At 61.7% G+C, this 56,437-nt stretch carries 56 protein-coding genes and 1 pseudogene (1 of these 57 cut by a window edge); 42 read left to right on the plus strand and 15 right to left on the minus strand.

Translation table 11 applies throughout. From position 1 onward, the window contains the following. From NKI16_RS20985 to NKI16_RS20995, 3 genes are all read left to right on the plus strand, one after another. Positions 1–808: DMT family transporter (locus NKI16_RS20985; RefSeq protein ID WP_352841575.1), on the plus strand; the 808-nt coding region annotated here is incomplete at its 5' end. 2 nt (positions 809–810) lie between these two features. Next, positions 811–1,602, plus strand: a complete 792-nt coding sequence (locus NKI16_RS20990; RefSeq protein WP_352593861.1) for an ATP12 family chaperone protein — start codon at positions 811–813, stop codon at positions 1,600–1,602. A 187-nt stretch (positions 1,603–1,789) separates the two neighbouring features. Next, positions 1,790–3,679, plus strand: a complete 1,890-nt coding sequence (locus tag NKI16_RS20995; RefSeq protein ID WP_352593862.1) for an MFS transporter — start codon at positions 1,790–1,792, stop codon at positions 3,677–3,679. A gap of 85 nt (positions 3,680–3,764) precedes the next feature. Here the strand turns inward: NKI16_RS20995 and NKI16_RS21000 are convergent, their stop codons facing one another. Then, a complete protein-coding gene (locus NKI16_RS21000) occupies positions 3,765–3,959 on the minus strand; it encodes a DUF2735 domain-containing protein (protein WP_352451032.1) in 195 nt (64 codons plus the stop codon). A gap of 319 nt (positions 3,960–4,278) precedes the next feature. Between NKI16_RS21000 and NKI16_RS21005 the strand changes: the two genes are divergently transcribed. Then, entirely contained in the window at positions 4,279–5,319 is a 1,041-nt protein-coding gene (locus NKI16_RS21005) for a glutamine synthetase beta-grasp domain-containing protein (RefSeq protein ID WP_254817165.1), read from the plus strand. Between the two features lie 115 nt (positions 5,320–5,434). Here NKI16_RS21005 and glnA read toward each other — a convergent pair whose 3' ends face one another. Together glnA and NKI16_RS21015 are read right to left on the minus strand one after the other, a co-directional pair. Then, positions 5,435–6,844 carry a type I glutamate--ammonia ligase gene (gene glnA / locus NKI16_RS21010; protein WP_023675115.1) on the minus strand — a complete coding sequence of 470 codons (1,410 nt, stop codon included), beginning with the start codon at positions 6,842–6,844 and terminating at the stop codon, positions 5,435–5,437. A gap of 54 nt (positions 6,845–6,898) precedes the next feature. After that, a complete protein-coding gene (locus tag NKI16_RS21015; protein ID WP_019857988.1) occupies positions 6,899–7,237 on the minus strand; it encodes a P-II family nitrogen regulator in 339 nt (112 codons plus the stop codon). Between the two features lie 359 nt (positions 7,238–7,596). Between NKI16_RS21015 and NKI16_RS21020 the strand changes: the two genes are divergently transcribed. Together NKI16_RS21020 and NKI16_RS21025 are read left to right on the plus strand one after the other, a co-directional pair. Next, positions 7,597–9,135, plus strand: a complete 1,539-nt coding sequence (locus NKI16_RS21020) for a bifunctional ADP-dependent NAD(P)H-hydrate dehydratase/NAD(P)H-hydrate epimerase (RefSeq protein ID WP_023675113.1) — start codon at positions 7,597–7,599, stop codon at positions 9,133–9,135. Further along, the gene (locus NKI16_RS21025) at positions 9,132–11,138 is read left to right on the plus strand and encodes a hypothetical protein (protein WP_023675112.1); all 2,007 of its coding nucleotides are present in this window, start codon (positions 9,132–9,134) and stop codon (positions 11,136–11,138) included. Before NKI16_RS21020 ends, NKI16_RS21025 begins: the two co-directional genes overlap by 4 nt. Before the next feature lie 44 nt (positions 11,139–11,182). On the opposite strand, the gene NKI16_RS21030 is transcribed toward NKI16_RS21025, so the two are convergent. The 3 genes from NKI16_RS21030 to NKI16_RS21040 are packed head-to-tail and all read right to left on the minus strand — an operon-like array spanning position 11,183 to position 13,294. Beyond that, a complete protein-coding gene (locus NKI16_RS21030; protein ID WP_156937295.1) occupies positions 11,183–11,557 on the minus strand; it encodes a hypothetical protein in 375 nt (124 codons plus the stop codon). After that, positions 11,548–11,754 (minus strand): hypothetical protein, encoded by a 207-nt coding sequence (locus tag NKI16_RS21035; RefSeq protein ID WP_156937294.1) that lies wholly within the window; start codon positions 11,752–11,754, stop codon positions 11,548–11,550. The genes NKI16_RS21030 and NKI16_RS21035 overlap by 10 nt, the downstream gene beginning before the upstream one ends. A 7-nt stretch (positions 11,755–11,761) precedes the next feature. Beyond that, entirely contained in the window at positions 11,762–13,294 is a 1,533-nt protein-coding gene (locus NKI16_RS21040) for an acyl-CoA carboxylase subunit beta (RefSeq protein WP_023675110.1), read from the minus strand. A 387-nt stretch (positions 13,295–13,681) separates the two neighbouring features. Here NKI16_RS21040 and NKI16_RS21045 point away from each other — a divergent pair, with 387 nt between their 5' ends. Further along, on the plus strand, positions 13,682–15,100 hold the full coding sequence (locus tag NKI16_RS21045; protein ID WP_023675109.1) for a DEAD/DEAH box helicase: 1,419 nt from the start codon (positions 13,682–13,684) through the stop codon (positions 15,098–15,100). 102 nt (positions 15,101–15,202) lie between these two features. Here NKI16_RS21045 and NKI16_RS21050 read toward each other — a convergent pair. Beyond that, positions 15,203–15,358: pseudogene (locus tag NKI16_RS21050) on the minus strand (alpha/beta hydrolase); the annotation flags it as partial. 25 nt (positions 15,359–15,383) lie between these two features. Continuing rightward, on the minus strand, positions 15,384–16,205 hold the full coding sequence (locus NKI16_RS21055) for an SDR family oxidoreductase (protein WP_352457508.1): 822 nt from the start codon (positions 16,203–16,205) through the stop codon (positions 15,384–15,386). Positions 16,206–16,420: 215 nt separating this feature from the next. Here NKI16_RS21055 and NKI16_RS21060 point away from each other — a divergent pair, with 215 nt between their 5' ends. From NKI16_RS21060 to NKI16_RS21085, 6 genes are all read left to right on the plus strand, one after another. Next, entirely contained in the window at positions 16,421–17,455 is a 1,035-nt protein-coding gene (locus NKI16_RS21060) for a cysteine synthase A (RefSeq protein ID WP_023675106.1), read from the plus strand. Next, a complete protein-coding gene (locus NKI16_RS21065; protein WP_023675105.1) occupies positions 17,455–18,198 on the plus strand; it encodes an alanyl-tRNA editing protein in 744 nt (247 codons plus the stop codon). The genes NKI16_RS21060 and NKI16_RS21065 overlap by 1 nt, the downstream gene beginning before the upstream one ends. 35 nt (positions 18,199–18,233) lie before the next feature. After that, a complete protein-coding gene (gene sseA / locus NKI16_RS21070; protein ID WP_352923647.1) occupies positions 18,234–19,085 on the plus strand; it encodes a 3-mercaptopyruvate sulfurtransferase in 852 nt (283 codons plus the stop codon). Positions 19,086–19,090: 5 nt separating this feature from the next. Then, entirely contained in the window at positions 19,091–19,654 is a 564-nt protein-coding gene (locus NKI16_RS21075) for a GNAT family N-acetyltransferase (RefSeq protein ID WP_023675103.1), read from the plus strand. Positions 19,655–19,804: 150 nt separating this feature from the next. Beyond that, positions 19,805–20,611, plus strand: a complete 807-nt coding sequence (gene dapB / locus NKI16_RS21080) for a 4-hydroxy-tetrahydrodipicolinate reductase (RefSeq protein ID WP_023675102.1) — start codon at positions 19,805–19,807, stop codon at positions 20,609–20,611. A gap of 77 nt (positions 20,612–20,688) precedes the next feature. Continuing rightward, the gene (locus NKI16_RS21085; RefSeq protein WP_023675101.1) at positions 20,689–21,156 is read left to right on the plus strand and encodes a DUF1203 domain-containing protein; all 468 of its coding nucleotides are present in this window, start codon (positions 20,689–20,691) and stop codon (positions 21,154–21,156) included. 248 nt (positions 21,157–21,404) lie between these two features. Here the strand turns inward: NKI16_RS21085 and ald are convergent, their stop codons facing one another. Next, the gene (gene ald, locus NKI16_RS21090) at positions 21,405–22,520 is read right to left on the minus strand and encodes an alanine dehydrogenase (RefSeq protein WP_023675100.1); all 1,116 of its coding nucleotides are present in this window, start codon (positions 22,518–22,520) and stop codon (positions 21,405–21,407) included. A gap of 156 nt (positions 22,521–22,676) precedes the next feature. Between ald and NKI16_RS21095 the strand changes: the two genes are divergently transcribed. After that, positions 22,677–23,150, plus strand: coding sequence for an Lrp/AsnC family transcriptional regulator (locus NKI16_RS21095; protein ID WP_023675099.1), 474 nt, complete (start codon positions 22,677–22,679; stop codon positions 23,148–23,150). A 13-nt stretch (positions 23,151–23,163) separates the two neighbouring features. Here the strand turns inward: NKI16_RS21095 and NKI16_RS21100 are convergent, their stop codons facing one another. Next, complete coding sequence (locus tag NKI16_RS21100) at positions 23,164–23,820, minus strand: 5-formyltetrahydrofolate cyclo-ligase (RefSeq protein ID WP_023675098.1); 657 nt, start codon at positions 23,818–23,820, stop codon at positions 23,164–23,166. 180 nt (positions 23,821–24,000) lie between these two features. On the opposite strand from NKI16_RS21100, the gene NKI16_RS21105 reads away from it, so the two are divergent. From NKI16_RS21105 to NKI16_RS21135, 7 genes are all read left to right on the plus strand, one after another. Continuing rightward, positions 24,001–25,266 (plus strand): NAD(P)/FAD-dependent oxidoreductase, encoded by a 1,266-nt coding sequence (locus tag NKI16_RS21105; RefSeq protein WP_023675097.1) that lies wholly within the window; start codon positions 24,001–24,003, stop codon positions 25,264–25,266. 131 nt (positions 25,267–25,397) lie between these two features. Then, positions 25,398–27,377, plus strand: a complete 1,980-nt coding sequence (locus tag NKI16_RS21110; RefSeq protein WP_023675096.1) for a bifunctional 2',3'-cyclic-nucleotide 2'-phosphodiesterase/3'-nucleotidase — start codon at positions 25,398–25,400, stop codon at positions 27,375–27,377. A gap of 368 nt (positions 27,378–27,745) precedes the next feature. Then, positions 27,746–27,880, plus strand: a complete 135-nt coding sequence (locus tag NKI16_RS21115; RefSeq protein ID WP_023675095.1) for a hypothetical protein — start codon at positions 27,746–27,748, stop codon at positions 27,878–27,880. Positions 27,881–27,982: 102 nt separating this feature from the next. Then, entirely contained in the window at positions 27,983–28,270 is a 288-nt protein-coding gene (locus tag NKI16_RS21120; protein ID WP_352621726.1) for a Dabb family protein, read from the plus strand. A gap of 96 nt (positions 28,271–28,366) precedes the next feature. After that, positions 28,367–29,254, plus strand: a complete 888-nt coding sequence (locus NKI16_RS21125) for a VOC family protein (protein ID WP_352621728.1) — start codon at positions 28,367–28,369, stop codon at positions 29,252–29,254. Beyond that, positions 29,251–30,102: a 3-deoxy-8-phosphooctulonate synthase gene (gene kdsA, locus NKI16_RS21130; protein WP_352621730.1), complete on the plus strand. Its 852-nt coding sequence runs from the start codon at positions 29,251–29,253 to the stop codon at positions 30,100–30,102. The genes NKI16_RS21125 and kdsA overlap by 4 nt, the downstream gene beginning before the upstream one ends. 122 nt (positions 30,103–30,224) lie before the next feature. After that, positions 30,225–30,590 (plus strand): PRC-barrel domain-containing protein, encoded by a 366-nt coding sequence (locus tag NKI16_RS21135; protein ID WP_023675091.1) that lies wholly within the window; start codon positions 30,225–30,227, stop codon positions 30,588–30,590. A 76-nt stretch (positions 30,591–30,666) separates the two neighbouring features. Here NKI16_RS21135 and NKI16_RS21140 read toward each other — a convergent pair whose 3' ends face one another. After that, the gene (locus NKI16_RS21140) at positions 30,667–30,789 is read right to left on the minus strand and encodes a hypothetical protein (RefSeq protein ID WP_084642452.1); all 123 of its coding nucleotides are present in this window, start codon (positions 30,787–30,789) and stop codon (positions 30,667–30,669) included. Positions 30,790–30,991: 202 nt separating this feature from the next. Here NKI16_RS21140 and eno point away from each other — a divergent pair, with 202 nt between their 5' ends. The 11 genes from eno (at position 30,992) to NKI16_RS21195 (ending at position 41,207) form a co-directional block, all read left to right on the plus strand. Beyond that, on the plus strand, positions 30,992–32,266 hold the full coding sequence (gene eno, locus NKI16_RS21145) for a phosphopyruvate hydratase (protein WP_352784195.1): 1,275 nt from the start codon (positions 30,992–30,994) through the stop codon (positions 32,264–32,266). Positions 32,267–32,397: 131 nt separating this feature from the next. Beyond that, positions 32,398–32,718 (plus strand): FtsB family cell division protein, encoded by a 321-nt coding sequence (locus tag NKI16_RS21150; RefSeq protein WP_023675088.1) that lies wholly within the window; start codon positions 32,398–32,400, stop codon positions 32,716–32,718. 222 nt (positions 32,719–32,940) lie between these two features. Beyond that, complete coding sequence (pdhA, locus tag NKI16_RS21155) at positions 32,941–33,930, plus strand: pyruvate dehydrogenase (acetyl-transferring) E1 component subunit alpha (RefSeq protein ID WP_245274631.1); 990 nt, start codon at positions 32,941–32,943, stop codon at positions 33,928–33,930. Positions 33,931–33,945: 15 nt separating this feature from the next. Further along, positions 33,946–35,349, plus strand: a complete 1,404-nt coding sequence (locus tag NKI16_RS21160; protein ID WP_352784197.1) for a pyruvate dehydrogenase complex E1 component subunit beta — start codon at positions 33,946–33,948, stop codon at positions 35,347–35,349. An 18-nt stretch (positions 35,350–35,367) separates the two neighbouring features. Beyond that, a complete protein-coding gene (locus NKI16_RS21165) occupies positions 35,368–36,744 on the plus strand; it encodes a pyruvate dehydrogenase complex dihydrolipoamide acetyltransferase (RefSeq protein ID WP_352784200.1) in 1,377 nt (458 codons plus the stop codon). 18 nt (positions 36,745–36,762) lie between these two features. Further along, positions 36,763–37,182, plus strand: coding sequence for a hypothetical protein (locus tag NKI16_RS21170; RefSeq protein ID WP_023675084.1), 420 nt, complete (start codon positions 36,763–36,765; stop codon positions 37,180–37,182). Then, entirely contained in the window at positions 37,179–37,817 is a 639-nt protein-coding gene (locus NKI16_RS21175) for an SGNH/GDSL hydrolase family protein (protein WP_023675083.1), read from the plus strand. The genes NKI16_RS21170 and NKI16_RS21175 overlap by 4 nt, the downstream gene beginning before the upstream one ends. Before the next feature lie 11 nt (positions 37,818–37,828). Then, positions 37,829–39,274 (plus strand): dihydrolipoyl dehydrogenase, encoded by a 1,446-nt coding sequence (gene lpdA / locus NKI16_RS21180; protein WP_352784202.1) that lies wholly within the window; start codon positions 37,829–37,831, stop codon positions 39,272–39,274. Between the two features lie 98 nt (positions 39,275–39,372). Beyond that, positions 39,373–39,630, plus strand: coding sequence for a GlsB/YeaQ/YmgE family stress response membrane protein (locus NKI16_RS21185; RefSeq protein ID WP_023675081.1), 258 nt, complete (start codon positions 39,373–39,375; stop codon positions 39,628–39,630). Positions 39,631–39,767: 137 nt separating this feature from the next. Next, complete coding sequence (lipA, locus tag NKI16_RS21190; protein ID WP_352457494.1) at positions 39,768–40,733, plus strand: lipoyl synthase; 966 nt, start codon at positions 39,768–39,770, stop codon at positions 40,731–40,733. Positions 40,734–40,745: 12 nt separating this feature from the next. After that, the gene (locus NKI16_RS21195) at positions 40,746–41,207 is read left to right on the plus strand and encodes a type II toxin-antitoxin system RatA family toxin (RefSeq protein WP_352457493.1); all 462 of its coding nucleotides are present in this window, start codon (positions 40,746–40,748) and stop codon (positions 41,205–41,207) included. On the opposite strand, the gene NKI16_RS21200 is transcribed toward NKI16_RS21195, so the two are convergent. Both NKI16_RS21200 and NKI16_RS21205 read right to left on the minus strand, forming a co-directional pair. Next, positions 41,183–41,692 (minus strand): CinA family protein, encoded by a 510-nt coding sequence (locus NKI16_RS21200; protein ID WP_352621741.1) that lies wholly within the window; start codon positions 41,690–41,692, stop codon positions 41,183–41,185. The genes NKI16_RS21195 and NKI16_RS21200 overlap by 25 nt on opposite strands. Further along, positions 41,689–42,909: a bifunctional 2-C-methyl-D-erythritol 4-phosphate cytidylyltransferase/2-C-methyl-D-erythritol 2,4-cyclodiphosphate synthase gene (locus NKI16_RS21205; RefSeq protein ID WP_352784205.1), complete on the minus strand. Its 1,221-nt coding sequence runs from the start codon at positions 42,907–42,909 to the stop codon at positions 41,689–41,691. Before NKI16_RS21205 ends, NKI16_RS21200 begins: the two co-directional genes overlap by 4 nt. 180 nt (positions 42,910–43,089) lie before the next feature. Between NKI16_RS21205 and dusB the strand changes: the two genes are divergently transcribed. The 8 genes from dusB to hflX all read left to right on the plus strand — a co-directional run bounded on the left by dusB (position 43,090) and on the right by hflX (position 53,212). Then, positions 43,090–44,115 (plus strand): tRNA dihydrouridine synthase DusB, encoded by a 1,026-nt coding sequence (gene dusB, locus NKI16_RS21210; protein ID WP_352784207.1) that lies wholly within the window; start codon positions 43,090–43,092, stop codon positions 44,113–44,115. Then, positions 44,112–45,254, plus strand: coding sequence for a two-component system sensor histidine kinase NtrB (locus NKI16_RS21215; protein ID WP_023675075.1), 1,143 nt, complete (start codon positions 44,112–44,114; stop codon positions 45,252–45,254). Before dusB ends, NKI16_RS21215 begins: the two co-directional genes overlap by 4 nt. Then, a complete protein-coding gene (gene ntrC / locus NKI16_RS21220) occupies positions 45,251–46,711 on the plus strand; it encodes a nitrogen regulation protein NR(I) (RefSeq protein ID WP_023675074.1) in 1,461 nt (486 codons plus the stop codon). Before NKI16_RS21215 ends, ntrC begins: the two co-directional genes overlap by 4 nt. A 129-nt stretch (positions 46,712–46,840) precedes the next feature. Continuing rightward, positions 46,841–49,126 (plus strand): sensor histidine kinase NtrY-like, encoded by a 2,286-nt coding sequence (locus NKI16_RS21225; RefSeq protein ID WP_023675073.1) that lies wholly within the window; start codon positions 46,841–46,843, stop codon positions 49,124–49,126. After that, entirely contained in the window at positions 49,116–50,477 is a 1,362-nt protein-coding gene (ntrX, locus tag NKI16_RS21230; protein WP_023675072.1) for a nitrogen assimilation response regulator NtrX, read from the plus strand. The genes NKI16_RS21225 and ntrX overlap by 11 nt, the downstream gene beginning before the upstream one ends. A gap of 88 nt (positions 50,478–50,565) precedes the next feature. Further along, entirely contained in the window at positions 50,566–51,429 is an 864-nt protein-coding gene (locus tag NKI16_RS21235; protein WP_352621747.1) for a D-amino-acid transaminase, read from the plus strand. 145 nt (positions 51,430–51,574) lie between these two features. After that, positions 51,575–51,820: an RNA chaperone Hfq gene (gene hfq, locus NKI16_RS21240; protein WP_006202172.1), complete on the plus strand. Its 246-nt coding sequence runs from the start codon at positions 51,575–51,577 to the stop codon at positions 51,818–51,820. After that, positions 51,821–53,212 carry a GTPase HflX gene (hflX, locus tag NKI16_RS21245; protein WP_352923651.1) on the plus strand — a complete coding sequence of 464 codons (1,392 nt, stop codon included), beginning with the start codon at positions 51,821–51,823 and terminating at the stop codon, positions 53,210–53,212. Positions 53,213–53,218: 6 nt separating this feature from the next. Here hflX and mazG read toward each other — a convergent pair whose 3' ends face one another. After that, positions 53,219–54,043: a nucleoside triphosphate pyrophosphohydrolase gene (gene mazG / locus NKI16_RS21250; RefSeq protein WP_352621751.1), complete on the minus strand. Its 825-nt coding sequence runs from the start codon at positions 54,041–54,043 to the stop codon at positions 53,219–53,221. Between the two features lie 136 nt (positions 54,044–54,179). Then, on the minus strand, positions 54,180–55,364 hold the full coding sequence (locus NKI16_RS21255; RefSeq protein WP_352593875.1) for an amino acid aminotransferase: 1,185 nt from the start codon (positions 55,362–55,364) through the stop codon (positions 54,180–54,182). 218 nt (positions 55,365–55,582) lie between these two features. Here NKI16_RS21255 and NKI16_RS21260 point away from each other — a divergent pair, with 218 nt between their 5' ends. Together NKI16_RS21260 and NKI16_RS21265 are read left to right on the plus strand one after the other, a co-directional pair. Then, a complete protein-coding gene (locus tag NKI16_RS21260; protein WP_502897431.1) occupies positions 55,583–56,116 on the plus strand; it encodes a sigma-70 family RNA polymerase sigma factor in 534 nt (177 codons plus the stop codon). Further along, a protein-coding gene (locus tag NKI16_RS21265) for an anti-sigma factor family protein (protein ID WP_352471852.1) crosses the window boundary here: on the plus strand, positions 56,113–56,437 show its beginning. 449 nt of this gene lie beyond the right edge of the window; the window shows 325 of its 774 coding nt (coding positions 1–325); it begins with the start codon at positions 56,113–56,115; the stop codon falls past the right edge of the window. The genes NKI16_RS21260 and NKI16_RS21265 overlap by 4 nt, the downstream gene beginning before the upstream one ends.

A 56,437-nucleotide genomic window follows, 5' to 3' on the forward strand; every position in this document is an offset into this window, starting at 1 on the left:
CTCGTATGCCGGCTACGACCCTGTTTTCCTGTCCATCGCCCGCTCGGCGATCGGCGGCCTGTGTGTTTTCGGCTGGTGCCGCTGGCGCGGCATTGCGCTGTTCACGCCCGACAAAACCCTCGTCGCTGGCATTCTGGCGGGTGCGCTTTTTGGTCTCGAGTTCCTGTTTCTCTACGTCGGACTCGAGCACACGACGGTTGTGCGCAATACCTTGCTGGTCAACACCATGCCGTTCTGGATGCTGGTCGGCGGCCATTTCCTGCTGGGCGAAAGCATCACGGCGCGCAAGCTCGTTGGCCTGCTGCTCGCTTTCGCCGGGCTGGTTGCGGTGTTTTCAGACAAGCTTAGCGCCAGTGGCGGCGCGACGCTGAGCGGCGATTTGCTCAGCGTCGGTGCCGGCATTCTGTGGGCAGTGACCAATATCGTCATCAAGCGGTCGAAGCTGGTGACGGCCAGCGCCGAAAAGCTGCTGCTCTATCAGCTGGCCGGGGCCGCCGTCGTCGGCATTTTGGTGATGCCTTTTGCCGGGCCGCCCGTCCGCAACTTTACCGTCTTGCCAACCTTGGCTCTGCTGTTCCAGGCCGTGTACGTTGTCGCCTTCACCTATGTGCTGTGGTTCTGGCTGCTGCGGCGCTACCCTGCATCTGGACTGTCGAGCTTCACCTTCCTGTCGCCGGTGTTTGGTGTGCTGTGCGGCGCCGTGTTCTTGAACGAGCCGCTGACCGTTCGTATCTTCCTGGCACTCGCCCTGATCGCCGCCGGACTCATCATCGTCAACCGGCCGGCCCGAAAACAAAGTCCCGGATGAGCATGCGCGATATATTGAACGACCTCGAAGCTGGAAAGCAGCTCTCCGATCCGGACCCGGTGCGTCGCGCCCAGATCCAGATGAAGACGCCGCTGCCGAAGCGCTTCTACAAGACCGTCGCGGTAGCACCGGTCGAAGACGGTTTTGCCGTCCATCTCGATGGCAAGCCCGTCCGCACGCCGGCCAAGGCGCTGCTGGCGCTGCCGACCGAAAAGGCGGCTGCTCTCGTCGCCGAGGAATTCGCCGCACAGGAGGAGACCATCGACCCGGTGACGATGCCGGTGATGCGTCTGGTCAATACGGCAATCGATGGCGTCGCCAGTGATCCCCAGGCGGTGCTGGAGGATATCCTGCGCTTTGCCTCGTCCGACCTGCTCTGCTACCGCGCCGATGCGCCCCAAGGACTCGTCGACCGGCAGAACGAGCATTGGGATCCGGTCATCAACTGGGTGCGCAGCGCGCTCGGCGCCCGGTTCCATCTTGCCGAAGGCGTGATCCATGTCGAACAGCCGCGCGAGAGTATCGCGCTGCTTGGCCAGCATCTTGCCCAACGTGCCGATCCGCTGCGCCTTGCCGCCATCCACGTCATGACGTCGCTGACCGGATCGGCGCTGCTGGCGCTGGCCGTCGACTTCGGCGAGCTCGACGGCGAGGCGGCCTGGGCTGCCGGTCATGTCGACGAGGACTGGCAGGCCGAGCAATGGGGCCATGATGCCGAGGCCGTCGCGCACCGCGCGGCCCGGAAGCGCGACATGATGGCGGCAGTTACGCTGCTCGAAGCTCTCAAAGGCTGACCGCACCGTCGTTTCTATTTCGCACTGCACATTAGACCAAAGTCATAATCCCAAAGACGGTCTGCCTCTGGACGGCGCTTTCTGTCATTTTTTGCACTGGTGGCTGCACTGAGTCTGCGTTGCGAGGAAACGCGGACGATGACGCGCAGCATCGAGGACTGACGGAATCACACGGGAGGATACACTCATGGCAATGGCATCGACCGCCGGCAAAACAAGCCGCGGCATGACGCGCGAGGAGAAGAAGGTCATCTTCGCTTCCTCGCTCGGCACCGTTTTTGAATGGTACGATTTTTATCTCTACGGCTCGCTGGCAGTATTCATTGGTTCGACTTTTTTCAGTCCAACCATTCCGGAAGCGACGCGCAATATTTTCGCGCTGCTGGCGTTTGCCGCTGGCTTCCTCGTGCGCCCGTTCGGCGCATTGCTGTTCGGCCGCATCGGCGACCTTGTCGGCCGTAAATACACTTTCCTTGTCACCATGACGATCATGGGCCTGTCGACCTTCCTGGTCGGCTTGCTGCCTGGCTATGCGACTTTGGGCATCGCCGCTCCCGTGATCCTGATCATCTTGCGCATGTTGCAGGGCCTGGCGCTCGGCGGCGAGTATGGCGGTGCCGCCACCTATGTCGCCGAGCATGCACCCGACGATCGCCGCGGCTACTACACGTCGTGGATACAGACGACGGCAACGCTCGGCCTGTTCCTGTCGCTGATCGTCATCCTGATCGTCCAGGGGTCGATGACCAAGGAAACCTACGCCGCCTGGGGCTGGCGCATTCCGTTCATCGTTTCCTTCCTCCTCCTCGGCATTTCGATCTGGATCCGGCTGTCGCTTTCTGAATCGCCGACCTTCCAGCGCATGAAGGACGAAGGCAAAGGCTCCAAGGCGCCGCTGTCAGAAGCCTTCGGTCAGTGGAAGAACGCCAAGATCGCGCTGCTGGCGCTGCTCGGCCTCACAGCCGGTCAGGCCGTAGTTTGGTACAATGGCCAGTTCTACGCGCTGTTCTTCTTGCAGAACGTGCTCAAGGTCGATCCGCAATCGGTCAACATCATGATCGCGATTGCTCTGGCTGTTGGCTCGATCTTCTTCGTCGTGTTCGGCTGGCTCTCCGACAAGATCGGCCGCAAGCCGATTATCATGGCCGGCCTTGCACTGGCGATCGTCTGCACCTTCCCGTTGTTCAAGGCGCTGACCTGGGCAGCCAACCCGGCGCTCGCCACCGCGCAGCAGAACACCCGTGCGACGGTGACCGCGGCACCGGGAGACTGCAAGTTCCAGTTCAACCCGGTGGGCACGGCGAAGTTCACCACGTCCTGCGATATCGCCACCTCGTTTCTGACCAAGAACTCGGTGCCTTATGACGTAGTGGCCACGGCAGCGCCCGGCACTGCTGCGTCGGTCAAAATCGGCAACGAGACGGTTGAGTCGTATGACGCCACCGCAGCCGGCGATCAAGCCAAGGCCAAGGACGCTGTTTTCGCCAAGGCGGTAAACACGGCGCTTCAGGACGGCGGCTATCCGCTGAAACGGGCAGCGGCGAAGGTGCCGGATCAGAAGCTCGAAGCCTTCATCGCGGCCAATCCCGAACTGAAGCTCGATGCGGCCGCGATCCGCGCCGGCGAGAAGGCCATGGTTCCGGCCGACCAGGCGATCAAGGACAAGCTGCTGACTGCCGATGAGGCTGCGGGAGCTCCCGAGGTCACCGTCTACACCGTACCAGGCGGCGGTCCCTTTGCCATGTTCGCCGACCCGGCGGCGGTCAACTGGCCGATGACGATCGGCATCCTGCTCATCCTCGTGATCTTCGTCACGATGGTCTACGGGCCGATTGCCGCGATCCTGGTCGAGATGTTCCCGACCCGCATCCGCTACACCGGCATGTCGCTGCCCTACCATATCGGCAACGGCTGGTTCGGCGGGCTGCTGCCGGCGACGGTGTTCGCGCTCAGCGCCTACAAGGGCGATATCTACTACGGACTCTGGTACCCAGTGGTGATCGCGGCGATGTCGCTGATCATCGGCATGATCTTTGTCAGGGATACGCTCGGAACGGACCTGCACACCAAACAGTAGCCGGCCTGTCCGGTTCAAAGCAAAGCCCGGCGCGAGCGATCGCGCCGGGCTTTTCCAATCTATCGACTACATGGAGGGGAAGGGCTTAGCTCTTCCGATCCTGATTCGCTTCCTCGATCGCTGCCTCATGATACCAGGCACTTCCGAAATCCGTGCGGTTGCGCAACGAAGCAAGTTCTGCCGCGAACTTAGCCTTTCCGCTTAAATTTGAGGCAGAAGCGCGCGCTGCCACCGGGAACATCAGGATTTTGGCCGACTGACGAGTGGAAGTGATTTCCATTGTCGGTTTCCTTTCTTCGACAGAACCTTGCCGATTCAACCTTTCCCCAACATAGGTTCAGCAACGGAAATAGGCAACATGATTACGAAAAGATCAGTACTTGCACATTATATGTGCAAAATGTGCTTGTGGATGATCCGAACGCAGCATGACGGCGGACCAGCGATTTTGGGCGGATACAACCTCACTTTTGCCGCATCCGTCGCCGGCGAGAATGGCACACGAATTGCATTTTAGTAATCCGGCAGGTCGGCTGCTGGATAGGCCGGCTCGCCCCGGCGCCATCCAGGGTTCGGTGATCAAGCAACGAGAGGCTAGAATGACGAAATACAAGCTCGAGTACATTTGGCTCGATGGATACACCCCGGTTCCCAATCTCCGCGGAAAGACGCAGGTCAAGGACTACGCCGAGTTTCCGACGCTCGACCAGCTTCCGCTGTGGGGCTTCGACGGTTCTTCGACCATGCAGGCCGAGGGCCACAGCTCCGACTGCGTTTTGAAGCCGGTCGCCGTTTATCCCGATCCCGCCCGCACCAATGGCGCTCTCGTCATGTGCGAGGTCATGATGCCGGACGGAGTGACGCCGCATGCGTCCAACAAGCGCGCCACCATTCTCGACGACGAGGGCGCCTGGTTCGGCTTCGAGCAGGAATATTTCTTCTACAAGGACGGCCGCCCGCTCGGCTTCCCCGAGAGTGGCTATCCGGCGCCGCAAGGCCCGTACTATACCGGCGTCGGCTACAGCAATGTCGGCTCCGTCGCCAGGCAGATCGTCGAGGAGCATCTCGATCTTTGCCTTGCCGCCGGCATCAACCATGAAGGCATCAACGCCGAAGTGGCCAAAGGCCAGTGGGAATTCCAGATCTTCGGCAAGGGCTCCAAGAAGGCCGCCGACCAGATGTGGATGGCGCGCTATTTGTTGCAGCGCCTGACCGAGAAGTACGGCATCGATATCGAATATCACTGCAAGCCGCTCGGCGACACCGATTGGAACGGCTCCGGCATGCATGCCAACTTCTCGACCGCCTATATGCGCGAAGTCGGCGGCAAGGGCTATTTCGAGGCGCTGATGGCAGCCTTCGACAAAAACCTGATGGATCACATCGCCGTCTATGGGCCGGACAACGACAAGCGTTTGACCGGCAAGCACGAGACCGCGCCCTGGAACAGGTTCAGCTACGGCATCGCCGACCGCGGCGCCTCGATCCGCGTGCCGCATTCCTTTATCAATAACGGCTACAAGGGCTATCTCGAGGATCGCCGCCCGAACTCGCAGGGTGACCCCTACCAGATCGCCTCGCAGATATTGAAGACGATCGCCTCCGTCCCTACCAGCGCCGAAGTGTCGGCCGCGGCTTGAGCATTCGTCATGGCGTGGACCTCAGGTCTGCGCCGTGACTTTCTCTCCGATCGCATCGCAATAAAAAACCCCGGCGTCTCCTCCGGGGTTTTTTTGTTGGCTGCAACGATCTGGATCAGACCGAATAGTACATATCGTATTCGACCGGATGCGGGGTCATTTCGAAGCGCATTACCTCGGCCATCTTGAGCTCGATATAGCTGTCGATCTGGTCGTCGTCGAATACGCCGCCGGCCTTCAGGAAGCCGCGGTCCTTGTCGAGGCTCTGCAAAGCCTCGCGCAGCGAGCCGCAGACGGTCGGGATTTTCTTCAATTCCTTCGGCGGCAGGTCGTAGAGATCCTTGTCCATCGGCTGTCCCGGGTGGATCTTGTTCTTGATGCCGTCAAGGCCGGCCATCAGCATGGCGGCGAAGGCGAGATAGGGGTTCGCGCCCGGATCGGGGAAGCGGACCTCGACGCGCTTGGCCTTCGGCGACGAGCCGAACGGAATGCGGCACGAGGCCGAGCGGTTGCGTGCCGAATAGGCGAGCAGCACCGGCGCTTCATAGCCCGGCACCAGGCGCTTGTAGGAATTGGTCAGCGGGTTGGTAAAGGCGTTGATCGCCTTGGCATGCTTGATGATACCACCGATGTAGAACAGGCAGCTCTCGGACAGGCCGGCATATTCGTTGCCGGCGAAGGTCGGCTTGCCTTCCTTCCAAATCGACTGGTGGACATGCATGCCCGAGCCATTGTCGCCGAACACCGGCTTCGGCATGAAAGTGGCCGTCTTGCCGTAGGCGTTGGCGACCTGGTGCACGACATATTTATAGATCAGCATCTTGTCGGCGTTGCGGACCAGCGTGTCGAACTTGATGCCGAGCTCGTGCTGGGCGGCGGCCACTTCGTGATGGTGCTTTTCAACGCGCACGCCCATCTCGGCGAGCACGGTGAGCATTTCCGAGCGCATGTCCTGCGCCGAATCGACCGGCGGCACCGGGAAATAACCGCCCTTGATGCGCGGCCGGTGACCGAGGTTGCCGGTCTCGTAGTCGGTATCGTCATTGGACGGCAGTTCGGTCGAATCCAGCCTGAAGCCGGTGTTGTAGGGGTCGGCCTTATACTTGACATCGTCGAAGACGAAGAACTCGGCTTCCGGGCCGACGAAGATCTGGTCGCCGATGCCTTCGGCCTTCATGTAGGCCTCGGCTTTCTTGGCGGTGCCGCGCGGATCGCGGTTGTAGGATTCCCCCGAGATCGGATCGAGGATGTCGCACAGGATGACCATGGTCGACTGCGCGAAGAACGGGTCCATATGCACCGTATCGGAATCCGGCATCAGCACCATGTCGGACTCGTTGATCGCCTTCCAGCCGGCGATCGAGGAACCATCGAACATGACGCCATCGGCAAACATGTCTTCCTCGACCTCGACGACATCCATCGTAACGTGCTGCAGTTTGCCCTTCGGATCGGTGAAGCGCAGATCGACGAACTTAACGTCGTTGTCCTTGATCTGCTTCATGATGTCTTTGGCTGTCGTCATGTCCCTGCTTCCCTATGTGATGACGTTTTGAACATGGCCTTTTAACGGGAAAATTCAGACGGCGTCCATGCCGGTTTCGCCGGTGCGAATGCGCACCACTTCCTCGATATTGGAGACGAAGATCTTACCGTCGCCGATGCGGCCGGTCTGGGCCGCCTTGCGGATGGCTTCGATCGCGGCTTCGACCGCATCGTCGCCGAGCACGACTTCGATTTTCACCTTCGGCAGGAAGTCGACGACATATTCGGCGCCGCGATAAAGCTCGGTATGGCCCTTCTGGCGGCCAAACCCTTTGGCCTCGGTAACGGTGATACCTTGCAGGCCGGCCTCCTGAAGCGCTTCCTTCACTTCGTCTAGCTTGAACGGCTTGATGATCGCTTCGATCTTTTTCATGTAAAAAGTGGCCTCCACTGCCAAAAAAGACGGGTCTTGTGAGCCCCGCTTGCGCCTCAATCAAGCACGAACTGTGCCAATTGATGGGGCGCCGAACGGCCTCACATGATTTGGATACCATGCCACGCGGGAATGTACATTCGCGTCATTCGCAGCGTTGGATGCGCCATGAATGCCGCGAGCCTACACACCGCCGGTCCTGCCGTCCGCACAAAAATTGGGCAGATCGGCTATTTCATGGGCAGCTGCGCGCCGTCGTCCCGAACGATGTACGCCGCCAAATTGCTTGGGGACCTTCGTTGTTTGCGTCGGATCAAAAACTGGACAATGCTTGGGGAAATGATGTGCATGTCGCCCGCATGAGCAATGAGCTTCTGTCTCCGTCCGACATGGCCGAGGCCGACCGGCTGGCGATTGCCGCTGGTCCATTCGACGGCATCGGCCTGATGCGCAATGCCGGTGCTGCGGTTGCTGCCGTAGTACTCAAGCGCTACCCGAACGCAACGCGCGTCCACGTGCTTTGCGGCCCCGGCAACAATGGCGGCGACGGCTATGTCGTGGCGCGGTTGTTGGCAGAGGCCGGGATGAAGGTCGCCGTTTGGGCCGAAGGCAAGCAGAAAGCGGGGAGCGATGCGGCGTTGGCGGCCGAAGCTTGCGACCTGCCGGTGAACCATATTGCCCATTGTTATCCAGAAGCGGGTGAAGTGGTCGTGGACGCGCTCTACGGTGCAGGTCTGTCGAAGGATATTTCCCTACATGCGTCAGCCGTCTCGGGCCGCAGCGCAGCGGAGAAAGTGCCAGTCGTCTCAATCGACCTGCCATCCGGCGTGTCGGGCGAGAGCGGATTGACCAATGCCTATTTCGACGCTGCGGTGACTGTGACCTTCGTGCGGAAAAAGCCAGGCCATCTACTGATGCCAGGACGCAGTATGTGCGGCGAAATCATTGTCGCTGATATCGGGATTCCGGATGGGATCGTCGACCAACTCAAGATCAAGACGTTCGAGAACACGCCGGACCTCTGGCTACGATGGGAGTTTCCGAGAACGTCTGCCGATACGCACAAATACAAACGCGGCCAAGTCGGCGTTTTTTCGGGCGGGCCGAATGCGACTGGTGCGGCAAGATTGTCAGCGATGGCCGCGGCCAGAAGCGGAGCAGGGGCAGTGACCGTGCTTTCGCCTAGCGATGCCATGCAGGTGAACGCCGCGCATCTGACCTCGATCATGCTGCGTGCGGTAGATACGGTGGCGGACGCAGGCGAGTTCATCAACGAAAGGCAGCATACTGCGTTCGTTCTCGGCCCCGGATTCGGAGTCGGCGAAAAAGCCCGCGACTTCGCCTTGCGGTTGCTCGAGCAGGACGAGGTCTATGATTTCAAACGCATGGGCCTGTTTGGAGGCATTGTGCTTGATGCCGATGGCCTGACTTCGTTTCGCGACGCTCCAGATGTTCTCTTTGAAGCAGCACATCGAACCTTCGCACCAAGTCTGGTGCTGACGCCGCATGAAGGCGAATTCGCCAGGCTTTTTCCCGACATTGCCAAATCGAAGAAGCAGTCAAAGCTCGCCAAGGCCCGCGCCGCCGCAGCGCGTGCCAATGCAGTCATTGTCTACAAGGGCGCCGACTCGGTGATCGCGGCGCCGGACGGCCGGGCGGCGATCAACGCCAACGGCGCGCCCTGGCTGGCAACAGCCGGGTCAGGCGATGTTCTGGCGGGCATCGTTGCCGCGCTGCTGGCGCAGGGGATGAGGGCTTTCCAGGCCGCCTGCGCCGCGGTCTGGATCCATGCCGAGGCCGGCAGGCGCTTCGGTCCAGGGTTGATCGCTGAGGATTTGCCGCTGGCTCTGGTGCCGGTGTTGCGCGAATTGGTCGAGAGCCAACCGGACCTTCTATGAGACGCCTTGCTCTCCTTCTCACCACGCTTGTCATGGCCGCTTTGACGACACTGTCGGCGAATGCCGCTGAGCAGCCGGTGACCATCGTCGATGATCCAGCGGTGCTTGCTGCTCTCGATGCCAAGGGCTTTGGCCTCGCCGGCATTTTCGGCGTCGATGGCAAGGGCGATTTGAAGACGCTTTACGACAAGGCGCCGGCCTATCACGCGATCATCGAAACGATTGCAAGCGACGTCGCAGCATTGCGGGCCGAGATGAAGGCCGGCGGTCGGCCGCTCTACGAGGTGACCGACGGCAATGTTGGCCGTGTCATGGACATGCGCTGGCTGAGGACCGATGCCGCGCGCTTTCGCCTCGTCGGCATCGTCAACCGGCTCGACCGGCGCGACTTCGCCGCGCTGCAAGGCGATACGAGTTGCGGCGAAGTGCGCTTCGTCTATCGCTTATCCTATAGTTTCAAGAAAAACGGCAAGGTTCTGGCCTCGCGCCTGCCGTTCAATTTCAGTGCCGTCTACAATGCCGCGCCGGATGCCGACGGCGGCTGTGTCGGCGTCGCCGGACGCTGGGCACCACAGCTCGACGAGAACGTCGATGCCGGCTGGCTGATCGGTGGGCCGCTGGACAGGGCGGCGCTCACCTTCAAGCAGCTTGAGCTCAATGCGCAAGTGGTGCGCTTCCCCTCCGGCCAAGAGACCGAATTCGGCGGGCAGGCTGCCTATCTCATGCGTATCTTCGGCATCGATGGCGCGGCTGCCAGCGAAAAGCCGTTGGAAAACACGCCCGATGCGGCACGCCTTGCCGAAGACGTCGCGCTGAAAGCAAGACTTGCGGACTATGTCCGCACCAGTGTCGCGGCGGTCGATCTCGGCGTCTACCAAATCCCCGATGAATTCTTGGCAAGGAAGGTCATTTCGTGGTCGACCTTCGGCAGTGCGAGGCAGGCCAACCACCTGTTCACGCCACTGTTCCAGTCCGCGGATTTCGCTGGTGTCGATTTCTCTGCGCTGAAGCTGGTGCGCACGCCGGAGGCACTGGTCGAGCGGCTGGACAACGGCGCCTGCCAGGGCTGCCATCAGGCGGGCTCGACCGCCGGCTTCCATTTCATCGGCCTGGACGACAAGACGACCTCGCCGCTCAACCGCATCGAGGTCGGCATCTCCCCGCATCTCCACGCCGACATCCCGCGCCGCGTCGCCTGGCTGCGCGCGACTGCCGACGGCAAGGAACCGAACCGCTTTCGCCCGTTATCGTTCGCGCCGCCGGCGACATGGAACGATGCCGGCGAAATCGCCTATTCGCCGGCCGAGATGGCGATGCCTTGCCTGATGCCACAGGATGCGGCCCGCTTCGGCGCGACATGGCAATGCGGTGCCGGCACCGTCTGCACGCCGTTGACCACCGCGTCCGGCGTGCGCACCAAGCTGGCGCAATGCCTGTTGCCCAAGGACAGCGAAGACATGTTTTCCGGCCACCCTTGTTTAACGGGATCCATCGCCAGCAACCCGGCACAGCCTTTCAATGACCGGTATACCATCACCGGTCAGTTCGCGGCGTTCGCGCCAGGCATTTCGCGCGTCGCCTACACCTGCCGACCGCCGAAGATCGGTGTGCCGGCGGGTATCGCCTATCGCGGCTGCGACGACCGGGATCGCAGCTTTGCCGCCTTCAAGACGGGCAAGCCGATGCCGAACGAGATTTGCGGGCTGGTTGGCGGCAAGAAATTCGACACCTGCGTGGCGACCAATAATTTCGACCAGTGCCTGGGCGGCGCCGTCAATCGCGGCAATCGTCCTGCCTGCTCGGCCGACCATTTCTGCCGCGAGGATTACATGTGCCAGTCGCTGCCGCCCGACATTCCCGGTATCGGCAAGGTGAAAGGCATCGGCTTCTGCTCGCCGACTTATTTTATCTTCCAGATGCGCATCGACAATCACGCCACGCCATGGTCGGGCGCTGTCCGCGCGACGAGGGGGGCCGGGTTCGGAGCGGCGGAAGCGGAATAGCCTGCGCCGACTGGGCATTAGCCGCTATAGTTTCAGGTGGATAGCTATCGATCGAGATAGTCGGCGATCTTCGATGTCCATTCGCCGTCGAAATGGCGGACATGTTCGGCGACGATCTCATCGCTCAGCAGGCTCGACAAGGCGGAAACCAGAACTGGTTCTATCTCTGGAGCCGAGCTAAATCCAAGAGCAGTCAAACGTTCGGACCAGGGCGGATGATCCGCGCTTTCGTTATCTGGCGCGTCCCAGGCCTTTTGCGCATATTCTTGCAGGATGGGAAGCCTCGACAGGTGACTGGCGGCCGCCAGAACTCTTTCAAGTGGTGGACGAGGCGGTACCATGGTGCCAAGCAGTTCACGTTTAAGCGGAATATACACTTGGTCATCGAAGAACGCACTGGCAGCACCGATCAGCAGCATGGCGCGCGCCGTTTCATATGCATCGCCGGACATCGCTGCATGACGATCTGCGTAAATTTCCGCCCGCCGCGAACAGCGAGCGGATAGCAATCGAGGAACCAGAACCACAGGAGTATTGGGCAAAACAGCGGCATGGCGAAGAGCAGGATGGCAAACCTGCCGAAACGCGCTCCTACATAGAGGACCAGGCGCGACATCAACCCCTCACAGCGGAATGTTGTCGTGCTTCTTCCAGGGGTTTTGCATATCCTTGTTGCGCAGCATCCTGAGCGCGCGGGCGATGCGGCGGCGGGTCGAATGCGGCATGATCACCTCGTCGACATAGCCACGCTCGGCGGCAACGAAGGGGGACAGGAAGCGATCCTCGTAAGCTTTTGTATGTGCCGCGATCTTTTCCGCGTCGCCGATGTCCTTGCGGTAGATGATCTCGACCGCGCCCCTGGCGCCCATCACCGCGATCTGCGCCGTCGGCCAGGCATAGTTCATGTCGCCGCGCAGATGCTTCGAGGCCATCACATCATAGGCGCCGCCATAGGCCTTTCTGGTGATGACGGTGATCTTTGGCACGGTCGCTTCGGCATAGGCGAACAGAAGCTTGGCGCCGTGCTTGATCAACCCACCATATTCCTGCGCGGTGCCGGGCAGGAAGCCCGGCACGTCGACGAAGGTGACGATCGGGATCGAGAAGCAGTCGCAGAATCGCACGAAACGAGCCGCCTTGCGGCTGGCATCCGAATCGAGCACGCCGGCCAGCACCATCGGCTGGTTGGCGACGAAGCCGACGGTGCGGCCCTCGATACGGCCGAAGCCGGTGACGATGTTTTTCGCAAAATTCTGCTGGATCTCGAAGAAGTCACCCTCGTCGGCAACTTTAAGGATCAACTCTTTGATGTCGTAGGGTTTGTTGGCATTGTCGGGGATCAGCCTGTCGAGCGACAGATCGTGTTCGGTGACCGACTGGTAGCATTCGATCTCGGGAATTTCCGCCGTGTTGGAAGCCGGCAGCAGATCGACCAGCCGGCGCATCTGCAGCAGCGCCTCGACGTCATTGTCGTAGGCTCCGTCGGCGATCGAGGACTTCGTCGTGTGGATAGAAGCGCCGCCGAGGCTTTCGGCGGTGACCGTCTCGTTGGTGACGGTCTTCACCACATCCGGCCCGGTGACGAACATGTAGGAGGTTTCGCGAACCATGAAGATGAAGTCAGTCATCGCCGGCGAATAGACATCGCCGCCGGCGCAGGGGCCCATGATCAGTGAAATCTGCGGGATGACGCCAGAGGCCAGTACATTGCGCTGGAAGATCTCGGCATAGCCGCCGAGGGCTGCCACGCCTTCCTGGATGCGGGCGCCGCCGGCGTCGTAGAGGCCGATGATCGGCGCGCGGTTGCGCAGCGCCATCTCCTGCACCTTGACCACCTTTTCGGCATGCGCCTCGGACAGCGAGCCGCCGAACACGGTGAAATCCTTGGCGAAAAGATAGACCGGGCGACCGTTGACGGTGCCCCAGCCGGTAACGACGCCGTCGCCGGCGATCTTGGTTTTCTCCATGCCGAAATCGGTCGAGCGGTGCTCGACATACATGTCGAACTCCTCGAACGAGCCCTCGTCGAGAAAGACGTCTATGCGTTCGCGGGCGGTCAGCTTGCCCTTCTTGTGCTGGGCGTCGATGCGGGCCTGGCCGCCGCCCATGCGGGCGATCTCGCGGCGGCGCTCGAGTTCCTTCAGCACGTCCTTCATGACCGGTCCCCGAAACAGAAAGCTGGATTGTGGTAATCATGCCTGGGGGAGAGCGCAAGCGCCGCTTCCTCATGGCTTTTGTTGCGCTGCAACATCGGACCCCTTGCATTCCGAAGCGAACTGGGCCATATGCGGCCGTATAGGCGCTTGGGCCGGGATAATCCGGCCTTCTCGACGAATGAGACTGGTTGCGTCTGTTTTCCCTCTTCCCGACAGATCGGCAAGGTGGCGAAAAAGCCCCGTGGCATGAAGCCTGCGGGCACGACAGCGCAGCCGTGTGGACGATGACGTCCGCCCGCCTTGTCGTTTCATGACAATTTTCGACGGCAGGTTGCGCCCTGCCGCCATCGATGTTTGCGGCCAGAAGCCGCATGAAAGAAGAATATTTTGACCAATGAGAACATTTTGATCGGTAAGGACACTGGGGAACTGAACGGTTTCGCCGCACTTGGAATTACCGGCGCACTGCTCAAGGCCACCAATGCCGCCGGCTTTACCGATCCGAAGCCGATCCAGGCCCAGGCGATCCCGCCGCAGCTCGAAGGCCGCGACATTTTCGGCATCGCCCAGACCGGCTCGGGCAAGACGGCGGCGTTCGCGCTGCCGATCCTGTCGAAGATCATCGCACTTGGCACCAAGCGCCGGCCGAAGACGGCCCGCGCGCTGATCCTGGCGCCGACACGTGAACTCGCGGTGCAGATCGAGGAGATGATCAAGCTGCTCGCCAAGGGCGCGCATGTATCGACCGCGCTCGTGCTGGGCGGCGTCTCGCGCTTCAGCCAGGTGAAGAAGGTTGCGCCCGGCGTCGACATCCTGATCGCAACGCCCGGTCGGCTGACCGACCTTGTGCGTGAAGGCGACCTGATGCTTGCCGACACCAAATGGTTGGTGCTCGACGAAGGCGACCGCATGCTCGACATGGGCTTCATCAACGACGTGAAGCGCATCGCCAAGGCGACGGCGCCGGACCGTCAGACGGTGCTGTTCTCGGCGACTATGCCGGCCGAGATCGCCGAACTGGCGAAAGGCCTGCTGAAGAACCCGATCCGCGTCGAAGTCGCTCCTCACAGCACCGCGGCAGCCGAGATCGTGCAGGGTGTCGTCTTTGCCCGCACCAAGCAGAAGCGCCAGGTGCTGGCCAACATGCTTGCCGATGAGGCGATGAAGTCCGTCATCATCTTCTCGCGCACCAAGCATGGCGCCGACAGGGTGACCAAGGATCTCGAGCGCGACGGCTTCAAGGCCGCCGTCATCCACGGCAACAAGTCGCAGAATGCCCGTCAGAAGGCACTCAACGATTTCCGTGAGGGTTCGGTGCGCATTCTCGTGGCGACCGACATTGCGGCACGCGGCATCGACGTGCCCGGCATCAGCCATGTGGTGAATTTCGACCTGCCGGACGAGGCGGAGAGCTATGTCCACCGCATCGGCCGCACCGGCCGCAACGGCATGGACGGCATCGCCATCACACTCTGCGACCCGTCTGAAAACAGCAAGCTGCGTCAGGTCGAGCGCATCATCCGCACCAAGCTGCCGATCGTTGCCGACCATCTCGGCAGCCCCGATCCGCAGCGCAATCCCGCCGAGAAGAACGAGCGCAGCTTCGAACCGGCCAATGATCGCAACGACCGCAATGGCCGTCGCGACGGCAGGCGGCCCGGCGGCGCAAACAATGGCTTCGGCAAGAAGCGGTTCGGCGACAAGCCGGCCTTTGCGGGCGAGCGCAAGCCGGAAGGCGCCAAGCCCTTCAAGGGCAATAACAAGCGCCGCTTCGGCGGCAAGCGGCCAGCAGCGCGGGCCGCATAATCTGACCGTGTTGCGGTCGGCCAAGCCTGGCTTGGTCACACACGATTGAAGAGGGCGACCGGAGCGATGCTTCGGTCGCCCTCTTGCTTGGGGGCCTTTGGTTCACTTTACCACCGCCTCGATCCACACGACGATCCGCTGCGCGAGGAAAGCCGTGGTCGATGGCGACAGCGCGTCGCCGGCAATGACGTGGTTGTCCGGGTCGCCGGTATCGTCGGCCGGCATCAATTCATGTGCGGCGCCCCAGCGACCCGCAAGTACGATCGCTCGCCCATCACCGATCCTACTCGACTGGCGGCTTGCGGTCGAAATTCAGCGGCCGCGCATTCCAGCGGGTGACCGTGCTGATCACCCATCGGCAGAACGGCCTCGGCAGCATCCTGAGCAGCTTCAGCGTCCAACTCAGGCGGCGTGGGAAAGTGACTTCGAAGCCGCCGTATTCGATGCCTTGCGCGATGCGGCGCGAGGCCAGATTGACCGGCATCAAGCCCGGCATCGGCAGGAAGTTCTTTTCGGTCAGCCGCGTGTCGACAAAGCCCGGATTAATCACCTGGATGCGGACGTTCATCTTGTCGAAATCGTATTTCAGCGACTCGGCCAGGATATTGACCGCCGCCTTGGTGCCGCCATAGGCGGCGGTGGTGGGCCAGCCGAAATAGGCGGTAACCGAACCGATCAGCACGACATGGCCGCGCGAGCGCACGCGCATGCGTTCGATGACTGGCAGCAGGCCGTTGATGATGCCGAAATAATTGACTTCGAAAGACCGACGGAAATTGCGCGCCACAAGATCCTCGCCCGGCGTTGCGATATAGCTTCCAGCGTTGAACACTGCCAACACGATCGGACCGAGATCTTTCTCGATCGCTGCAACCGTCTTCGCCATGCGTTTTTCGTCGGTCACGTCGCAAGGATAGGCTGCGACACGGCCCGCCATCTGCGCCGTTTCGACGATGAGCGTATCGATCGGATGGTCATCTGGCGCAGTCACCGCGACGACATAGCCCCGAGCGGCAAGATCCTTGGCCAGCGAACGGCCGATACCGCTGCTGCCGCCCGTAATCCAGGCGACGCCATGCTTCGGATTGGCCCGATAGAGTGTCATGTTGCGCCCCGCCGGCTCTTCTTAGCCTGTGCTCTACCGGTGAAGAAATCGAATGAAAAGAGTGCTTTTCGGTACATGGTTGAAATGAATACCGGTCGGGCGCTCCTGGCTGTAGGAATTGCAGTGTGCGAAATGCGACTGGACCAGGCAAATTCTTGCCTTGAAACCGAAGCTTCGGGTTTCTAGGGTTTCGCCGCACCCACAAAGGAATCTCCATGCCCCGTTCTGTGATCGACGTGATCGGCAACACGCCCCTGATCCGCCTCAACAAGGCCTCGGAAGCAACCGGCTGCGAGATCCTGGGCAAGGCCGAATTCATGAATCCCGGGCAGTCGGTAAAGGACCGCGCCGGCCTGTTTATCATCCGCGATGCGGAGCAGCGCGGGCTGCTGCGGCCCGGCGGCGTCATCGTCGAGGGGACGGCCGGAAATACCGGCATCGGATTGACACTGGTTGCCAAGGCGCTCGGCTACCGCACGGTGATCGTCATTCCCGACACCCAGAGCCAGGAGAAGAAGGATACAATCAAACTGCTCGGCGCCGAGCTGATCGAAGTGCCCGCCGTGCCTTACAAGAACCCGAACAACTACGTGAAGCTGTCGGGCCGGCTGGCCGAGCAGATGGCGAAGAGTGAGCCGAACGGCGCGATCTGGGCCAACCAGTTCGACAATGTCGCCAACCGTGACGGCCATATCCGCACCACGGCCGAAGAAATCTGGAACCAGACCGACGGCAAGGTGGATGGTTTCGTGTCGGCGGTCGGTTCCGGCGGCACTCTGGCAGGCGTCGGTTTCGGGCTGAAGGCCAAAAACAACCAGGTCAAGATCGCGCTGGCCGATCCGCTGGGGGCAGCGCTCTATTCCTTCTACACCAGCGGCGAGCTGAAATCCGAGGGCAGTTCGATCACCGAAGGCATCGGGCAGGGGCGGATCACCGCCAACCTCCAAGGCTTTACACCCGATTTTGCCTTCCAGATCCCCGACGAGGACGCGCTGCCGATCGTATTCGACCTGATCCAGGAGGAGGGGCTTTGCGTTGGCGGTTCGACGGGCATCAACATTGCCGGCGCCATTCGCCTGGCGCGCGAGCTAGGCCCCGGCCACACCATCGTGACCATGCTTTGCGACTACGGCACGCGCTACCAGTCGAAGCTGTTCAATCCTGAATTCCTGCGCGAAAAGAAGCTGCCGGTGCCGGGATGGATGGAGCAACAGAGCACGATTTCGGTACCGTTCGAAAGGGTTGCGTGATGGCGCACAAGACCGAAGCGCTGTTTCGTGACGACGCCTATCTGGGGACGGCCGACGCCACCGTCGTCGCAGTCAATGATCGCGGCGGCATCATTCTGGACCGGACGGTGTTTTACGCCACATCGGGCGGGCAGCCGGGCGACACCGGCAGCCTCGAACGCGCCGACGGCACCGGCATAGCGATTGCCGCTACGATCACCGGCGAAACCAAGGACGAGATCATCCATGTGCCGGCGCCGGAGCAGGCAGTTCCAAAGGTGGGCGAGCGCATGAGGCTCGCCATCGACTGGCCGCGGCGGCAGTTGCTGATGCGCATGCATTCTGCCTGCCACCTGCTTACCGTCGTCTGTCCGTTCCCGATCACCGGCGCCGCGGTTTCCGAGGACGACAGCCGTATCGATTTCGACATCCCGGACGCCGGCTTTACCAAGGAAGACGTGACGGCCAGACTGATGGAGCTGGTGCGAGCCGACCACCCGATCTTCACCCGGCTCATTTCCGACGAGGAACTGGCATCCAATCCGGGCTTGGTGAAATCCAAGAATGTGCGGCCCCCGGCCGGCACGGGAAGGATCCGATTGGTCTGCATCGGCGAGAACGCTTCGATCGACAGCCAGCCTTGCGGCGGCACCCATGTAAAGAGCACCAGCGAAATCGGCGAGATCCATATCGGCAAGATCGAGAAGAAGGGCCGCGAGAACCGGCGCTTCCGCATTCGCTTTGGTCCTATGCCGCCAGCCTGATATAGGACTGCGACGGGCGGGACAGGAGAGAAAAGATGGCCGACGACAGTCCTTTCACCATCGATGCCGATTGGTTACAGAAGCGGCTCGGCGAACCCCGCCTGACGATTGTCGACGCGTCCTGGTACCTGCCGGCGCAAAAGCGTGACGCGCGCGCCGAGTACGACGTAGCGCATATTCCAGGCGCCCGCTTCCTCGACCAGGATGCGGTTTCGGACCCCGACGCGGCTCTGCCGCACACGCTGCCGTCGCCGCAGCATTTCGCGCAATATGTCGGCGCGATGGGTATTTCGGCCGATGACACGATTGTTGTCTATGACGGGCCAGGGTTCTTTTCTGCACCGCGCGCCTGGTGGTTGTTTCGCGTCATGGGCGTGTTCCAGGTCTATATACTCGACGGCGGCTTCGATCGTTGGAAAGCCGCCGGACGGCCGGTGACGGCGGAGCCGACGAAGATCGCGCCTTGCGTGTTTTATGCCAACTTCGATGCCGCCCGCGTCGCCAGCCTTGCCGACATGCGCCGGATCGTCGAGACGGGGGAGAGCCAGATCGCCGACGCGCGCTCGCCTGGCCGTTTTGCCGGCACCGAGCCGGAGCCGCGCCCCGGCATCCGCTCCGGCCATATGCCGGGCGCGCACAACGTGCCGTTTTCGGCGCTTTCGGAAAACGGCGAATTGTTGCCGAAGGACAGGCTGGGCAAAGTGATCGAAGGAGCCGGCATCGACCTGTCGAAGCCGGTCGTCACCTCCTGCGGGTCGGGCGTCACCGCGGCAGCCGTCACGCTAGCTTTGGAGACGCTTGGCCATGCCGACAACAGGCTTTATGACGGTTCATGGACCGAATGGGGCGGGCTTTCCGACACGCCTGTCGTGACGGGCAAGGACTGACGGTGATGGAAGACGGATCGCTGGAAGACATCGATGTCACCGTGACGTTTCTCGAAATGCATGTGCCGCCTGCCTATTCGCCGCCGCTGCCGTACAACCGCCAGATCGCGCTGCTCAAGACCAAAGACATTCCCCTGCATTTCTACCGCTATTTGATGGATCGGGTCGGCCGCAAATGGCACTGGGTCAATGTGTTGAGGCTGAGCGACGAGGAGCTTGCGGCGGGCATCCACCGCGAGGACCGCGACATCAGGGTGCTTTATCTGGATGGTGCGCCGGCGGGCTTCTTCGACCTCAAGCCGCATTTGCCGGAGGAAGTGGAACTCGCTTATTTCGGAATGATGGAGCACGCGACCGGGCAAGGCATCGGCCGCTGGTTCCTCGGTGCGGCAATCGCCGCGGCATGGTCGCACGGGCCAAGGCGGATAACCGTGCAGACCTGCACCCTCGATCACCCAGCAGCACTGCCGCTCTATCAAAAACTCGGCTTTACGCCAGTGGCGCAAAAAAAGGAGGTCGTACATCCGATGTCTTTTGCCGAGCGCGCGGCCAGCGTCATGCGGCCCTGATTTTCAGGCCCGTTCATCCGAGCTTCAGCTTGTCTTTGCAACGTCCCAGAGTCTCTGGATCAACACTCAAAGGTGAGCCCGACTTGAATGAGCTTGGCTCTTTCCATATCGCTATCGTCTAAAAACCGATGGGTGATGGAGGATCGCACGATGGCAATACGCGTGGTAATGGCCGGCGCGACCGGCTGGGTCGGCAAAGCGCTGGTTCCGGCGATCGGGGCGCAAGGCGACATGGCGCTGGCCGGGGCTGTATCACGCAGCGGCGCGGGGCAGGATTCCGGTCTGCTGGTTGGTATGCCGGCTAATGGTATTGCCGTTTCGGCCTCGCTGGCCGAGGCGCTGGAGGCGCCGTCGGACGTGCTGGTCGACTTCACCAAGCCGCATGTCGTGAAAGACCATGTGCTGCTCGCCATCGACAACGGGCGGCACACGGTGATCGGCACGTCGGGACTGGGAGCTGCCGACTATGCCGAGATCGACGCCGCGGCGCGCGCCAATGGCGTCGGCGTTGTTGCCGCTGGCAACTTTTCCATCACCGCCACGCTGATGAAGCGGTTTGCACTTATGGCGGCAAAATACGTGCCGGACGTCGAGGTCATCGATTATGCTAGTGCAAAGAAGCCCGACGCGCCCTCCGGAACCGCACGAGAGCTTGCTGAAGCGCTGGCCGACATCCGCAAGGCCTCAACGGCAAAGCCGGTCTCCGAGGTCTCCGGCGTGCCGGCCACACGCGGTGGTGCGGTCGGCGCAGGCGAGGGGGTGCAAGTGCACGCGCTTCGCCTGCCGTCCTACATCCTGTCCTGCGAGGCGCTGTTCGGTCTGCCAGACGAGCGGCTGACCATACGCCACGACGCCGGCTCGTCCGCGGCGCCTTACGTGGCGGGCACGCTGCTCGCCATCAGACGGGTACAGCAGATCAAAGGTCTGGTTCGTGGTCTCGAGGCGCTGATGGATTGATCCATTTCGGCAGGAATCGGGTGGGAAGCTCTGCCTTGCGAGCATAATTTCCGGTCGACGACACCGGAGATTTTGCCATGACGCTAAAATTCAAAGCCTTGCCAACCAATGCTGTCCGGGCACTTCAGCGCGGCGGGCCGGATGCTTATGGCTTGAAGCCAGAGCGGCAACTTTCGGATGGCGACGGCGTGCCTTGCCGTCATTGCTTGAAAAATATTGCTGTGGGAGAAGCCTATCTTGTTTTGGCCTATCGGCCTTTTCCGGAGCTGCAGCCTTATGCCGAAACGGGGCCGATCTTTCTGCATGCGAAAGAATGCGAACGCGCCGCCGAGGGGAAAATGCTTCCCGAAATGCTCGAAAGCAGCGATTACATTGTGCGCGGTTATGGCAAGGACGACCGCATCGTTTACGGCAGCGGCGGCGTCATTCCGACCGACGCAATTGCCGCACGGGCAGAGACGTTGTTCGAACGCGACGACATCGCTTACGTCCACATCCGCTCGGCGCGCAACAATTGCTATCAGTGCCGGATCGACCGCGCGTAACCGGACAGGCTGCACCGGCTTGGGGCTGTCGTACTCCCGTCGCATACAAGCGGTAGAAACACACTGTCGATCGATTTGCCGACCGCGGATGAACCGGCGGGAATTTTCGACAACCGAGGAAGCGGGGCTTTGGCTCCGCTTTTTTGTTGTCCGGTTATTCCGCGCGCCCGACACTTTTCAGTTTTTCGACATAAGAAAAAACCCGTCGGACGAATCCGACGGGCACTGGAGAGGCAGATTCGGACAGCTCAGGCGGCGAGAACGGCCTTCGGCTCGACCAGGTCGTAACCGAGCGCTTCGGCCACTGCGCGATTCGTGATCTTGCCCTTGTGGACGTTCAGCCCGTTGCGCAGATGGTGGTCGTCTACCAGCGCCTTGAGGCCCTTGTCGGCGAGCTGCAGGCCATAATGCAGCGTCGCATTATTGAGCGCGTGGGCCGAGGTGACCGGCACCGCACCCGGCATGTTGGCGACGCAATAGTGGATGACGCCATCGACCTCATAGGTCGGCTCGGCATGGGTGGTGGCGTGCGAGGTCTCGAAGCAGCCGCCCTGGTCGATGGCGACGTCGACCAGCACGGCGCCTTTCTTCATGCCCGACAGCATTTCGCGCGTCACCAGCTTGGGCGCTGCTGCCCCCGGGATCAGCACGGCGCCGACGACGATGTCAGCCGAAAAACATTCTTCCTCCAGCGCCTCGACGGTCGAGTAGCGGGTGTGGACGCGGCCGCCAAAGATGTCGTCGAGCTGACGCAGGCGCGGGATCGAGCGGTCAATGATGGTGACGTCGGCGCCAAGGCCGGCGGCCATCCGTGCAGCATGCAGGCCGACGACGCCGCCGCCGAGCACAGTGACCTTGCCGGGGAGCACGCCGGGCACGCCGCCAAGTAGCACGCCGCGGCCACCATTGGCCTTTTGCAGCGCCGTTGCGCCCGCCTGGATCGACAGGCGGCCGGCGACTTCCGACATCGGTGCTAGCAGCGGCAGACCGCCGCGCTCGTCGGTGACCGTCTCGTAGGCTATCGCGGTCACGCCGGAGGCCAGCAGGCCCTTGGTCTGCTCCGGATCCGGGGCAAGATGCAGATAGGTATAGAGGATCTGGCCGTCGCGGAGCTGAACCCATTCGTTGGGCTGCGGCTCCTTGACCTTCACGATCATGTCAGACTTGGCAAAAACGTCGGCGGCCGTTTTGGCAATCGTGGCGCCGGCGGCGCGATACGCGTTGTCATCGGCGCCGATGCCGGCGCCGGCGCCGGTCTCGATCAGCACTTCATGGCCATGCGCGACATATTCACGGACCGAACCCGGTGTCAGGCCGACGCGGTATTCATGGTTCTTGATTTCCCGGGGGCAACCGACGCGCATCTTTTTCTCCTGATCCGGCCCTTTGGGGCTCGTTCCCTGTCTAGAGATAGTGAACCACGAATCGTTCGGTAAGTGTTTGCGAATGCGCTTGCCAGAGAGGCCACTGTTCGATAATCGTTGCGCAAAACATTAGAATTATCGCAGGAACCCGCAAAAATGCCGCTCGACAGGATTGATATCGCCATTCTCGAGACGCTGCAGAAAGACGGGCGGATACCCAACGCAGCGCTCGCCGAGAAGGTTGGCCTGTCGCAGTCGGCCTGTTCGCGGCGGCTGGACAATCTGGAGAAATCCGGAACCATCCGCGGCTATCACGCACGGCTGTCCAACGCTGCACTTGGGCACCAGATGACGGCGATCGTACATATATCGCTGTCCGGGCAATTCGAGAAGACGTTGTCGGATTTCGAGGCAGCGATAAAGCGCTGCCCGAACGTCCTGTCCTGCCATTTGATGTCGGGCGAATATGACTACATCCTGCGCATCGCGGCAAAGGATCTCGTCGACTACGAACGCATCCACAAGGAGTGGCTGTCGGCAATGCCGCATGTGACGAAGATCAATTCGTCTTTTGCCTTGCGCGAAATCGTCGATCGCACGGCCGTGGGAATGAAGCCTGAACTCGCCTAGGCCCCGAACTCGCCTAGGTGTTGACTGCCTCGGTCACCACACGGTCCATCCGAATGTCGTGCGGCTGCGGGTAGATGGTGACGATGCGCTGCAGTTCGTAGCCGACGCCGATGACCAGCGGTTTGAAGGGCATCGCGGCAAGCGTGCGATCGAAGAAGCCGCCGCCATAACCCAGGCGAAACTGCCCGGGATCGATGCCGACGATCGGCGAAATGACGATGTCGGGCAACACCGGATCACCCTCGGCCGGTATCGGGATATTCCAGACGCCCTTCTCCAGCCGGTCTCCGTGGGTATAGGCGCGAAAGACAAGCGGCCGGTCTTTCTCGACGACGACGGGCAACGCCGTGCGCCCGCCCCGCGCGTTAACGGTTTCCATCCACGGGCGCAGGTCCGGCTCGCCGCGAAACGGCCAGTAGAGGCTGACCATGCGGCCGGCGATGTCGCCGATCACCGCGTCGAGCCCTTCGGCAATGCGCTGCGACATAGCTGCGCGCGTGTCGGCCGAAACGGCAAGGCGGGATACGATCAACCGCTCGCGCTCGGCCTTGCGCCAGCGCCTTACGTCGGTCCAGTCGGATAGCGGCGCTTGGAACTCCGGATCAAGCTCGTGCATAAAACAAGGCGGCGAGGCGTACTGCGCTGAGTCTTCATCTTCATTCCTAGCCATGCTTCACCTGCAATATACTGTTCCGACCAAGTCGTATCCGGGACGTAAGCTATATCCGGGAATGAGTCTGCAGCATGCGTATTCACGACATCAAGAGACGAGTCCCAGGCAGTTGCAGCGCAGGCATTGCTGCACTGCACAAGGATACTTACATCAGCCTTGGCGAGAGGGATGAGTGAGATGAACATAGCCAACCATCACGTCGTCGTCGTAGGCGCCGGTTTCGGCGGCCTCGAATTCACCCGCGCACTTGCCGGCGCGCCGGTGCGCATCACCATGATCGATAGGCGCAATCATCACCTCTTTCAGCCGCTGCTCTACCAGGTGGCGACGACGGCCCTGGCCACCTCCGAAGTGGCTTGGCCGATCCGCCATCTCCTGCGCAGGCGCAAGGACGTGACGACGCTGCTTGCCACTGTGACTGGCATCGACCGCACCGGCAAGCGGGTGCTGCTGCAGGACGGCGGCACGGTCGCTTACGACACGCTGGTGCTGGCCACCGGCGCGCGGCACGCCTATTTCGGCCATGACGAATGGGAGCCATTCGCCCCGGGCCTGAAGACGCTGGAGGACGCCACGACCATTCGACGGCGTATTCTTTTGGCTTTCGAGCAGGCCGAGCGGGAAACCGATCCCGCCCAGCGCCAGGCATTGCTGACGCTGGCGATCGTCGGCGGCGGGCCGACCGGCGTGGAATTGGCCGGCACCATTGCCGAACTGGCGCACGACACGCTGCGCGGCGAGTTCCGCAACATCGACACGCGGCAGACGCGTGTGGTGCTGATTGAGGCCGGCGACCGCGTTCTTGCCAATTTCGCGCCGGAACTCTCTGATTATGCAATGAAGGCGCTCGAACGGCTCGGCGTGACCGTCGAACTCGGCCGCGCGGTTACGCGCTGCGATGCTGAGGGTGTCGTCTTCGGCGACAGGCATTTGCCGGCCAGGACAATTCTGTGGGCGGCGGGCGTAGCCGCTTCGCCAGCCGCCGAATGGCTCGGCGCGGCAGCGGACCGCGCGGGCAGAGTGCTTGTCGAGCCCGACCTCACTGTACCGGGAAACCCGGAGATTTTCGTCATCGGTGACGCAGCGCACGTCCTGCGGCCGGATGGCCGGCTGGTGCCGGGCGTCGCGCCCGCCGCCAAGCAGCAGGGACGGCACGTCGCCACGGCGATCAAGGCAAGGCTTGCCGGTGACGCGACACCGCGTCCTTTCAGCTACAGGCATGACGGCGATTTGGCGACGATAGGCAAGCGCGCCGCCGCGATCGATTTCGGCTGGATCAAGCTCACCGGCCGGCTTGCCTGGTGGCTATGGGGCTTTGCGCATATTTACTTCCTGATCGGCCTTCGTAACCGGCTTGCGGTTTCCCTGAGTTGGCTATGGATATACTTCACCGGTCAGCGCAGCGCGCGGCTGATCACGCAGGGCGACGACGATAAGGGCTGATTGTTCGCTGCCGGACATTCATCGGCGCGTCACCTCCTCTTGATGGAATCGGCTTCTGGACTCGGCTGGATTTCGGCGCGAAGCTTTGCTTCGGGCAGGACTTGTCACGTCGTGGAAGAAAGAGAAAACGAATGTCCCAATTGCGCCACCTCGTCTCACGCCGCGATTTCCTCGCCGGCGTTGCCGCCAGCGGAGCGCTGATCATGCTGCACCCGTTCTCCGCCCGGGCTCAAGCCAATCAGGCGCATCTGAGGATTATGGAGACGACCGACATCCACGTGAATGTGCTGCCTTACGACTACTACGCCGACAAAGCTAACGACACGATGGGGCTGTCGCGAACGGCATCGTTGATTGAAGCTGTGCGCAAGGAAGCCACCAACGCGATGCTGATCGACAATGGCGACCTTCTGCAGGGCAATCCGATGGGCGACTATATTGCCTACGAGAGGGGGATGAAGGACGGCGACCTGCATCCGGTCATGAAGGGCATGAACGTGCTCGGCTATGAATGTTCGACGCTCGGCAACCACGAATTCAACTATGGCCTGTCGTTCATGGACAAGGTGCTGGCCGGCGCCAATTTTCCGTTCGTCTGCGCCAACCTGATCCGCGGCACCGAACTCGCCGCGAACCCGCGCGACGACAAGCTCTATCTCAAGCCCTATGTCATCCTCGACAAGAAGATCAGGGACGGGTCGGGGGCCGAGCAGCCGATCAGGATCGGCATCATCGGCTTCGTGCCGCCGCAGATCATGGTCTGGGACCTGAAAAATCTCGAGGGCAGTGTCAAGACGCGCGACATCGTCGAGGCGGCCAAGGCGTGGGTGCCGCAAATGAAGGAAGAAGGCGCCGACATCGTCATTGCGCTCTCCCATTCCGGCATCTATGTGAAGCAAAGCGACATGATGGAGAATGCCTCCTTCTTCGTTGCCGGTGTCGAAGGTATCGATGCGGTGTTCACCGGCCACCAGCATCTGGTCTTCCCCGGCAAGAAGGACTTTCAGTCGCTGGACGCCGTCGATACGGCGAAAGGCACGTTGCAAGGCAAGCCCGCCGTCATGGCCGGCTTCTGGGGCTCGCACATGGGGCTGATCGATCTGTTGCTGGAGCGCGACGGATCGACGTGGAAAATCGTTTCGACGACCTCTGAGGCCAGGCCGATCTTTGAGCGGGTCGACAAGACGAACAAGCCGACCGTCGCGGACGACCACCGCATCGTCGACGCGCTCAAACAGGACCACGAGGCGACGCTTGCCTATGTGCGCCGGCCGGTCGGCAAAACCTCGGCGCCGCTCTATTCCTATTTTGCGCTGGTCGCCGACGATCCATCGGTGCAGATCGTCAGCCAGGCGCAGACCTGGTACTTGAAGGACATCCTGAAGAACACAGAGTGGAAGGATATGCCGCTGTTGTCGGCGGCGGCACCGTTCAAGGCGGGCGGGCGCAACGGCGCCGACTATTACACCGACGTGCCGGTGGGCGATATCGCCATCAAGAACGTCGCCGACCTCTACCTCTATCCAAACACGGTGCGCGCCGTCGAAATCACCGGGGCAGAGGTGAAGGAATGGCTGGAAATGTCGGCCGGCATCTTCAACCGGATCGAACCGGGCAAAGCAAACCAGGCGCTCATCAACACCGACTTCCCGTCTTATAATTTCGACGTGATCGACGGCGTCACCTACCGGATCGACCTGTCGCAGCCACCGAAATATGATTCGAAGGGCGGGCTGGTGAATGCTGGCTCGACCCGCATCATTGACTTGATGTTCGACGGCAAACCAATTGGTCCCAAGCGGAAATTCGTCGTCGCCACCAACAACTACCGAGCCGGCGGCGGCGGCAATTTCCCGGAGATCAATGCCTCGAAGATCATCTACGAAGCGCCCGACACCAACCGCGACGTGATCGTGCGCTATATCGTCAGCGAAGGCACCATCAACCCGTCGGCGGATGCCAACTGGTCGTTTGCGCCACTACCGGGAACCAGCGTCGTGTTCGAGACCGGCGCCAAGGCGAGAGAGTTTATTGCGCAGGTGAAGTCGCTGACGATCGAGCCGGCGGGCGAGGGCGAAGCGGGGTTTTCCAAGTACCGCATCACGCTTTGAGGCAAGGATTTGAGCGTCGGCTCGAAACTGTCTCAGCGTTAAGATACTGTCCCGATACGGCCAATCCGTTTGAGACAGGGGGCCTCTTCAAGCAGGTGGTGCGAAACGCCGCTTGACGGCGGCATGACCAGATCCAGCGCGTCCGTCGAAATCCCACCGGAATAATCGTGTGGCAGTTGGTCGATCGAGGCGGGAAGCGGTCGTCGAAGCCGAGCGGGGTTATCTTTCCAAGGCGCCCTGCAGCGGTAGAGCCATTCTGGCCAGCAAGCATCGCAGCCGACAGACCAAAGGCCGTTAAAATTCGGGGAGGGTCCCAGCAGGGCCGGAATCACTATGGTTGCAAGCATCCATATGCGCTAGTTTTAGCCATGCGTTATGTCATCATCATCACGACCGTCACCTTTTTCCTGATCTGGGACGGCATTTACAACCAAGGCCGCTACCTCGACAGGACCATCAGGGAGGTGACCCGCGTCGTGCACTATGTAACCAGCATGGTGTAGTTTCTCTTTTTCGCCACGGTTCGCCGACGCGACATCCTGCCGATTGACGGCACGCTCCCGCTGACACAAAAGAACGCCGGTCCAACGGTCCAGGAGGCTGGGTTGATCCGGCATATCGTTTTCTTCAGCGCACGGCGTAAAGTGGACGTCGAGGCAGTGCGCACGGGCCTCCTGGCGCTTGGCAAGATACCTCATTCGCGTCATTTCGAGGTAACGCTCAACACCAAGGTCGACCCGCTCTCGGATGAGATCGATGTGGTCGTCTACGCCGAGTTCGAGGACGAAGCGGCGCTCGCCGCCTACAAGGCGCATCCGCTCTATGCAGAGACCACCAGCCGGGTCAAACCTCTGCGCGAATTGCGTTATTCGGCCGATATCGTGGCAAGTTGACGAGCCGCCGTCCCCTACGCGCTGATGTGGTCTTTCCGCTGAGGCGTCGGCCAAGCCCTTGAACCATTTTCAGGAATGAGGCACATCGCGCGGGACATGACAGAGAACACCCCCGCAAGCCCTCATCCGCTCGATCACCTGGTGCTGCCGACCGCGAGCCTCGATGTTGCGCGGGCGCGCTTGACCTTGCTCGGCTTTACCGTTGCGCCGACAGGTATCCACCCTTTCGGAACCGAAAACTGCTGTGTCTTCCTCACCGACGGCACCTATCTCGAACCGCTCGCGGTCGCTGACCGGCAGGCCGCGGCAACGGCGATCGCGAACCGCAATGTCTTTGTCGTGCGTGATCGCACGTATCGCGAAGAAAACGGCGATGAAGGATTTTCTGCCGTGGCGCTGGGCACCGAAAGCGCCGCCGCGGACCACGCGCGCTACATGGAAGCCGGTCTGTCGGCGGGAGACGCGCTAAGCTTTTCGCGCGCCTTCACCGATGCGACGGGAAAGAGCGACACCGCATCGTTCAAACTGGCCTTCGCGGCTACAGGCAAGGCAACGGACGCTTTTCTCTTCGCCTGCGAGCGGATCAATGCGCCGAACGTCGACCGCACTGCGTTGCAGGCCCACGCTAATGGCGCAACCGGCATTGTCGAAATCGTGGCAGCCAGTGGCGAACCCTTCGAACAACGCAATGTGATTTCGATCGCGGCTGGGATCAAGGCGCAGGGCGGCGGCACTGTCTATGAGCTGCCGAATGCCGTCGTGACCGTTCTGGATCCTGCAGCCTATTCGGCACGCTTCGGCATTCCTGCCGGCGCGCCATCTGAACTCCGCTTTGCTGGGATCGTCTTTTCGGTTAGGCACGGCGACACCGTCGCAAAGCTGCTTGCAGCCAATTCCGTCGAACACGACATACGCGGCGGTGATATCATCGTGCCGCCGGCGCCAGGGCAGGGCGCAGCCTTCATTTTCCGGGAGATCGCATGAACAAGCTCAATCCTCTGATGCCAAATTCTTCCGTTGCGATCGGCAAGGTCATTTTCGGCAACAGCGCGCCCCTATCGCTGATCGCCGGTCCATGCCAGCTGGAATCGCGGCAGCACGCTTTCGACATGGCCGGTGCACTGAAGGAATTGACGGAACGGCTCGGAATCGGGCTCGTCTACAAGACCAGCTACGACAAGGCCAATCGCACCTCGCTCGGCGGCACGCGCGGTGCCGGACTTGAAGCGGCAATGCCGATCTTCGACGATTTGCGCAACAATTTTTCGCTGCCGATCCTGACCGACGTCCACACTGAGGAACAATGCGCGATCGTCGCGCCGCATGTCGACATTCTGCAGATTCCTGCCTTCCTCAGCCGCCAGACCGATTTGCTGATCGCTGCGGCAAGAACCGGCAAGGTGGTGAATGTGAAGAAGGGGCAATTCCTCGCGCCGTGGGACATGAAGAACGTCGTCGCCAAAATCATCGGCTCCGGCAACGCCAATGTCTTGGTCACCGAGCGCGGCGCATCCTTTGGTTACAACACCCTGGTGTCCGACATGCGGGCGCTGCCGATCATGGCCGAGATCGGCGCGCCGGTGATTTTCGATGCCACCCATTCCGTGCAGCAGCCGGGTGGGCAGGGCGGTTCGTCCGGAGGCGACCGGCGCTTTGTCGAGACGCTGGCGCGCGCGGCCGTCGCGGTTGGCGTCGCCGGCGTCTTCATCGAGACGCACCAGGACCCCGACAACGCGCCTTCCGACGGTCCCAACATGGTGCCGCTAAAGGATCTTCCCGCATTGCTTGAACGGCTGATGGCGTTCGATCGCATTGCCAAAAGCGTGGGTTGAACCAGCAGTTGCGCCACAGCAGCGCGGCCAAGAAAACTTTGAAGAATTTCGAACCCGCCTGGAACCTTAGCCCGCGGCCCTCATTGTCAAAATCTAATGTCAACGACGACGAGGAGCACACCATGACGACCCAGACGGGACACACCGAAGCCATCGCCGCTTCGCGGGTTATCGGCACATCGGTCTACAATACGGAAGGCACTCATATCGGCGACATCGAGGATGTCATGCTCGACAAACTGTCGAACGGAATCATGTTTGCCGTGATCGGTTTTGGCGGATTTCTCGGCATCGGCGAGAAATACCACGCCATTCCGTGGGCGAGCCTTGACTATGATGAGAACAAGGGCGGCTATGTCGTGCCGTTCACCAAAGACCAGCTGATGGCCGCTCCTTCCTATTCGATCAACGAGCTGACCGGCGCCGACGGCGAGGCCGCGCGTGACGCCTCATACAACTACTACAAGGTCGAGCCTTACTGGCACTGACCTTACTGGCACTGACTAAGTCTCCTGGAATCAAAAAGGCCCCCGGGAAATCGGGGGCCTTCGATGTGGCGGGATGCTACTGCGCAATCTGCAGGGCCGGCAAAGGCGACGATCCCTGCGGGGGTTGCTGATTGTCGCACGACGTCAGGAACGCAGCCGCGATCAGGAACAAACTCACAATACCGCTCAACTGGGACATGGCGAAACTCCTCCTGTTTCGCCCCGCGCGACAACAGCCATAAACCAGAAACCGGCATGCCGCGTATGACAAATGATGACAGCGCTTCGTGCTTCGTGAATCCGTAGCGCACGGGCAATATTTGCAAGTGCCCCGATTGCGTTTTGCGGCGCTTTGGCTAAGAGGTGCGCGACGCTTCAATCGATCAATCGGGGACATCGCAATGACGGCCATCATCGACATTGTCGGGCGTGAAATCCTGGACAGCCGCGGAAATCCGACCGTCGAGGTCGACGTCGTGCTTGAAGACGGCTCGATGGGTCGCGCCGCGGTGCCGTCCGGTGCCTCTACCGGCGCGCATGAGGCGGTCGAACTGCGCGATGGCGGCCCCCGCTATCTCGGCAAAGGCGTGCTCACGGCGGTCGAGGCGGTGAACGGCGAGCTGTTCGAGGCGATCGGCGGCATGGAGGCAGAGAATCAGATCCATATCGACCAGACCATGATCGAGCTCGATGGTACGCCCAACAAGAGCCGGCTCGGCGCCAATGCCATCCTCGGCGTGTCGCTGGCTGTGGCCAAGGCCGCGGCCGAAGCGGCCGACCTGCCGCTCTATCGTTATGTCGGCGGCACCAAGGCCCATGTGCTGCCGGTGCCTATGATGAACATCATCAATGGCGGCGCGCATGCCGACAACCCGATCGATTTCCAGGAATTCATGATCCTGCCGATCGGCGCGCCGACGCTGCGCGACGGCGTGCGCTGGGGCTCGGAGATCTTTCATACGCTGCGAAAGAAGCTGAAGGACGCCGGCCATAACACCAATGTCGGCGACGAGGGCGGCTTTGCCCCCAACCTGAAGAGCGCGCCGGCCGCGCTCGACTTCATCATGGAATCGATCGAGCAGGCTGGCTTCAAGCCCGGCGAGGAGGTTACGCTAGGCCTCGACTGCGCGGCGACCGAATTCTTCAAGGATGGCAACTACGTCTATGAAGGCGAGAGGAAAACCCGCGACCCGAAGGCGCAGGCCAAATATCTAGCCAAACTCGCTGCCGACTACCCGATCATCACCATTGAGGACGGCCTGGCCGAGGATGACTGGGACGGTTGGAAAATACTGACGGATCTCATCGGCAAGCAAACGCAGCTGGTTGGCGACGATCTGTTCGTCACCAACACGGCGCGGCTGCGCGACGGCATCCGCATGGGTGTCGCCAATTCGATCCTGGTCAAGGTCAACCAGATCGGCTCGCTTACCGAAACGCTCGACGCCGTCGAGACCGCCCACAAGGCCGGCTATACCGCGGTGATGTCGCACCGCTCGGGCGAGACCGAGGATTCGACCATCGCCGACCTCGCCGTTGCCACCAATTGCGGGCAGATCAAGACGGGCTCGCTGTCGCGCTCGGATCGCATGGCCAAGTACAACCAGCTCATCCGCATTGAGGAGGAGCTCGGCAAGCAGGCGCGATATGCCGGCAAGTCGATCGTGAAAAGCTGATTTCGAGAGAAAATCCGTGACGAGGGCGGGGACATTCCCGCCCTTTTTTGCTTCCAGGCTCTGAATCCAACAGGCTGTAACCGTCCATTAAGCACAATCGGGCGACAAAGGCGGCGTAGAGGATTCGGACCATGTGGACACGCCAGCACAAGCAAAGAAACACCGGCCGGCTGATCATCCCCTCGCTCTGCGTGGTGTTCCTGACTTATTTCGGTTTCCATGCCTATCATGGCGAGTTCGGCATCTATTCCAAGTATCAGCTCGAAGCTGAGACTGCCGAATTGCAGGGCAGGCTCGATGCCGTCAGGGCGCGCCGGATCGATCTCGAGCGCCGCGTTCAGCTGATGCATGAGGGCACGCTGGAGAAGGACATGCTGGACGAGCAGGCGCGCAAGGCGCTTAATCTGTCCCACGCCGACGAGATCACCATCATGCTGCCGGTCGCAAGATAACCTGATCTCAGTTAATCAGCGATATTTGCAATGATTTTAATTGCTTAGATGCATGACAGCCATGCGTTTTCGGCATGGCGAAAGCCTTCCCTGCATGTTAGCCTGCCTCAAATCGGTGGGAGAACTGATCTCCCTCGCTGTCCGCCAAGAGACGCCAACAGGGAGTGATGCATGGCCACCGCCACCAGAAAAGCGCCTGCCAAATCCAAATCAGACGGCAAGATGCCGGGCCTTTCCACCCCGAAGCCTGTTGAATTCACCAAAGACCAGGAGCTTGCCGCCTACCGGCACATGCTGCTCATCCGCCGCTTCGAGGAAAAGGCCGGCCAGCTTTACGGCATGGGCTTCATCGGCGGTTTCTGCCACCTCTACATCGGCCAGGAAGCGGTCGTTACCGGCATGAAGATGGCGCTGATCGACGGCGACCAGATGATCACCGCCTATCGCGACCATGGTCATATGCTGGCCATGGAGTTGTCACCGCGCGGCGTCATGGCCGAACTGACCGGGCGCCGTAGCGGCCTGTCGAGAGGCAAGGGCGGCTCCATGCACATGTTCTCCAAGGAGAAGCATTTTTACGGCGGCCACGGCATCGTCGGCGCGCAAGTGTCGCTCGGCACCGGCATTGCCTTCGCCAACCGCTATCGCGGCAACAACAATGTGACGCTGACCTATTTCGGCGATGGCGCGGCGAACCAGGGCCAGGTCTACGAAAGCTTCAACATGGCCTCGCTGTGGAAGCTTCCGGTGATCTACATCATCGAGAACAACCGCTACGCCATGGGCACCTCGGTCTCGCGCTCGTCGGCCGAGACGGATTTCTCGCACCGCGGCGCGTCCTTCAAGATTCCAGGCATCCAGGTCGACGGCATGGATGTGCGCGCTGTAAAGGCAGCCGGCGACCTGGCCGCCGAATGGTGCCGCGCCGGCAACGGGCCGCTCATTCTCGAAATGCAGACCTATCGTTACCGCGGCCATTCGATGTCGGATCCGGCAAAATACCGCTCCAAGGAAGAAGTGCAGAAAATGCGCTCCGAACGTGACCCGATCGAGCAGGTTAAAGCGCGGCTGCTCGACAAGAAATGGGCAAGCGAGGACGAGCTCAAGGCCATCGACAAGGAAGTCCGCGACGTTGTCGCCGACGCCGCAGAATTTGCCCAGAACGACGCGGAGCCGGATCCGTCCGAGCTCTGGACCGACATCGTACTTTAACGAGAGGGCAAGGACATGCCGATCGAAATTCTCATGCCCGCCCTCTCGCCGACCATGGAAGAGGGTAATGTTTCCAAGTGGTTGAAGAAAGAGGGCGACAAGGTCGCGGCGGGTGACGCCATTGCCGAGATTGAGACCGACAAGGCAACGATGGAAGTCGAAGCCGTGGACGACGGCACGCTTGCCAAGATCGTGGTTCCTGCCGGCACCGAGGGTGTCAAAGTCAACACGCTGATCGCCGTGCTGGCCGTCGATGGCGAAGACATCGACGAGGCAGGCGAAGGTATCGGCGAGGAGGCTGTTGAGTCGCAAGCGGAAGCGCCCGCGGCTGCTCCGCCCCCCGCGGCTGCTCCGGCCAAGAACGAAGCGGCAGCACCTGTTGCCGCCTCGCCCAAGCTGGAAATTGCCGCCGATCCCGACATCCCGGCCGGCACCGAAATGGTCTCGACCACAGTGCGTGAAGCCTTGCGCGATGCAATGGCGGAGGAAATGCGCCGCGACGGCGACGTCTTCGTCATGGGCGAGGAAGTCGCCGAGTACCAGGGCGCCTACAAGATCACACAAGGCCTGTTGCAGGAATTCGGTCCGAGACGCGTGGTCGACACGCCGATCACCGAGCACGGCTTTGCCGGCGTTGGTGTTGGCGCGGCGATGGCCGGCCTGAAGCCGATCGTCGAATTCATGACCTTCAACTTCGCCATGCAGGCGATCGACCAGATCATCAATTCAGCCGCCAAGACGCTCTACATGTCCGGCGGCCAGATGGGCGCCCCGATCGTCTTTCGCGGCCCGAACGGCGCTGCTGCCCGCGTCGCCGCGCAGCATTCGCAGTGCTATGCCGCCTGGTACAGCCATATTCCTGGATTGAAGGTGGTGATGCCTTATACCGCCGCCGACGCCAAGGGTCTGCTCAAGGCGGCGATCCGCGACCCGAACCCGGTCATCTTCCTCGAGAACGAAATCCTCTACGGCCACTCCTTCGACGTGCCGAAGATGGACGATTTCGTGCTGCCGATCGGCAAGGCGCGCATTCACAAATCCGGCAAGGACGTGACCATCGTCTCGTTCGGCATCGGCATGACCTACGCGCTCAAGGCGGAGGCGGAGTTGCGCGGCATGGGCATCGATGCCGAGATCATCGACTTGCGCACCATCCGCCCGCTCGACTTCGACACGATCATCGCCTCGGTCAAAAAGACCAATCGCCTCGTGGTGGTCGAGGAAGGCTTTCCGCAGAACTCGGTCGGCGACCATATCGCCAATCAGGTCTCGCAGCGCGCCTTCGATTTCCTCGATGCACCGGTCATTACAATTGCCGGCAAGGACGTGCCGATGCCCTATGCGGCGAACCTCGAAAAGCTGGCGCTGCCCAATGTCGGCGAGGTCGTCGAGGCGGTCAAAGCCGTCACGTATCGCTGAGCAGGGCGGGAGGACAAAATGCCGATCAACATCACCATGCCGGCGCTGTCGCCCACAATGGAAGAGGGCAATCTTTCCAAGTGGCTGGTCAAGGAAGGCGATAAGGTTTCGCCCGGCGACGTGATTGCCGAGATCGAGACCGACAAGGCGACGATGGAAGTCGAAGCCGTCGACGAGGGCACGGTCGCCAAGCTGGTGGTTCCGGCCGGCACAGAAGGCGTCAAGGTCAATGCGCTGATCGCGGTGCTGGCTGCCGAGGGCGAGGATGCTGCTTCTGCCGCCAAAAGCGGTGATGGCGCTGCGCCGGCCAAGGCTGAGGCTCCGAAAGCGGAAGCCCCTAAAGCTGAAACATCAAAGCCCGAAGCGTCGAAGCAGGAGCCTGCCGCACCTGCGCCTAAGGCGGAAGCGGTGCCGGTCGCCAACGGCCACGCAAGCGGTGAGCGCATCTTCGCCTCGCCGCTGGCCCGGCGCATTGCCAGGGAAGCCGGCGTCGATGTCGCGGCGCTGACAGGCTCCGGCCCCCGCGGCCGCGTAGTAAAGGCCGATGTCGATGCCGCAATTTCCAGTGGCGGCGCCAAGGCGGCACCAGCAGCAAAAGCGGCGCCCCCCGGCACTCCGGCACCTGCGGCCGCAGCACCCAAGGCGATGTCGGACGAGCAGGTGCTCAAACTGTTTGCCGAAGGCTCCTACGAGCTGATCCCGCACGACAATATGCGCAAGACCATTGCGCGGCGGCTGGTCGAAGCCAAGACCACCATCCCGCATTTCTATCTGACGCTCGACTGCGAGCTCGACGCACTTCTGGCCCTGCGCACGCAGATCAATGCGGCCGCGCCGGTGAAGAAGACCGAGAAGGGCGAAACGCCGGCCTACAAGCTGTCGGTCAACGACATGGTCATCAAGGCTCTTGCCATGGCGCTGATGGCGGTTCCGGATGCCAATGCGTCGTGGACAGAAAACGCCATGATCAAGCACAAGCACGCTGATGTCGGCGTTGCCGTATCGATCCCCGGCGGCCTGATTACCCCGATCATCCGGCGTGCTGACGAAAAGACGATGTCCGTCATCTCCAACGAGATGAAGGATCTTGCCGGCCGCGCCCGCAGCCGCAAGCTGAAGCCGGAAGAATATCAGGGCGGCACCACGGCGGTGTCCAATCTCGGCATGTTCGGCATCAAGGATTTTTCTGCCGTCATCAACCCGCCGCATGCGACGATCCTGGCGGTCGGCGCCGGCGAGCAACGCGCAGTGGTCAAGAACGGCGAGATCAAGATCGCCACAATCATGTCGGTGACGCTGTCGACCGATCACCGCGCCGTCGACGGTGCGCTCGGCGCCGAGCTGCTCGTCGCCTTCAAGCGTATGATCGAAAATCCAATGGGCATGCTGGTTTAAGAGAAGGGAAACAGGGCGGTGCGGAAATTCTTCACCAGCCTTTTTGCCTTCTTTCTTTCCGGTTTGGCCGGCGGATTGGTGGTGCAGTGGCTCGCCGTCGCCACCAAGGCCGACGTGGAGTACATCCTTGTATTCATGATCTCGGCTCTCGTCACCATCTTCGCGACGCTCGCATTCTTCATCGCACAATTCATGTCGGACCCACGACGGGCAACAAAACTGACCGCGACCATAGGGGTAGCATCTTTTGTGCTCGTTGGAGTTTCCCTGATCGGCTGGACTTTCTCCCAGCCGCCGGGCAAGCGCGAGTGGTCGGGCGATCTTCCTATCGTCGCCGGTCTCGTCCTGCCAGGCATCGCTACGGTGCTGGTCCAGTGGCTTTTCGTGCGCTGGCGATTGGCGCGCTCGCAACCAGGTTTCGGCGGGGCAGGCACATGAAGACGGTCCTCTGCTACGGCGATTCGCTTACCTGGGGCTATGACGCGGCAAACCTCGGCCGGCATCCGCTGGAAGATCGCTGGCCGAGCGTGCTGCAGGCGGCATTGGGCAGCGGCGTCGAGGTCATCGCCGAAGGCCTGAATGGCCGAACCACCGCCTTTGACGATCACTTGGCCGGAGCGGACCGCAATGGCGCAAGGCTGTTGCCAACAATCCTGACGACGCATGCGCCGATCGACTTGATCGTCATCATGCTCGGCGCCAACGATATGAAGCCGTGGATTCACGGTAATCCGGTCGCGGCCAAACAAGGTATGCAACGCCTGATCGATATCGTGCGCGGTCATGATTACCCGTTCGATTGGCCGGCGCCGCAGATCCTGATCGTCGCGCCGCCCGTAGTCAGCCGCACGGAAAACGCCGAGTTCAAGGAAATGTTCGCCGGCGGCGATGACGCGTCAAAGAGGCTGGCGCCGCAATATTCCGCCCTTGCCGACGAGGCCGGCTGCGGCTTCTTCGATGCCGGCACGGTGGCCAAAACCACGCCGCTCGACGGCGTCCACCTGGACGCGGAAAACACGCGGAACGTCGGGCAAGCGCTGGCGCCGCTCGTGCGCCTCATGTTGGAATTGTGAAGGAGAAAGCCGTGGCTGAGAACTACGACGTCATCATCATCGGCTCCGGCCCCGGCGGCTATGTCACTGCAGTGCGTTCGGCCCAGCTTGGCTTCAAGACGGCGATCGTCGAGCGCGAGCACTTGGGCGGCATCTGCCTCAACTGGGGCTGCATTCCGACCAAAGCGCTGCTGCGCTCCGCCGAGATCATGCACTATTCGGATCATCTGAAGGACTACGGCCTGAAGATCGATGGCAAGGTCGGCGTCGACACAGCCGCCGTCGTCGATCGCTCGCGAAAGGTCTCGCTGCGGCTCAACGGCGGCGTCGGCTTCCTGATGAAGAAGAACAAGGTCGACGTCATCTGGGGCGAAGCCAAGCTGACCAAACCTGGCGAGATCGTCGTGTCGAAATCGTCGAAGAAGCCGATGGAGCCGCAGCCGCCGGCGCCCAAGGGCGTCAAGGGCGAGGGCACCTATAGCGCCAAGCACATCATCCTGGCGACCGGCGCCAGGCCGCGCGCCCTGCCTGGCATCGAGCCTGACGGCAAGTTGATCTGGACCTATTTCGAGGCGATGGTGCCGAAAGAGATGCCGAAATCGCTGCTGGTGATGGGCTCGGGCGCCATCGGCATCGAGTTCGCCTCGTTCTACCGCACCATGGGCGCCGAGGTGACGGTGGTCGAACTGCTGCCGGCTGTGATGCCGGTCGAGGACGCCGAGGTCTCGAAATTCGCGCAGAAGCAGTTCGAGAAGCAGGGCATGAAGATCATCCTAGAAGCCAAGGTGACCAAGGTCGAGAAGGGCACTAACTCGGTCACCGCGCATGTCGAGATGAAGGACGGCAAGGTCGAGAAGATCACCGCCGATCGCATGATCTCGGCCGTCGGCGTACAAGGCAATATCGAGAACCTCGGCCTCGAGACGCTCGGCGTGAAGACGGACCGCGGTTGCGTCGTCGTCGACGGCTACGGCAAGACCAATGTGCCGGGCGTCTACGCCATCGGCGACGTTGCCGGACCGCCGATGCTCGCCCACAAGGCCGAGCATGAGGGCGTGGTCTGTGTGGAAAAGATCGCCACTTTCCCCGGCGTGCATGCCATCGACAAGCTGAAGATCCCGGGCTGCACCTATTGCAATCCGCAAGTCGCCTCGGTCGGACTGACGGAAGCCAAAGCGAAAGCCGACGGAAAGGACATCCGCGTCGGCCGCTTTCAGTTCGCGGCAAACGGCAAGGCGATTGCGCTCGGCGAGGACCAAGGCTTCGTCAAGACCATTTTCGACAAGAAGACCGGCCAGTTGCTGGGTGCCCACATGGTCGGCGCAGAAGTAACCGAACTGATCCAGGGCTTCGTCGTGGCGATGAATCTGGAGACCACCGAGGAAGAGCTGATGCACACGATCTTCCCGCACCCGACGCTGTCGGAGATGATGAAGGAGAGTGTACTCGACGCCTATGGCCGCGCACTGAATGCATGATAAATTAGTTGGGCGAGTCTCACACGGAAGACACAAAGGAACTCGACGGCAGAGCAATTCGTTTCGCAGGCATCATCCATCATACAAGGAGAGGGCATATGGAAATGAACGGCGTGGGCTGGGTTGCAGCCATCATCATCGGCGGCCTGGCGGGATGGCTCGCCGAGATGGTCATGAAGAGCAATACCGGCATCCTCATGAACATCGTTCTCGGCATTGTCGGCGCAATCGTGTTGAACGCCATCTTGCAGGCCCTGAACATCGGCATCTTCGGCGTCGGCTGGATAGCCTATCTGATCACCGGCTTCATCGGTGCCTGCATTCTGATTGCGGTCGGACGACTGGTGCGCCGCTAACCTCTGTCGGCACTTGCTATGCGAAAAAGGCCACCGCGGCATGCGTGATCGCGGCCTTTTTCTTTTCGCCGAAAAGTCCTAGATGACGTGGGTAGAGCGAGCGCTGGACAAGCGCTTGCCAATGAGCCGGGTTTCACATGGTCACCGTCCTCGACACGATTGCCAATGCGCCGCGCCTGCGGCATCCCGAAAAGGCGCACAAGCCGGATCAGGACGTACTGCGCAAGCCTGACTGGATCCGCGTCAAGGCGCCGATGTCGAAAGGCTATGCCGAGACGCGCGAAATCGTGAAGTCTCACAAACTGGTGACGGTTTGCGAAGAGGCGGGCTGCCCCAATATCGGCGAGTGCTGGGAGAAGAAGCACGCCACCTTCATGATCATGGGCGAGATCTGCACGCGGGCCTGCGCCTTTTGCAATGTCGCCACCGGCATCCCGACCGCACTCGATCCCGACGAGCCGGCGCGTGTCGCGCATGCGGTCAAGCAAATGGGCTTGAGCCATGTCGTCATCACCTCCGTCGATCGCGACGATCTCGCCGATGGCGGGGCCCAGCATTTTGCCGATGTCATCCGTGCGATCAGGGCAGCAACCCCGTCGACGACGATCGAAATCCTGACGCCCGATTTCCTGCGCAAGGACGGTGCACTGGAGATCGTCGTGGCGGCCAAGCCGGACGTTTTCAACCATAATCTCGAGACCGTGCCGTCTAACTATCTGACGGTTCGGCCGGGTGCGCGCTATTTCCACTCGATCAGGCTCTTGCAGCGGGTCAAGGAACTCGACCCCTCGATCTTCACCAAGTCCGGCATCATGGTCGGCCTTGGCGAGGAGCGGAACGAAATCCTGCAGCTGATGGACGATTTGCGTTCGGCCAATGTCGATTTCATGACCATCGGCCAATATCTGCAGCCGTCGAAGAAGCACCATCCGGTGATCCGCTTCGTCACGCCGGAGGAATTCAAGTCCTTTGAGACGATCGGCAGGACCAAGGGCTTCCTGCTGGTAGCGTCGAGCCCGCTGACGCGCTCGTCGCACCATGCCGGGGACGACTTTGCCAGGTTGCGCGCGGCGCGCGAAGCGTTTCTCAGGAAGTCCGCCTAACACACTGGTTTCATGCCACAATTCGAAGCCCATCGCCGCGTTGCGCATACGCCGGAACAGATGTTCGCTCTGGTTGCCGATATCGAATCCTATCCGCAATTCCTGCCGCTTTGCGAGGCACTTACGGTTCGTTCGCGCAAGGAACGCAACGGACGCACTCTGCTCATCGCGGACATGAGCATCGGCTACAAGGCGATCCGCGAGACTTTCACCACGCAGGTGCTGCTGAAGCCTGACGAGAACGCCATCGACGTCAAATACATCGACGGCCCGTTCAAATATCTCAGCAATGTCTGGCGCTTCGACCCGGCGGACGGCGGCGGTTGCAACGTCTGTTTCTTTATCGATTATGAGTTCAAGAGCCGCATTCTGGGTGCGCTCATGGGAACCATGTTCGACCGCGCCTTCCGCATGTTCTCCGAGGCGTTCGAGAAACGTGCCGAAATCATCTACGGCGCGCCATCGGCAGCCTGATCCGCGGCGAGCGCGCGTAAACCCAGTTCAAGCGCATGTCGGACCGTCTCCCGGCGGATGAAATCACGGCCCTTGTCGGCGAACAGCTGGCATTCGCTGACCACCGGCCGGCCAGCCACGGCAACGCCGAACCAGACCAGGCCGACAGGTTTTTCCGCAGAGCCGCCGTCCGGACCGGCGATGCCAGTCACCGCCAGGGCGAGCCCGGCCGGCGAATGCGCCAAGGCTCCGGCCGCCATCTCCACCGCAGTCTCGCGCGAGACCGCGCCGTGCGCCTCGAGCGTAGCGGCCGAGACGCCGAGCATCTCGGTCTTGGCCTGGTTGGAATAGGTGATGAAGCCGCGATCGATCACCGCGGAAGAGCCGGCGATGTCGGTCAGCGCGGCGATGATCATGCCGCCGGTGCAGCTCTCCGCCGTCGCCAGCATGATGCCGCGCTGCTGGCAGGCCTGAAGCAGGGCATCTGCGAGATCGCTATTGCTCACTCGGGGACATCCCCTGGAAACACAACGCTGGCGGTCGCGATGGCCGCTATGCCTTCCTCACGGCCGACGAAGCCGAGCTTCTCATTGGTTGTCGCCTTGATCGAGATGCGATTGCGCGAAATTCGCAGCATTGCCGAAAGCGCTTCGGTCATTGCCTCGCGATGTGGGCCGACGCGCGGCGCCTCGCAGATCAGGGTGATGTCGGCGTTGGCAATGCGCCCGCCGCCCTCGCGCACCAGCTTCACCGCGTGTTCGACGAAGATGCGTGAAGCGGCCCCTTTCCACTGCGGGTCGGAGGGCGGGAAATGCGTGCCGATGTCACCGGCGCCGCAGGTGGCCAGCAGTGCGTCGGTCAAGGCGTGGAGACCGACATCGGCATCCGAATGGCCGGACAATTTCTTGCCGTGCGGAATAGCTACACCGCACAGGGTGACATGGTCGCCGGGCTCGAAGGCATGGACGTCATAGCCATTGCCGGTTCGGATGTCGGGAAAACGTGGGGCGCTGGAAAGCCGCTGATCCGCCATTGCAATATCCCGTGCCCAGGTCAGTTTGACATTGTCCGGCGAGCCGGGAACGATCTTCACCGGAATATGCGCCCATTCGGCGATAGCCGCATCGTCGGTGAAATCCGCCTTGCCCAGATGATGAGCCTTTTCGTGCGCAGCCAGGATCGGCCAGAACGGAAAGCCTTGTGGTGTTTGTGCGGCATGGAGCCCGGCCCTGGACACTGTTTCGCCGATCATGCCTTCGGCCGTTTCGCGCTTCAGCGTATCAGCAACGGGCAAAGCAGGCAGCGCTCCCTGGCGCTCTTCAATGGCGGCGATCGTACGGTCTATCAGTTCCGCATCGACAAACGGCCGAGCCGCGTCATGGATCAGCACCCGGCCCGGCGCATGGCTTCTCAACGCCAGCAGTCCAAGCCGGACGGACTCCTGCCGTGACGTACCGCCGATCACAGCGACGACACGGTCGGCGTTCGCGCCCGCGGCGCGGCGGAAAAGCGCGTCGTCTTCGGCATGTATAGCAACGACGACAGCTCCAATTTTCGGATGCGTCAGAAAGGCGTCGAGCGTGCGTGCGATAACGGCGCCGCCGCCAATCTGCTGGTACTGCTTCGGCCCATTGGCCTGTCCGGCGCGCGCGCCGCGGCCGGCGGCAACGATGACCACCGCGACCTTGTCGTCCGCAGCTTGCTTTTCGCTCACATCTCTCATGCCGAGACGCTTAGCGCATGATCCCGAAAAGTGGTATCGCTTTCGGAAGACCTGGGATTGATGCTATCCGGCGATCCGTATTTTCCCAAATGCGCCTTAATATCACGACATTGCGCGTTGCACATTGCCATCATTCTGGCTAGAGAATGTGCAGCAATCGAAGGTGCTTGGTTTTTGTGCATGCCTGATGTGACCAAATTGGCTTCGCCGCTGGACGTGGGTGGCGTGAGAATCCACAACCGCGTGTTTCTCGCGCCCATGTCGGGCATTACCGACGAACCGTTCCGGCAGCGCGCCCATGCGCATGGCGCCGGGCTGGTTGTTTCGGAAATGGTGGCGAGCGGGGAGCTTGCAAAGGGCAGGGCTGGCTCGGGCCTGCGCATCCGTCATTCCGGGCTGCCTGTCCACATGGTCCAGCTTGCCGGCCGCGAGGCGGTGCACATGGCCGAGGGCGCGCGAATCGCGGCCGGCGAGGGTGCCGACATCATCGACATCAACATGGGCTGTCCGGCCAAGAAGGTGACGGGCGGCTATGCCGGTTCGGCACTGATGCGAGACCTCGACCACGCGCTGTCGCTGATCGCAGCGGTAGTCGGGGCGGTCGAAGTGCCGGTCACGGTCAAAATGCGGCTGGGCTGGGACGAAGGTGCGCTCAACGCGCCGATGCTGGCGCGGCGTGCCGAGCAGGCCGGCGTCAAGATGGTGACGGTGCACGGCCGCACACGGTGCCAGTTCTATCAGGGCAAGGCCGACTGGCGTGCCATCGCACGCGTCAGGCAGGCCGTCACGATCCCGGTCGTTGCCAACGGCGATGTCGGCTCGCCGGCAGAGGCCGTGTCGATCCTCGACCAGTCCGGCGCCGACGCGGTGATGATCGGCCGCGCGCACTATGGCGCGCCGTGGACTGCCGGCAGCATTGTAGCGACCGCGCTGGCCGAGCCGGTATCTGGCATGCCGGAAAGCCCGCAAGCGCTGTCCGACTACGTCATTGCCCATTACGAAGACATGCTGAGGCTCTACGGCGTGGAAAGCGGATTGCGCCAGGCGCGCAAGCATCTCGGCTGGTATCTCGACCGCCACGCCGCCACAAGCGACGACCGGCGCAAGGCCATACTCACGTCTTTCGAGCCTGGGCGCGTCATTGCCTTGCTGCGCGACGTATTTTCAAGCGCTCCCGAAGCGGCGAACCTGCGGAGTGCGGCATGAACGCCACCGTCACACAGAGCACGGACATGGCGGACGCCGCGCATATTGTGCTCAACACCATTCGTCGGCCGGTGATCATGGTCGATCCGCAAGGCTTCATCACCTTCGCCAATGCCGATGCCGAGGATTTTTTCCGTTCGAGCGCCACGATGCTCGCCCGCAACACGCTGCACAAGCTCATTCCTTTCGGCAGCCCGCTGCTGACGCTTGTCGACCAGGTGCGCGAGCGCCGGGCACCGGTCAACGAATACCGGGTGGACGTGTCGTCGCCGCGGCTCGGCATCGAGAAGGTGGTCGATCTCTACGTCGCGCCTGTGACGGAATTTCCAGGCTCCGTCGTGGTAATGTTCCAGGAACGCTCAATGGCCGACAAGATCGACCGGCAGATGACGCATCGCGGTGCGGCGCGCTCGGTCACCGGCCTTGCCGCGATGCTTGCCCATGAGATCAAGAACCCGCTGTCCGGCATTCGTGGTGCCGCGCAGCTGCTTGAACTGTCGGCGTCCGACGAGGATCGCGCACTGACCAGGCTGATCACCGACGAGACCGACCGCATTGTCTCGCTGGTCGACCGCATGGAGGTGTTTTCGGACGAGCGGCCGATCGACCGCTACCCTGTCAACATCCATGTCGTGCTCGACCATGTCAAGGCAATCGCCAAGAACGGTTTTGCCAAGCGGATCAAGATATTGGAGGACTATGATCCATCATTGCCTCCGGTTTTTGCCAATCGCGACCAGCTCATCCAGGTGTTTCTCAATCTGGTAAAAAATGCCGCCGAGGCGATCGGCAGTGATCCGCAGGGCGAGATCATGCTGTCGACCGCCTTCCGCCCGGGCATCCGTGTTTCCGTGCCCGGAACGCAGGACCGCGTGTCGCTGCCATTGGAATTCTGCGTGCGTGACAACGGTTCGGGTGTCTCCGAAGATATCCTGCCGATCCTGTTCGATCCTTTCATCACCACCAAGCCGAACGGCTCCGGTCTCGGTCTGGCGCTGGTCGCAAAGATCGTCGGCGAGCATGGCGGCATCATTGAATGCGAATCGACGCCGCGCGGCACCACTTTCCGCATCCTGATGCCGGCGTGGAAAGAAACTCAGTTTGGCACCGACGACGACGGTGAAGGAGACCGCAAATGACCGTTCGCGGCAATATTCTCGTCGCTGACGACGATGCGGCCATCCGCACAGTCCTCAACCAGGCGCTTTCGCGCGTCGGTCACGACGTGCGCGTCACCTCCAATGCCTCGACGCTGTGGCGCTGGGTGGCGGCGGGCGAGGGCGATCTGGTCATCACCGACGTTGTCATGCCTGACGAGAACGCCTTCGACATGCTGCCGCGCATCAAGAAGGCGCGACCGGAACTGCCGGTCATCGTCATGAGTGCGCAGAACACGTTCATGACTGCGATCCGGGCCTCCGAAACCGGAGCCTATGAATATCTGCCGAAACCGTTCGACCTGACGGAGCTGCTCAACATCGTCAACCGCGCGCTTTCCGAGCCGCGGCGGCCCAAGATCGATACGCGTGCCGACGAGCCGCCTGAAACCATGCCGCTGGTCGGCCGCTCGGCGGCCATGCAGGACATCTACCGCATGCTGGCGCGCATGATGCAGACCGACCTGACGGTGATGATCTCGGGCGAATCGGGTACCGGCAAGGAACTGGTGGCGCGCGCGCTGCATGAATATGGCCGTCGTCGTGGTGGCCCCTTCGTCGCCATCAACATGGCGGCGATCCCACGCGACCTGATCGAATCGGAACTATTCGGGCACGAGAAGGGCGCCTTTACCGGCGCACAGAACCGCTCCACTGGCCGTTTCGAGCAGGCCGAAGGCGGCACGCTGTTCCTCGACGAGATCGGCGACATGCCGATGGAAGCGCAGACGCGGCTGCTGCGTGTGCTGCAGCAGGGCGAATACACCACGGTCGGCGGCCGCACGCCGATCAAGACTGACGTGCGCATCGTCGCTGCCACCAACAAGGACCTGCGCACGCTGATCAATCAGGGGCTTTTCCGCGAGGACCTGTTCTACCGCTTGAACGTTGTGCCGCTCAGGCTGCCGGCGCTGCGCGAGCGGTCGGAGGACATTCCGGACCTCGTCCGCCACTTCTTCAAGCTCGGCGCCAGTGAAGGCTTGCAGACCAAGCGCATTTCCACCGGCGGCATCGAGCTGATGAAGCGCTACCCATGGCCCGGTAATGTGCGCGAACTCGAAAACCTCATCCGCAGGCTGGCCGCACTGTATTCGCAGGACGAGATTTCCGCCGAGATCATCGAGGCGGAGTTGAAGACCGGCGAAAGGCCGGTCGTTCCAGGTGGCGGCAACCTCATTCCCGATGACCTTTCCATCGGCCAGGCGGTGGAGCATTTCCTGCAACGCTATTTTGCCTCGTTTGCCGGCGACTTGCCCCCGGCCGGGCTCTATCAGCGAATCCTCTCCGAGGTCGAATACCCGCTGGTCCTCGCCTCGATGACCGCAACGCGCGGTAACCAGATCAAGGCTGCGGAATTGCTGGGGCTCAACCGCAACACGCTGCGCAAAAAGATTCGCGAACTCGGCGTCAACGTCTACAAATCGTCCAGGCAGGTCTAGACGAATCCCTTTACGAGCGCTTTCCAGGGGATCGATTGCCGAAAGATTTCCGTCTCGGCCACACTTTGTTGCATAATCGCCACAATGCGTTGCATACATCCGACGCAATCAATGGCTCTAGACGGCGACATGGCCCTGCACGCACCGACACTGAGCAAATCGCTTTTCAGCAATACGGGCGCGCGAGACGGTCGCCGGCTGCTTGCGCTGCCGGGCGTGATCGCCGTTGCCGGTGCGCTGGTGACGGCGGCGATCTCCTTCGCCATTCTGGTCGGCGCGACGCCGATCACGCCCGACGCGAGGACGACGCTGGCGCTGATTGCGCTTAATGCGGCGTTCGTCCTGTTTCTGATCTTGCTGGTCGGCCGCGAGGTGCATCGCATCCTGATGGCACGACGGCATGGCAAGGCTGCGTCGCGCCTGCATGTGCGCATAGTGGCGATGTTTGCGCTAGTCGCCGCCATCCCCGCGATCATGGTGGCGATCATCGCGTCGATCACGCTCGACATCGGCCTCGACCGCTGGTTCGAGATCCGCACCAAGACGATCGTCAATTCGTCGTTGTCGATCGCTGACGCCTATGTGCAGGAAAACGCGCGAAATCTTCAGGGCACGACGTTGTCGATGGCTTACGACCTCGACGCTTCGCGCACGCTTTACGGCCTCGATCGTACCGGTTTTCTCGACCTCATGAACAAGGAGGCGGTGGGACGCTCGCTGGCGCACGCAGCACTCATCAAGCCCGATGGTTCCTTCGTTATGAGCGCCAAGACCGACGCGGACTTTGCCATGCCGGAGCCGCCTGAGGGCGCCGTGGCAAGCGCTGCCGACGGCAAGCCGGTGCTGATAGAACCGCGCACCCGCAACATCATGGGTGCCATCGTCAAGCTGCGCGAGATCGACGGCCTCTATCTCTACACCATCCGCCTCGTCGATCCCGAGGTGATCAAGGCGCGGCAGATCGTCAAATCCAACACCGCCGAATATCGCGGTCTCGAAGACAATCGCCGCACCTCGCAAGTGGCTTTCGCGCTTCCCTATCTGTCGCTGACGCTGATCATCATCCTGTCCGCCATCTGGACCGGCATTGCGGTGGCCGACCGCCTGGTGCGGCCGATTCGTCAGCTCATCGGCGCGGCCGATGAGGTCGCTACCGGCAATCTCGACGTAGCCGTGCCTGTCCGCCCCTCCGACGGTGACGTCGCCTCGCTCGGCGACACCTTCAACAAGATGCTGATGGAGCTGAAATCGCAGCGCAACGAGATCCTGTCGGCCAAGGATTTGATCGACGAGCGGCGGCGCTTTTCGGAGGCGGTGCTTGCCGGCGTCACCGCCGGGGTCATCGGCGTCGATCCATATGGCATCGTCACCATCGTCAACCGTTCGGCCGAAACGATGCTGGCCATATCCGCCACGGCAGCGCTTGGGCAGAACCTTTCCGCCGTGCTGCCGCATGTCGGCCGCGTCTTCGAGATCGGCCGCAAATCGGGCAAGCCGGTCTATCGCGAACAGGTCACCTTCTATCGTGCCGGCACCGAACGGACCTTCAACGTGCAGATCACGATTGAAGCCGGCGACGACGGTTCGGAGGATAAATCCTACGTCGTGACAGTCGACGACATTACCGATCTGGTCCAGGCACAGCGTTCCTCTGCATGGGCCGACGTGGCGCGGCGCATCGCCCACGAGATCAAGAACCCGTTGACGCCGATCCAGCTTTCGGCCGAGCGCATCAAGCGCCGTTATGGCAAGGTCATCACCGAGGACCGTGAGGTTTTCGATCAATGCACCGACACCATCATCCGGCAAGTGGAGGACATCGGCCGCATGGTCGACGAGTTCTCGGCGTTCGCCCGCATGCCGAAACCGGAAATGAAGGCCATCGATCTGCGCGATTCGTTGCGCGAGGCCTCGTTCCTGGTCGAAGTGAGCCGCGCCGACATCACCTTCGAGCGCGTCTTCGGCAATGAGCCGCTCAAAGGCACGTTCGACAGCCGGCTGATGGCGCAGGCGTTCGGCAACGTCATCAAGAATGCTGCCGAAGCCATCGACGGACTTGATGCAGAGGATCGTCCGCACGGCATAATCCGGATTCAAGCCGGGCGTCAGAATGGCGCGATTCGAATCGACGTCATCGACAACGGCAGGGGCTTGCCGCGCGAAAACCGGCAGCGCTTGCTCGAGCCTTACATGACGACACGCGAGAAAGGCACCGGGCTTGGCCTCGCTATCGTCAAGAAGATCGTGGAGGACCATGGCGGGCGACTCGAATTGCACGATGCACCAGCGGACTTCCACGATGGGCGGGGTGCAATGATCAGCATCATCCTGCCGGTTGCCGCCACCGTTCCGATACGCGGCGAGGGCAAGACGGAACACGAAAAAGAAACTGAAAAGGTCGGAAATGGCGTCTGATATTCTCATCGTCGATGACGAGGAAGACATCCGCGAACTCGTCGCCGGTATCCTGAGCGACGAAGGTCACGAAACACGCACGGCGTTTGATGCCGACAGCGCGCTGGCGGCGGTCGCCGACCGGGCACCCAGGCTGGTCTTCCTCGACATCTGGCTGCAGGGCTCGCGGCTCGATGGCCTGGCCTTGCTGGACGAGATCAAGACGATGCACCCGAACCTGCCGGTGGTGATGATCTCGGGCCATGGCAATATCGAAACGGCAGTCTCGGCCATTCGCCGCGGCGCCTATGATTTCATCGAAAAGCCATTCAAGGCCGACAGGCTGATCCTCATTGCCGAACGGGCGCTCGAAACCTCCAAATTGAGACGCGAGGTTTCGGATCTCAAGCTGCGCAGCGGCGAGACTTTCGACCTCATCGGCATGTCATCGGCAATGAGCCAATTGCGCCAGACCATCGAGCGCGTCGCGCCGACCAACAGCCGCGTCATGATTATCGGCCCCTCCGGCTCGGGCAAGGAACTGGCGGCGCGCGCCATCCACGCACTGTCGGCGCGCAAGAGTGCACCGTTTGTGACGCTGAGCGCCGCCAACATCACCCCAGAGCGTATGGAGATCGAGCTGTTCGGCACCGAATCGAACGGCGTCGAACGCAAGGTCGGCGCGCTGGAGGAAGCCCATCGCGGCATTCTCTACATCGATGAAGTGGCCGACATGCCGCGCGAGACGCAAAACAAGATCCTGCGCGTGCTGGTCGAACAGCAGTTCGAGCGGGTAGGGGGCACCAAGCGGGTCAAGGTCGACGTGCGCATCGTCTCGTCGACCTCGCAGAACCTGGAAGCCATGATCGCCGACGGCCGTTTCCGTGAGGACCTTTATCATCGCCTGGCCGTGGTTCCGGTCATGGTGCCGGGACTGGCCGAGCGTCGCGAGGACATTCCTTATCTGGTCGACAATTTCATGAAGCAGATCGCTCGCCAGGCCGGCATAAAGCCGCGCCGCATCGGCGACGACGCGCTGGCGGTGCTGCAGGCGCATAACTGGCCGGGCAACGTTCGCCAGTTGCGCAACAATGTCGAGCGGCTGATGATCCTGGCGCGCGGCGACGATGTCGATGCGCCGATCACCGCCGATCTCCTGCCTGCCGAGATCGGCGACGTCATGCCGCGCACTCCAAACAAATCCGATCAGCACATAATGGCGCTGCCGCTGCGGGAAGCGCGCGAACAATTCGAGAAGGACTATCTGATCGCCCAGATCAACCGTTTTGGCGGCAATATCTCGAAGACGGCAGAGTTTATCGGCATGGAACGCTCTGCATTGCACCGCAAGCTGAAGTCGCTGGGCGTCTGACAGCCAAACCAGTCGTGGCCCACCCAATTATCGGTTACGGCGGTCTTGGAATCGCATAAGAAAGCTGGACTTCTTTCAGGGATTAGCCATGCCGCGCATTGCGTATGTGAACGGGCGCTACGTCGCTCACGCCGAAGCTTCCGTGCATATCGAGGACCGTGGCTATCAATTCGCCGACGGCGTCTACGAGGTCTGCGAGGTGGCACGAGGCTTCCTCGTCGACATGCCGCGCCATCTCGCCCGATTGAACCGCTCACTTGCCGAACTCTCGATCGATTGGCCGATCACGCGCGGCGTGCTGCCGCTCGTCATGCGCGAGGTGGTGCGCCGCAACCATGTCGTCGACGGCCTGGTCTATGTCCAGGTGACACGCGGCGTCGCCAGCCGCGAGTTTTTCTTCCCGCCGGCGGACACGAAGCCGTCGCTGGTGGTGACCGCCAAAAAAGCCGATCCAGCAGCTGCCGCGAAGCGGGCCGAGAGCGGGATCCGGGTTATCACGGTGCCGGAGAACCGGTGGGATCGGGTCGATATCAAGTCGGTCGGCCTGCTGCCGAACGTGCTGGCCAAGCAGAAAGCCAAGGAAGCCGGCGCTCAGGAGGCCTGGTTCGTCGATGTCGACGGCACCGTCAAGGAAGGTGGATCGTCGAACGCCTGGATCATCACCGGGGATGGCGTGCTGGTGACGCGGCCGGCCGAGCACGGCATCCTGCGCGGCATCACCCGTACGACGCTGTTCGACGTGGCCGCCAAGCTCGGCCTGAAGATCGAGGAGCGCGGTTTTTCGGTGGCTGAAGCCAAGGCCGCGCGCGAGGTTTTCATCAGCTCCGCGACCACGATTGCCATGCCGGTGGTGGCGATCGATGGCGCTCCCGTCGCCAACGGCCACCCGGGCTCGATAACAGTTTCATTACGGCAGGCCTTTTTTGACGTTGCGGAAAAAAGTCCAGCCTGATAACCGCACAGATGGAATGAACATCAATATATCTCGTTCTGCTTGTCGTTACTGACGGCAAGATGGTGTTTGCGTGCTTGACATGTGCCGGCTAATTTGGCGCATTGGCCTGCAAACCGAAGGGGATCGGCGAAAGACAAGAACAATGGCGGAACGATCGCAAAATCTTCAGGACCTGTTCCTGAATTCAGTTCGCAAGAGCAAAAATCCACTCACCATCTTTCTCATCAACGGCGTGAAGCTGACCGGCGTGGTCACTTCGTTCGACAATTTCTGCGTTCTGCTGCGTCGCGACGGCCATTCCCAGCTTGTCTACAAGCACGCTATTTCCACGATCATGCCGAGCCAGCCGGTTCAGATGTTCGATGGTGAGGAAAGCCAGGGCGCCTGATTGGCACGTGAGAAAGACGCGGACCGCAGCGTTCGCGGAAAACCAGCACATCAGACCGGGACAGAGGCCAACGGCCCGACCCGGGCGGTGGTTATCGTGCCGGTGCTTACCCGGCAGCCTCGTGGCGACGACGACACCAACCGCCCCCGCCTGAGCCGTTCCGCCGAGGCTCGTCGCGACGAGGCCGTCGGCCTCGCCAGCGCAATCGACCTCGACCTGGTCCACACGGCGGTGGTGACCGTCAACGATCCACGCCCGGCGACCTTGCTCGGCAGCGGCAAGGTGGCGGAGTTCGCTGAGATCGTCAAAGAGGGCCACGCGGAAGTGGTCATTGTCGATCATCCGCTGACCCCGGTACAGCAGCGCAACCTCGAAAAAGAGTTGAACGCCAAGGTGCTCGACCGCACCGGGCTGATCCTGGAGATTTTCGGCGAGCGCGCCCGCACCAAGGAAGGCACGCTGCAGGTCGATCTTGCCCATCTCAACTACCAGAAAGGCCGCCTTGTGCGGAGCTGGACCCACCTCGAGCGCCAGCGTGGCGGCGCCGGCTTTCTCGGCGGCCCTGGCGAGACCCAGATCGAGTCGGATCGGCGTGTGCTGCAGGACAAGATCACCAAGCTGAAGCACGAGCTCGAAACTGTGCGCCGCACCCGCGACCTGCACCGCGCCAAGCGCAAGAAGGTGCCATTTCCGGTGGTGGCGATCGTCGGCTACACCAATGCCGGCAAGTCGACTCTGTTCAACCGGCTGACCGGAGCAGGGGTGCTGGCCGAAGACATGCTGTTTGCCACGCTCGACCCGACGCTGCGCCGCGTGCGCCTGCCGCACGGCACGCCGATCATCCTTTCCGATACGGTCGGCTTCATTTCCGACCTGCCAACGCATCTGGTCGCGGCCTTCAGGGCGACGCTGGAGGAAGTGGTCGAGGCAGGCCTCGTCATTCATCTGCGCGACATCTCCGATCCCGATACGGCAGCGCAGGCCGAAGATGTCGAGCGCATCCTTGCCGATCTCGGCGTCGATGCCCGCGATAGCAAGCGCGTCATCGAAGTATGGAACAAGATCGACCGGCTCGACGAGGGCAACCGGGCGCGGCTGCTTGCCGATGGTGCTGACGGCAAGAAGGCACCGCCGATCGCCATATCGGCGGTAACCGGCGAGGGCATCGATGCGCTGAAGGCGATCATTGAGACGATGATGTCGGGCGAACTGGAGACGTTCACCGTCACACTCAAGCGCGACCAACTCGGCGTCGTCGACTGGCTTTACCGCAACGGCGACATCGTCTCGCGCGACGACAATGAGGATGGCAGCGTGACCGTCGCGCTCAAGGCTACACACAGCGCTCGGCAGGAGATCGAAAGCCGATTGCGCCGTCAAAACAACGGGTAGAGGCGTTTACTTCGCGCTTTTTGCCTGCTGCCAGAGCGCTTCCATCTCGTCCAGCGTCGCCTCTTCGAGGCTGTTTCCCGACGCTTGCAGCGTCCGCTCGACATAGTGGAAGCGCGATCGGAATTTTTCGTTGGTGCCACTGAGTGCCGCTTCGGAATCAATTTTGAGGTGCCGGCCGAGATTGACGACCGCAAACAGCATGTCGCCGAACTCATCCTTGATCGGCGCGCTGTCGCCTTTGGCCAGCGCTTCTCGCAATTCGCCGATCTCCTCCTCTATCTTTTCGAGGATCGGTGCCGCCTCGCTCCAGTCGAAGCCGACGCGGGCGGCCTTTTCCTGCAGTTTGAGCGCTCGGGTCAGTGCGGGCAGGGCGACCGGCACGCTGTCGAGAAAGCCCTTGCCATGGTCTTCCGGGTCGAGCCCACGGGTGAGGCGAGCACTGCGCTTCTCCGCCTTTTCCTCTGCCTTGATCTTTTCCCACATGCCCTTGGCCATGCCGGCGCTGCGCGCCTTGTTGTCGCCGAAGACATGGGGGTGGCGGCGGATCATTTTTGTGGTGATGGCCTGGACTACATCGCCGAATGAAAATTCGCCGGCCTCCTCGGCCATTTGCGCGTGGTAGACCACTTGCAGCAGGAGATCGCCGAGTTCATCCCGCAGATCGTCGAGGTCGCCGCGCGCAATGGCGTCCGCCACTTCGTAGGCTTCCTCGATTGTGTATGGCGCGATTGTCGAAAAGTCCTGCTCGATATCCCACGGGCAACCGGTTTCCGGCGCCCGCAGCGCTGCCATGATCTCGATCAGTCGGGAAATGTCTTTCGAGGGTTTCATCTGGGAAACGCTATCCTGTACACGGCTGTGCGGCCAACGGCTTCAGCCGGTGAGGGCGCCTTGTCCACAGATGGGCCGCCAGACCATGATACGAAAGTGGAAGCCGGTTTCCGGAAGATCCTAGTTAGCAAAAGCATCAGTCGAGCACGGAGACTATCGCCTTGGCGAGCGCATCCATGCCGTCCTCGGGCAGGCCGGCAACGTTGATGCGGCTGTCGCCGACCATGTAGATGGCATGCTCGGCGCGCAGCCGCTCGACTTGCGCTTCCGACAGGCCAAGCCGGGAAAACATGCCGCGATGGCTGGCGACGAAATCGAAACGGTCGGAGTTGGACTGCCGCCGCAGCGCCTCGGCGAACTGGACGCGCAGCCGCAGCATGCGCAGCCGCATCTCTTCAAGCTCTGCCTCCCAGTCGGAACGCAATGCGGGGTCTTCAAGCACGATGCGCACCGCCGCCGCGCCGTGGTCCGGCGGCATCGAATACATGGCGCGCGCCGCCGACAGCATCTGGCCCATCGCCAAATCCGCCTGCGCGCCGGCTTTCGCCATGATCAGCGCTGCACCGACTCGGTCGCGATAGACGGCAAAGTTCTTCGAGCAGCTGGAGGCAACGACCATTTCCGGAACTTTTGCCGCCAGAAGGCGCAAGCCGGCGGCATCCACATCAAGTCCCTCGCCAAAGCCCTGATAGGCGATGTCGACAAAGGGCAGCAGGCCGCGCTCAACGACAAGATCGGCAATGGCAGCCCATTGCGAGATGTCTAGATTGGCGCCCGTCGGGTTATGGCAGCAGCCATGCAACAATACGACGTCGCCAGGATTCGCGGTTCTCAATGCATTCAGCATGTCGTCGAAGCGAACCGCACCAGAAGCAGCGTCGAAATAGGGATATTCGCGTGTCTGCAGGCCAGCGGCGCGCATCACCGGCATGTGGTTCGGCCATGTCGGATCCGACAGCCAGACCATCGCGTCGGTGCGGGTCCTTTTCAGCAGCTCTGCTACCAGCCGCAGCGCGCCGGAGCCGCCTGGCGCCTGCGCCGCACGAATGCGCGTCATGTCGGCGGCTGGGCCGAACACCAACCTGGCCATCGCCGCGTTGAAGGCGGTATCGCCGGCAAGGCCGAGATAGGTCTTGGTATCCTGGCCCTGCAGCAGCCGCTTTTCGGCTTCGCGCACCGCGCGCATCACCGGCGTCTTGCCGTCGCGATCCTTATAGACGCCGACCCCAAGATCGACCTTGTCGGGACGCGGGTCGGCGCGATAGAGGCCGATCAAGGCCAGGATCTTGTCGGCAGGCGCGGGCTGGAGATTTTCGAACATCGATAAGGTTCCGTTGGCGGCGGAGTGATACGCAAACCGGCCGTGCTTTGCCAGCAGTTTCATATGCGCCAACTCGGCGCCGGTTTGCCTCGAAGGCGGCCGATACTATCTGGCGGGCGAGAGCGGGCCCGATATCTCCCCGGACGAGAACGCGGCGAGCCGTAAGAAAATTTCGGGGAGAGCGGGATTAACATCCCGACCTGCTCCGTAAACAGGACATGAAACGGCCGATGCCACGCTTCGATATTCTGGGACAGCTCGGTTCGCTGCGCCGCTATGCACGCTCGCTGACGCGCGACAGCGCCGATGCAGAGGATCTGGTGCATGATGCGCTGGTGCGTGCCTATGAGCGACGCGGCAGCTTCCGCTCCGGCGGAAATCTTCGCGTATGGCTGCTGTCGATTGTCCATAATGCATTCATCGACGGTCTGCGGTCCCGCAAATCCGAAGCAATGCGCATCGAACAGGCCGGCTATCTCGCCGAGGCGAATGTCCAGGCTCCGCAGGAACATTCGGTCCGTCTGGCGCAGGTGCGCGAAGCGTTTTTCGAATTGCCGGAGGAGCAGCGTTCGGCGTTGCATCTCGTCGCCATCGAGGGGCTTAGCTACAGCCAGGCCGCTGAGGTGAGTGGCGTGCCGCTTGGCACGCTGATGTCGCGCATCGGCAGGGCGCGTGCGGCCCTGCGCGAGATGGAGGACGCGGTGCCGGCACGTACGAAAGGCCATCTGAAGATCGTCGGAGGTGGATCATGAACCAACTGCGCGATCCCGTCACCGACACCGATCTCGACGCCTATGTCGACGATCAGCTGGACGTTGCTCGTCGCATCGAGGTCGAGGCGTTCCTTTCGGCTCGCCCGGACGCGGCCGCGCGGGTAATGTCCGACCTGCGGATGCGTGACGAATTGCGCGTGGCGCTTGCCGGATCGAAAGGCATGGCGCGGCCCGCGACGGCCGATGCTGCACGGCGGCTGGAGCGGGGATTGGCGCGCGGCCGCGTCCTTGGTGCTTTGCAGCGAGCTGCGGCAGTCGCTGTCTTCGTCGCTGCCGGCTGGCTTGCGAACGGGCTCATCG

The organism is Mesorhizobium sp. M0698, from assembly GCF_040320455.1.
Lineage (GTDB): Bacteria > Pseudomonadota > Alphaproteobacteria > Rhizobiales > Rhizobiaceae > Mesorhizobium.

Coding starts and splice junctions, on each gene's coding strand:
- NKI16_RS20990 (WP_352593861.1), top strand. CDS start 811: ATGCGCGATATATTGAACGACCTCGAAGCTGGAAAGCAGCTCTCCGAT.
- NKI16_RS20995 (WP_352593862.1), top strand. CDS start 1,790: ATGGCAATGGCATCGACCGCCGGCAAAACAAGCCGCGGCATGACGCGC.
- NKI16_RS21000 (WP_352451032.1), bottom strand. CDS start 3,959: ATGGAAATCACTTCCACTCGTCAGTCGGCCAAAATCCTGATGTTCCCG.
- NKI16_RS21005 (WP_254817165.1), top strand. CDS start 4,279: ATGACGAAATACAAGCTCGAGTACATTTGGCTCGATGGATACACCCCG.
- glnA (WP_023675115.1), bottom strand. CDS start 6,844: ATGACGACAGCCAAAGACATCATGAAGCAGATCAAGGACAACGACGTT.
- NKI16_RS21015 (WP_019857988.1), bottom strand. CDS start 7,237: ATGAAAAAGATCGAAGCGATCATCAAGCCGTTCAAGCTAGACGAAGTG.
- NKI16_RS21020 (WP_023675113.1), top strand. CDS start 7,597: ATGAGCAATGAGCTTCTGTCTCCGTCCGACATGGCCGAGGCCGACCGG.
- NKI16_RS21025 (WP_023675112.1), top strand. CDS start 9,132: ATGAGACGCCTTGCTCTCCTTCTCACCACGCTTGTCATGGCCGCTTTG.
- NKI16_RS21030 (WP_156937295.1), bottom strand. CDS start 11,557: ATGCTGCTGATCGGTGCTGCCAGTGCGTTCTTCGATGACCAAGTGTAT.
- NKI16_RS21035 (WP_156937294.1), bottom strand. CDS start 11,754: ATGTCGCGCCTGGTCCTCTATGTAGGAGCGCGTTTCGGCAGGTTTGCC.
- NKI16_RS21040 (WP_023675110.1), bottom strand. CDS start 13,294: ATGAAGGACGTGCTGAAGGAACTCGAGCGCCGCCGCGAGATCGCCCGC.
- NKI16_RS21055 (WP_352457508.1), bottom strand. CDS start 16,205: ATGACACTCTATCGGGCCAATCCGAAGCATGGCGTCGCCTGGATTACG.
- NKI16_RS21060 (WP_023675106.1), top strand. CDS start 16,421: ATGCCCCGTTCTGTGATCGACGTGATCGGCAACACGCCCCTGATCCGC.
- NKI16_RS21065 (WP_023675105.1), top strand. CDS start 17,455: ATGGCGCACAAGACCGAAGCGCTGTTTCGTGACGACGCCTATCTGGGG.
- sseA (WP_352923647.1), top strand. CDS start 18,234: ATGGCCGACGACAGTCCTTTCACCATCGATGCCGATTGGTTACAGAAG.
- NKI16_RS21075 (WP_023675103.1), top strand. CDS start 19,091: ATGGAAGACGGATCGCTGGAAGACATCGATGTCACCGTGACGTTTCTC.
- dapB (WP_023675102.1), top strand. CDS start 19,805: ATGGCAATACGCGTGGTAATGGCCGGCGCGACCGGCTGGGTCGGCAAA.
- NKI16_RS21085 (WP_023675101.1), top strand. CDS start 20,689: ATGACGCTAAAATTCAAAGCCTTGCCAACCAATGCTGTCCGGGCACTT.
- ald (WP_023675100.1), bottom strand. CDS start 22,520: ATGCGCGTCGGTTGCCCCCGGGAAATCAAGAACCATGAATACCGCGTC.
- NKI16_RS21095 (WP_023675099.1), top strand. CDS start 22,677: ATGCCGCTCGACAGGATTGATATCGCCATTCTCGAGACGCTGCAGAAA.
- NKI16_RS21100 (WP_023675098.1), bottom strand. CDS start 23,820: ATGGCTAGGAATGAAGATGAAGACTCAGCGCAGTACGCCTCGCCGCCT.
- NKI16_RS21105 (WP_023675097.1), top strand. CDS start 24,001: ATGAACATAGCCAACCATCACGTCGTCGTCGTAGGCGCCGGTTTCGGC.
- NKI16_RS21110 (WP_023675096.1), top strand. CDS start 25,398: ATGTCCCAATTGCGCCACCTCGTCTCACGCCGCGATTTCCTCGCCGGC.
- NKI16_RS21115 (WP_023675095.1), top strand. CDS start 27,746: ATGCGTTATGTCATCATCATCACGACCGTCACCTTTTTCCTGATCTGG.
- NKI16_RS21125 (WP_352621728.1), top strand. CDS start 28,367: ATGACAGAGAACACCCCCGCAAGCCCTCATCCGCTCGATCACCTGGTG.
- kdsA (WP_352621730.1), top strand. CDS start 29,251: ATGAACAAGCTCAATCCTCTGATGCCAAATTCTTCCGTTGCGATCGGC.
- NKI16_RS21135 (WP_023675091.1), top strand. CDS start 30,225: ATGACGACCCAGACGGGACACACCGAAGCCATCGCCGCTTCGCGGGTT.
- NKI16_RS21140 (WP_084642452.1), bottom strand. CDS start 30,789: ATGTCCCAGTTGAGCGGTATTGTGAGTTTGTTCCTGATCGCGGCTGCG.
- eno (WP_352784195.1), top strand. CDS start 30,992: ATGACGGCCATCATCGACATTGTCGGGCGTGAAATCCTGGACAGCCGC.
- NKI16_RS21150 (WP_023675088.1), top strand. CDS start 32,398: ATGTGGACACGCCAGCACAAGCAAAGAAACACCGGCCGGCTGATCATC.
- pdhA (WP_245274631.1), top strand. CDS start 32,941: ATGCCGGGCCTTTCCACCCCGAAGCCTGTTGAATTCACCAAAGACCAG.
- NKI16_RS21160 (WP_352784197.1), top strand. CDS start 33,946: ATGCCGATCGAAATTCTCATGCCCGCCCTCTCGCCGACCATGGAAGAG.
- NKI16_RS21165 (WP_352784200.1), top strand. CDS start 35,368: ATGCCGATCAACATCACCATGCCGGCGCTGTCGCCCACAATGGAAGAG.
- NKI16_RS21175 (WP_023675083.1), top strand. CDS start 37,179: ATGAAGACGGTCCTCTGCTACGGCGATTCGCTTACCTGGGGCTATGAC.
- NKI16_RS21185 (WP_023675081.1), top strand. CDS start 39,373: ATGGAAATGAACGGCGTGGGCTGGGTTGCAGCCATCATCATCGGCGGC.
- lipA (WP_352457494.1), top strand. CDS start 39,768: ATGGTCACCGTCCTCGACACGATTGCCAATGCGCCGCGCCTGCGGCAT.
- NKI16_RS21195 (WP_352457493.1), top strand. CDS start 40,746: ATGCCACAATTCGAAGCCCATCGCCGCGTTGCGCATACGCCGGAACAG.
- NKI16_RS21205 (WP_352784205.1), bottom strand. CDS start 42,909: ATGAGAGATGTGAGCGAAAAGCAAGCTGCGGACGACAAGGTCGCGGTG.
- dusB (WP_352784207.1), top strand. CDS start 43,090: ATGCCTGATGTGACCAAATTGGCTTCGCCGCTGGACGTGGGTGGCGTG.
- NKI16_RS21215 (WP_023675075.1), top strand. CDS start 44,112: ATGAACGCCACCGTCACACAGAGCACGGACATGGCGGACGCCGCGCAT.
- ntrC (WP_023675074.1), top strand. CDS start 45,251: ATGACCGTTCGCGGCAATATTCTCGTCGCTGACGACGATGCGGCCATC.
- NKI16_RS21225 (WP_023675073.1), top strand. CDS start 46,841: ATGGCCCTGCACGCACCGACACTGAGCAAATCGCTTTTCAGCAATACG.
- ntrX (WP_023675072.1), top strand. CDS start 49,116: ATGGCGTCTGATATTCTCATCGTCGATGACGAGGAAGACATCCGCGAA.
- NKI16_RS21235 (WP_352621747.1), top strand. CDS start 50,566: ATGCCGCGCATTGCGTATGTGAACGGGCGCTACGTCGCTCACGCCGAA.
- hfq (WP_006202172.1), top strand. CDS start 51,575: ATGGCGGAACGATCGCAAAATCTTCAGGACCTGTTCCTGAATTCAGTT.
- mazG (WP_352621751.1), bottom strand. CDS start 54,043: ATGAAACCCTCGAAAGACATTTCCCGACTGATCGAGATCATGGCAGCG.
- NKI16_RS21255 (WP_352593875.1), bottom strand. CDS start 55,364: ATGTTCGAAAATCTCCAGCCCGCGCCTGCCGACAAGATCCTGGCCTTG.
- NKI16_RS21260 (WP_502897431.1), top strand. CDS start 55,583: ATGAAACGGCCGATGCCACGCTTCGATATTCTGGGACAGCTCGGTTCG.